Source organism: Thermithiobacillus plumbiphilus, from assembly GCF_038070005.1.
Classification (GTDB): Bacteria; Pseudomonadota; Gammaproteobacteria; order Acidithiobacillales; family Thermithiobacillaceae; genus JBBPCO01.
Genome location: NZ_JBBPCO010000004.1, coordinates 110,491 through 165,478 on the forward strand (window position 1 = coordinate 110,491; position 54,988 = coordinate 165,478).

The 54,988-nt window shown below is 62.9% G+C and carries 58 protein-coding genes and 1 other RNA gene (1 of these 59 cut by a window edge); 35 read left to right on the top strand and 24 right to left on the bottom strand.

The features are described 5' to 3' along the window. From WOB96_RS05695 to WOB96_RS05725, 7 genes are all read right to left on the bottom strand, one after another. Positions 1-689, bottom strand: the 5' portion of a protein-coding gene (locus tag WOB96_RS05695) for an ATP-binding protein (RefSeq protein ID WP_341370316.1). 169 nt of this gene lie to the left of the window's left edge; 689 of the gene's 858 nt are visible here — the first part of the coding sequence; the start codon lies at positions 687-689; the stop codon falls past the left edge of the window. Further along, a complete protein-coding gene (locus WOB96_RS05700; protein ID WP_341370317.1) occupies positions 686-967 on the bottom strand; it encodes a hypothetical protein in 282 nt (93 codons plus the stop codon). Before WOB96_RS05700 ends, WOB96_RS05695 begins: the two co-directional genes overlap by 4 nt. 5 nt (positions 968-972) lie before the next feature. Further along, complete coding sequence (locus WOB96_RS05705) at positions 973-1,443, bottom strand: hypothetical protein (RefSeq protein ID WP_341370318.1); 471 nt, start codon at positions 1,441-1,443, stop codon at positions 973-975. Further along, on the bottom strand, positions 1,440-1,652 hold the full coding sequence (locus WOB96_RS05710) for a helix-turn-helix transcriptional regulator (RefSeq protein ID WP_024892258.1): 213 nt from the start codon (positions 1,650-1,652) through the stop codon (positions 1,440-1,442). The genes WOB96_RS05705 and WOB96_RS05710 overlap by 4 nt, the downstream gene beginning before the upstream one ends. A 189-nt stretch (positions 1,653-1,841) precedes the next feature. Beyond that, positions 1,842-2,132 carry a DUF2188 domain-containing protein gene (locus WOB96_RS05715; RefSeq protein ID WP_341370319.1) on the bottom strand — a complete coding sequence of 97 codons (291 nt, stop codon included), beginning with the start codon at positions 2,130-2,132 and terminating at the stop codon, positions 1,842-1,844. Further along, a complete protein-coding gene (locus WOB96_RS05720) occupies positions 2,132-3,088 on the bottom strand; it encodes a hypothetical protein (RefSeq protein WP_341370320.1) in 957 nt (318 codons plus the stop codon). The genes WOB96_RS05715 and WOB96_RS05720 overlap by 1 nt, the downstream gene beginning before the upstream one ends. Before the next feature lie 8 nt (positions 3,089-3,096). Beyond that, the gene (locus tag WOB96_RS05725; RefSeq protein ID WP_341370321.1) at positions 3,097-4,320 is read right to left on the bottom strand and encodes a hypothetical protein; all 1,224 of its coding nucleotides are present in this window, start codon (positions 4,318-4,320) and stop codon (positions 3,097-3,099) included. 186 nt (positions 4,321-4,506) lie between these two features. Here WOB96_RS05725 and WOB96_RS05730 point away from each other — a divergent pair, with 186 nt between their 5' ends. The 7 genes from WOB96_RS05730 to WOB96_RS05760 all read left to right on the top strand — a co-directional run bounded on the left by WOB96_RS05730 (position 4,507) and on the right by WOB96_RS05760 (position 9,429). Beyond that, complete coding sequence (locus WOB96_RS05730) at positions 4,507-4,827, top strand: helix-turn-helix domain-containing protein (protein ID WP_217078766.1); 321 nt, start codon at positions 4,507-4,509, stop codon at positions 4,825-4,827. Between the two features lie 17 nt (positions 4,828-4,844). Continuing rightward, entirely contained in the window at positions 4,845-5,735 is an 891-nt protein-coding gene (locus WOB96_RS05735) for an ImmA/IrrE family metallo-endopeptidase (RefSeq protein WP_341370322.1), read from the top strand. A 15-nt stretch (positions 5,736-5,750) separates the two neighbouring features. Beyond that, positions 5,751-6,713 (top strand): hypothetical protein, encoded by a 963-nt coding sequence (locus WOB96_RS05740; RefSeq protein ID WP_341370323.1) that lies wholly within the window; start codon positions 5,751-5,753, stop codon positions 6,711-6,713. A 139-nt stretch (positions 6,714-6,852) separates the two neighbouring features. Beyond that, complete coding sequence (locus WOB96_RS05745; RefSeq protein WP_341370324.1) at positions 6,853-7,071, top strand: hypothetical protein; 219 nt, start codon at positions 6,853-6,855, stop codon at positions 7,069-7,071. Next, a complete protein-coding gene (locus WOB96_RS05750) occupies positions 7,068-7,565 on the top strand; it encodes a DUF2924 domain-containing protein (protein ID WP_341370325.1) in 498 nt (165 codons plus the stop codon). The genes WOB96_RS05745 and WOB96_RS05750 overlap by 4 nt, the downstream gene beginning before the upstream one ends. After that, positions 7,562-8,992 carry a recombinase family protein gene (locus tag WOB96_RS05755; RefSeq protein WP_341370326.1) on the top strand — a complete coding sequence of 477 codons (1,431 nt, stop codon included), beginning with the start codon at positions 7,562-7,564 and terminating at the stop codon, positions 8,990-8,992. The genes WOB96_RS05750 and WOB96_RS05755 overlap by 4 nt, the downstream gene beginning before the upstream one ends. Continuing rightward, complete coding sequence (locus tag WOB96_RS05760) at positions 8,989-9,429, top strand: LacI family transcriptional regulator (RefSeq protein ID WP_341370327.1); 441 nt, start codon at positions 8,989-8,991, stop codon at positions 9,427-9,429. Before WOB96_RS05755 ends, WOB96_RS05760 begins: the two co-directional genes overlap by 4 nt. A gap of 16 nt (positions 9,430-9,445) precedes the next feature. On the opposite strand, the gene WOB96_RS05765 is transcribed toward WOB96_RS05760, so the two are convergent. Then, positions 9,446-10,852 (bottom strand): aminotransferase-like domain-containing protein, encoded by a 1,407-nt coding sequence (locus WOB96_RS05765; RefSeq protein WP_341370328.1) that lies wholly within the window; start codon positions 10,850-10,852, stop codon positions 9,446-9,448. 171 nt (positions 10,853-11,023) lie between these two features. Here WOB96_RS05765 and WOB96_RS05770 point away from each other — a divergent pair, with 171 nt between their 5' ends. From WOB96_RS05770 to WOB96_RS05790, 5 genes are read left to right on the top strand one after another with little or no spacing between them, the layout of a single operon-like run. After that, on the top strand, positions 11,024-11,386 hold the full coding sequence (locus WOB96_RS05770) for a nuclear transport factor 2 family protein (protein WP_341370329.1): 363 nt from the start codon (positions 11,024-11,026) through the stop codon (positions 11,384-11,386). 14 nt (positions 11,387-11,400) lie between these two features. Further along, a complete protein-coding gene (locus WOB96_RS05775; RefSeq protein ID WP_341370330.1) occupies positions 11,401-12,006 on the top strand; it encodes a hypothetical protein in 606 nt (201 codons plus the stop codon). Positions 12,007-12,016: 10 nt separating this feature from the next. After that, on the top strand, positions 12,017-12,613 hold the full coding sequence (locus WOB96_RS05780) for a LysE family translocator (RefSeq protein WP_341370331.1): 597 nt from the start codon (positions 12,017-12,019) through the stop codon (positions 12,611-12,613). Positions 12,614-12,657: 44 nt separating this feature from the next. Then, a complete protein-coding gene (locus tag WOB96_RS05785; protein ID WP_341370332.1) occupies positions 12,658-13,191 on the top strand; it encodes a DinB family protein in 534 nt (177 codons plus the stop codon). Beyond that, positions 13,191-13,667: a PaaI family thioesterase gene (locus WOB96_RS05790; RefSeq protein WP_341370333.1), complete on the top strand. Its 477-nt coding sequence runs from the start codon at positions 13,191-13,193 to the stop codon at positions 13,665-13,667. Before WOB96_RS05785 ends, WOB96_RS05790 begins: the two co-directional genes overlap by 1 nt. 60 nt (positions 13,668-13,727) lie before the next feature. Here the strand turns inward: WOB96_RS05790 and WOB96_RS05795 are convergent, their stop codons facing one another. After that, positions 13,728-14,126: a hypothetical protein gene (locus WOB96_RS05795; RefSeq protein WP_341370334.1), complete on the bottom strand. Its 399-nt coding sequence runs from the start codon at positions 14,124-14,126 to the stop codon at positions 13,728-13,730. Continuing rightward, positions 14,107-15,300, bottom strand: coding sequence for an Arm DNA-binding domain-containing protein (locus tag WOB96_RS05800; protein WP_341370335.1), 1,194 nt, complete (start codon positions 15,298-15,300; stop codon positions 14,107-14,109). Before WOB96_RS05800 ends, WOB96_RS05795 begins: the two co-directional genes overlap by 20 nt. Positions 15,301-15,888: 588 nt before the next feature. Here WOB96_RS05800 and WOB96_RS05805 point away from each other — a divergent pair. From WOB96_RS05805 to WOB96_RS05830, 6 genes are all read left to right on the top strand, one after another. Further along, a complete protein-coding gene (locus WOB96_RS05805) occupies positions 15,889-17,937 on the top strand; it encodes a replication endonuclease (protein WP_341370336.1) in 2,049 nt (682 codons plus the stop codon). A gap of 603 nt (positions 17,938-18,540) precedes the next feature. After that, positions 18,541-18,777 carry a hypothetical protein gene (locus WOB96_RS05810; RefSeq protein WP_341370337.1) on the top strand — a complete coding sequence of 79 codons (237 nt, stop codon included), beginning with the start codon at positions 18,541-18,543 and terminating at the stop codon, positions 18,775-18,777. Beyond that, a complete protein-coding gene (locus tag WOB96_RS05815) occupies positions 18,774-19,052 on the top strand; it encodes a hypothetical protein (RefSeq protein WP_341370338.1) in 279 nt (92 codons plus the stop codon). Before WOB96_RS05810 ends, WOB96_RS05815 begins: the two co-directional genes overlap by 4 nt. Further along, positions 19,049-21,274 carry a type IV secretion system DNA-binding domain-containing protein gene (locus WOB96_RS05820; RefSeq protein ID WP_341370339.1) on the top strand — a complete coding sequence of 742 codons (2,226 nt, stop codon included), beginning with the start codon at positions 19,049-19,051 and terminating at the stop codon, positions 21,272-21,274. Before WOB96_RS05815 ends, WOB96_RS05820 begins: the two co-directional genes overlap by 4 nt. A gap of 3 nt (positions 21,275-21,277) precedes the next feature. Next, positions 21,278-23,827, top strand: coding sequence for a MobF family relaxase (gene mobF / locus WOB96_RS05825; RefSeq protein WP_341370340.1), 2,550 nt, complete (start codon positions 21,278-21,280; stop codon positions 23,825-23,827). Between the two features lies 1 nt (position 23,828). Next, positions 23,829-25,952, top strand: coding sequence for a DotA/TraY family protein (locus tag WOB96_RS05830; protein WP_341370341.1), 2,124 nt, complete (start codon positions 23,829-23,831; stop codon positions 25,950-25,952). A gap of 534 nt (positions 25,953-26,486) precedes the next feature. On the opposite strand, the gene WOB96_RS05835 is transcribed toward WOB96_RS05830, so the two are convergent. The 3 genes from WOB96_RS05835 to ssrA form a co-directional block, all read right to left on the bottom strand. Beyond that, the gene (locus WOB96_RS05835) at positions 26,487-27,404 is read right to left on the bottom strand and encodes a DNA-binding protein (RefSeq protein WP_341370342.1); all 918 of its coding nucleotides are present in this window, start codon (positions 27,402-27,404) and stop codon (positions 26,487-26,489) included. 159 nt (positions 27,405-27,563) lie between these two features. Beyond that, complete coding sequence (locus tag WOB96_RS05840; protein WP_341370343.1) at positions 27,564-27,815, bottom strand: hypothetical protein; 252 nt, start codon at positions 27,813-27,815, stop codon at positions 27,564-27,566. A gap of 432 nt (positions 27,816-28,247) precedes the next feature. Beyond that, positions 28,248-28,631, bottom strand: a transfer-messenger RNA (tmRNA) gene (ssrA, locus tag WOB96_RS05845). A gap of 106 nt (positions 28,632-28,737) precedes the next feature. Here ssrA and WOB96_RS05850 point away from each other — a divergent pair. Together WOB96_RS05850 and WOB96_RS05855 are read left to right on the top strand one after the other, a co-directional pair. Beyond that, positions 28,738-29,661 (top strand): HDOD domain-containing protein, encoded by a 924-nt coding sequence (locus WOB96_RS05850; RefSeq protein WP_341370344.1) that lies wholly within the window; start codon positions 28,738-28,740, stop codon positions 29,659-29,661. Continuing rightward, on the top strand, positions 29,658-30,779 hold the full coding sequence (locus WOB96_RS05855; RefSeq protein WP_341370345.1) for a sensor domain-containing diguanylate cyclase: 1,122 nt from the start codon (positions 29,658-29,660) through the stop codon (positions 30,777-30,779). The genes WOB96_RS05850 and WOB96_RS05855 overlap by 4 nt, the downstream gene beginning before the upstream one ends. Here the strand turns inward: WOB96_RS05855 and WOB96_RS05860 are convergent. Both WOB96_RS05860 and smpB read right to left on the bottom strand, forming a co-directional pair. Continuing rightward, on the bottom strand, positions 30,774-32,417 hold the full coding sequence (locus WOB96_RS05860) for an ArnT family glycosyltransferase (protein ID WP_341370346.1): 1,644 nt from the start codon (positions 32,415-32,417) through the stop codon (positions 30,774-30,776). The genes WOB96_RS05855 and WOB96_RS05860 overlap by 6 nt on opposite strands. A 7-nt stretch (positions 32,418-32,424) precedes the next feature. Further along, entirely contained in the window at positions 32,425-32,880 is a 456-nt protein-coding gene (smpB, locus tag WOB96_RS05865) for an SsrA-binding protein SmpB (protein ID WP_341370347.1), read from the bottom strand. A gap of 92 nt (positions 32,881-32,972) precedes the next feature. Here smpB and WOB96_RS05870 point away from each other — a divergent pair, with 92 nt between their 5' ends. Genes WOB96_RS05870 through WOB96_RS05880 form a run of 3 tightly spaced genes read left to right on the top strand, consistent with a single transcriptional unit; the run spans position 32,973 to position 34,904 of the window. After that, complete coding sequence (locus tag WOB96_RS05870; RefSeq protein ID WP_341370348.1) at positions 32,973-34,118, top strand: phospholipase D-like domain-containing protein; 1,146 nt, start codon at positions 32,973-32,975, stop codon at positions 34,116-34,118. Between the two features lie 9 nt (positions 34,119-34,127). Then, complete coding sequence (locus tag WOB96_RS05875) at positions 34,128-34,595, top strand: type II toxin-antitoxin system RatA family toxin (RefSeq protein WP_341370349.1); 468 nt, start codon at positions 34,128-34,130, stop codon at positions 34,593-34,595. 3 nt (positions 34,596-34,598) lie between these two features. Further along, positions 34,599-34,904, top strand: a complete 306-nt coding sequence (locus WOB96_RS05880) for an RnfH family protein (RefSeq protein WP_341370350.1) — start codon at positions 34,599-34,601, stop codon at positions 34,902-34,904. Here WOB96_RS05880 and WOB96_RS05885 read toward each other — a convergent pair. Then, on the bottom strand, positions 34,901-35,233 hold the full coding sequence (locus WOB96_RS05885; RefSeq protein ID WP_341370351.1) for an outer membrane protein assembly factor BamE: 333 nt from the start codon (positions 35,231-35,233) through the stop codon (positions 34,901-34,903). The two genes, WOB96_RS05880 and WOB96_RS05885, sit on opposite strands and share 4 nt — an antisense overlap. Positions 35,234-35,303: 70 nt before the next feature. On the opposite strand from WOB96_RS05885, the gene fur reads away from it, so the two are divergent. Continuing rightward, positions 35,304-35,780, top strand: a complete 477-nt coding sequence (gene fur, locus WOB96_RS05890; protein WP_341370352.1) for a ferric iron uptake transcriptional regulator — start codon at positions 35,304-35,306, stop codon at positions 35,778-35,780. On the opposite strand, the gene recN is transcribed toward fur, so the two are convergent. Next, entirely contained in the window at positions 35,777-37,480 is a 1,704-nt protein-coding gene (gene recN, locus WOB96_RS05895; protein WP_341370353.1) for a DNA repair protein RecN, read from the bottom strand. The two genes, fur and recN, sit on opposite strands and share 4 nt — an antisense overlap. 6 nt (positions 37,481-37,486) lie before the next feature. Then, complete coding sequence (locus WOB96_RS05900) at positions 37,487-38,383, bottom strand: NAD(+) kinase (protein ID WP_341370354.1); 897 nt, start codon at positions 38,381-38,383, stop codon at positions 37,487-37,489. A 153-nt stretch (positions 38,384-38,536) separates the two neighbouring features. Here WOB96_RS05900 and hrcA point away from each other — a divergent pair, with 153 nt between their 5' ends. The 8 genes from hrcA (at position 38,537) to WOB96_RS05940 (ending at position 46,318) form a co-directional block, all read left to right on the top strand. After that, a complete protein-coding gene (gene hrcA, locus WOB96_RS05905) occupies positions 38,537-39,607 on the top strand; it encodes a heat-inducible transcriptional repressor HrcA (RefSeq protein ID WP_341370355.1) in 1,071 nt (356 codons plus the stop codon). A gap of 80 nt (positions 39,608-39,687) precedes the next feature. Then, positions 39,688-40,206, top strand: a complete 519-nt coding sequence (gene grpE / locus WOB96_RS05910; protein ID WP_341370356.1) for a nucleotide exchange factor GrpE — start codon at positions 39,688-39,690, stop codon at positions 40,204-40,206. Between the two features lie 46 nt (positions 40,207-40,252). Next, the gene (dnaK, locus tag WOB96_RS05915) at positions 40,253-42,166 is read left to right on the top strand and encodes a molecular chaperone DnaK (protein WP_341370357.1); all 1,914 of its coding nucleotides are present in this window, start codon (positions 40,253-40,255) and stop codon (positions 42,164-42,166) included. A 113-nt stretch (positions 42,167-42,279) separates the two neighbouring features. After that, positions 42,280-43,407 carry a molecular chaperone DnaJ gene (gene dnaJ, locus WOB96_RS05920; RefSeq protein WP_341370358.1) on the top strand — a complete coding sequence of 376 codons (1,128 nt, stop codon included), beginning with the start codon at positions 42,280-42,282 and terminating at the stop codon, positions 43,405-43,407. Continuing rightward, on the top strand, positions 43,407-44,216 hold the full coding sequence (gene dapB / locus WOB96_RS05925) for a 4-hydroxy-tetrahydrodipicolinate reductase (protein ID WP_341370359.1): 810 nt from the start codon (positions 43,407-43,409) through the stop codon (positions 44,214-44,216). Before dnaJ ends, dapB begins: the two co-directional genes overlap by 1 nt. Positions 44,217-44,382: 166 nt before the next feature. Next, positions 44,383-44,703 carry a PilZ domain-containing protein gene (locus WOB96_RS05930; protein ID WP_341370360.1) on the top strand — a complete coding sequence of 107 codons (321 nt, stop codon included), beginning with the start codon at positions 44,383-44,385 and terminating at the stop codon, positions 44,701-44,703. A 257-nt stretch (positions 44,704-44,960) separates the two neighbouring features. Next, positions 44,961-45,743, top strand: a complete 783-nt coding sequence (locus WOB96_RS05935) for a hypothetical protein (RefSeq protein ID WP_341370361.1) — start codon at positions 44,961-44,963, stop codon at positions 45,741-45,743. Continuing rightward, a complete protein-coding gene (locus tag WOB96_RS05940; RefSeq protein ID WP_341370362.1) occupies positions 45,740-46,318 on the top strand; it encodes a GTP-binding protein in 579 nt (192 codons plus the stop codon). Before WOB96_RS05935 ends, WOB96_RS05940 begins: the two co-directional genes overlap by 4 nt. Before the next feature lies 1 nt (position 46,319). On the opposite strand, the gene WOB96_RS05945 is transcribed toward WOB96_RS05940, so the two are convergent. After that, positions 46,320-46,961, bottom strand: a complete 642-nt coding sequence (locus WOB96_RS05945) for an arylesterase (RefSeq protein WP_341370363.1) — start codon at positions 46,959-46,961, stop codon at positions 46,320-46,322. Positions 46,962-47,014: 53 nt separating this feature from the next. On the opposite strand from WOB96_RS05945, the gene WOB96_RS05950 reads away from it, so the two are divergent. Further along, positions 47,015-47,689, top strand: a complete 675-nt coding sequence (locus WOB96_RS05950; protein WP_341370364.1) for an ABC transporter ATP-binding protein — start codon at positions 47,015-47,017, stop codon at positions 47,687-47,689. After that, on the top strand, positions 47,686-50,175 hold the full coding sequence (locus tag WOB96_RS05955) for an ABC transporter permease (RefSeq protein ID WP_341370365.1): 2,490 nt from the start codon (positions 47,686-47,688) through the stop codon (positions 50,173-50,175). Before WOB96_RS05950 ends, WOB96_RS05955 begins: the two co-directional genes overlap by 4 nt. Here the strand turns inward: WOB96_RS05955 and murI are convergent. After that, entirely contained in the window at positions 50,172-50,999 is an 828-nt protein-coding gene (gene murI / locus WOB96_RS05960; RefSeq protein WP_341370366.1) for a glutamate racemase, read from the bottom strand. The two genes, WOB96_RS05955 and murI, sit on opposite strands and share 4 nt — an antisense overlap. Positions 51,000-51,128: 129 nt before the next feature. On the opposite strand from murI, the gene WOB96_RS05965 reads away from it, so the two are divergent. Beyond that, positions 51,129-51,605, top strand: a complete 477-nt coding sequence (locus WOB96_RS05965) for an FKBP-type peptidyl-prolyl cis-trans isomerase (RefSeq protein ID WP_341370367.1) — start codon at positions 51,129-51,131, stop codon at positions 51,603-51,605. Positions 51,606-51,655: 50 nt separating this feature from the next. On the opposite strand, the gene WOB96_RS05970 is transcribed toward WOB96_RS05965, so the two are convergent. The 4 genes from WOB96_RS05970 to dksA are packed head-to-tail and all read right to left on the bottom strand — an operon-like array spanning position 51,656 to position 54,862. Next, the gene (locus WOB96_RS05970) at positions 51,656-52,264 is read right to left on the bottom strand and encodes a DedA family protein (protein WP_341370368.1); all 609 of its coding nucleotides are present in this window, start codon (positions 52,262-52,264) and stop codon (positions 51,656-51,658) included. A gap of 1 nt (position 52,265) precedes the next feature. Beyond that, positions 52,266-53,066 (bottom strand): undecaprenyl-diphosphate phosphatase, encoded by an 801-nt coding sequence (locus WOB96_RS05975; protein ID WP_341370369.1) that lies wholly within the window; start codon positions 53,064-53,066, stop codon positions 52,266-52,268. A 41-nt stretch (positions 53,067-53,107) separates the two neighbouring features. Next, entirely contained in the window at positions 53,108-54,418 is a 1,311-nt protein-coding gene (locus tag WOB96_RS05980) for a dihydroorotase (protein ID WP_341370370.1), read from the bottom strand. Positions 54,419-54,424: 6 nt separating this feature from the next. Continuing rightward, positions 54,425-54,862: an RNA polymerase-binding protein DksA gene (gene dksA, locus WOB96_RS05985; RefSeq protein WP_341370371.1), complete on the bottom strand. Its 438-nt coding sequence runs from the start codon at positions 54,860-54,862 to the stop codon at positions 54,425-54,427. Positions 54,863-54,988: the final 126 nt, after the last annotated feature.

The following is a 54,988-nucleotide window of genomic DNA, read 5'->3' on the forward strand; positions in this document are numbered from 1 at the left end:
TGGCAGACGAAGGCGCGGTAGGCGGTGCCGTCGTCGGCCTTGAGCTCGGCCAGCGTCACCACCTCGTCGACGATGCCCGGTAGCTCGAGCCCGGTCTTGGAGCCGTCGATCTGCAGCTGGAAGACGCGGCGATTGAAGTCGTCGAGACGTTCGTCGAGGATGCCGACGAACCACACGTTCTTGCCGCGGGTGTGCTGCAGGTGGGTGAGCCAGGCGATCATCTCCTGGCCCATCAGGCCGTAGGCACCGCGGGTGTCCGGCTTGCCGGTCTTCTCCGAGTAGGCCTGCGGCTGCCCCTTGCACCACTGCAGGCACAGACGCCCGGCGACAGTGATCGAGTCGACGAACACGGTCTCGTACTTGTCGAGCACGGTCGGGTCGCCGAAGCGCGCGCAGACGGCATCGAAGTGGGCCTGACTGAAAGGCTGGTCCTCACGCAGCGCCGGGTTCGGCCCGCCGATGAACACCGCGAAGTCGCGGCACTCCTGCCAGGTGCGCGGGCGGATGGTGTCGCCCGCCCACCCCTCGACGGCGAGGTCGCCCGCCTCGAGGTCGAAGAACAGGGTGGCCTCGGGCGCCAGGGTCCAGAGCTGCGAGGTCTTGCCGATGCCGCTCTTGCCGACCAGCACGCCTTTCACGCCGCGCTTCTCGGCCAGGCGCTGGTCGGCGGAGATGATGGGAAGGCTCATGAGCGACCCTCCTTGTCGGCGAAGGCGTCTCCGATCCGGTGCGCGCCCAGTGCGCCGTGTTTGCGGGCGAGGTCGTAGAGCTCCCGCAAGGCGTTCATGCGGCGACTGATGGGCCGGACCTCGTTTTCGAGGGCGATGACGGCGAAGGCGATCTGGTCCAGAGTGGCGTCTTCGATGGCCACGTCGGCGCCATTCGTCTCGATCCGTTCCGGCAGGGACTCCAGCAGATAGGGGTGCTGCTTTTTCAGCTTGTCGAGCAAAGTGCGGTTCTTGAACATGACGGTCACTCCTCCAGCAGGGCGAGACGGAATCCGGGCTTGCCGGTCTTGAGGGTGCGGGCGGGGGCGAAGGCGCTCTTCAGCGACTCGGGCCAGGCGTTGAACTTGGTCTCGGAGACGCGGTAGGCGGTCTCGACGTACTCGGCGGGGTCCTCTCCGCCCTCGGCGATGCGGCGCACGATCTCGGCGAGCCGCTGCTGATCCCACTCGACCCGCTTGGGGAGGTCGGCGGTGACGCGCACGCGGCCGTCGTCGAAATGCACGACACCGGTATCCTTGCCGGCGGCCAGGCGCAGGGCGTGCGCGCGATCGGCGTACTTCAGCTCCAGCGCGCGTTCGAGGTGCTCGACGATGGCCTTGGCGGCCGAGAGCAGATCGGCGGCGTCGTTCTTCAGCTGGAACAGCGCATCGCTTTGCAGCGCGGCGAGCTCGCCGGCCGGCGTGGCGAGAACCTGGTCTGGGGTGAGGCGGCTCATGCCACACCTCCCGCGCCGACGCGCTCGGAGGTGCTCTTGCGCAGGCACTCCGCCTCGTAGGACTCGACGTCCTCGACGCGGTAGAGCACGCGCCCCTGGATCTTGAGAAAGACCGGCCCGATTCCTTCGGAGCGCCAGCGTTCCAAGGTGGCTTCGCTGACGCCCCAACGGTCGGCCAGTTGGCGTTGGTTGAGGTGTTTGATACTCACGATTCGCTCCTTACGGGTTGTTGCGGAAACGTGAGGTCATTCTGGGTTTCAGGGGGTGGGCAAACCGGCGGGCAAAGCGGGCAGGATGGGCGGGCAAATCGTGCAAATCGGCTCTTCGCAGAGCCGGAAAAGAAAAAGGCCCGGAGTGGTTGGCTCCGGGCCCTTATCGGGGGTGGAAATGCGGGGTGGTCAGCCGGGAGGCGGGAACGGATCTTTGCCGTAGCTGTTGCGCTCGCGGATCTTCCCGTCCTCGCCCTGGATCAGCACCTCGCTGCCCTGGTTGCGCGCGATGTCGCGTGCGCGCTCGAAGGCTTCCTGTTGCGTATCGTGTACGGAGGTCAGGCGGTCGTTGCCTTCCCCCCGGACACCCCACTTGTCGCCGTTGCGGACGACCCACTGGTTCTTACCACTCATGTCATTCACCTCATCGAGATCGAAGTTGAACTGCCGGATGAAAGGATTGCGCTTCGTTGGGGGCATCACCTCCTTTGGTCGTTGACGAATTCGGGTTTCAGCCAATAGTGACCGTCGTTGTCGTGGGCGACGAAGGTGCGGTAGACGGCCTTGTGCCGCTTGCAGATGTCCGCGCCCTTGCACTTGTCGACATCGATTTCCAAGGCGTCGGCGATGGTGCGTTTATGGACGGGATCGCCGCCGCCCTGCGCGAGTACCGAAAGAAAGCCGTAGACCTGGGGCGACAGTGCGTGCCGCTCTCCGTCGATCAGTGCGATGCGGCCGGAGTGCATGAGCCGCAGGGAGGTTTCCGAATCCCGTTCGCCGATCCCGGCGGAGCCGTCGAGGTATGCGTCGAGATTCTCTATGACGAAGCCGGCCTTGCGGAGATGCGCCATGGCACGCAGCGGAACGACGAGATGGCCGGCGGCCTGGATCGCTTGAGGGACGTCAGGCGTGGTAGTGATCAGGACGCCGCAGCCGGGTGCGCAGGCGGTGCGCAAACGAGCTTCGATGATGGGCGTCAAGGCCGGGTCGCTCAGCCTCCGACCGAAGAAGATAGTGCGCCGCTTTCGTCGATGTTCGATCTCGCCCAGGCGCCACAGCGCTGTCGGAACCATCTCTTCATGTTGATACCGTCCCGCAAGGCCCAGGGCCGAGGCGAGCCAGCGGACGATGCGCGTGATGTCCACCCTGAGCCGTGTCACTTGATCACTGGCCAGATCCACCCAGCCGCAGTCCGTGCAGTACCCCTGGCGGCTTACTTGCTCGAAGCGAATCCCCTCCAGATCGCCCATTCCGCACCAGGGACAGAGGATGCTCGATCCGACACCGTCGCCCGCCCCGAGGGCGCCGAGATCGAGGAGATGCCGATAGGCATCCATTTGTCCGGAATACCGGGCGGCATCCGGATGGAGGCTTCCCTCGGATTCCTCGACGAGCCCGCAGAGCAGGCCGAAGGCGATGTCGTTGCGTGCTTGCACGGCGGCTTCTACGCGACCAGGGCCAGTTCGACCTCGGTCGGTTCGGAGACGCGCCAGGCACGCAGGAGGCGCTCAGCGAGCTTGGCGTCCTCCTCTGCCATGTCCTGGAGGTTGGAGATCCCCGATTGCTTGATGTCGATGTTCAGTACGCGACCGCGCTTGCCCACCTCGGCAGGGGCGAAGTAGATGCTGATGAGGGCCTCGACGATATTGAACGGACCGCGGAACAGGTCGTGGTCCTTCAGGTGGGCGCTCGATGCAGCGAGCACGCAGTGTTCGGCCTGATCCGCCGGTACGCCTACCCAGAAGTCGCAGATCGGCGCCCTCGTGCTCCTGAGCCGGGCGCGGCGGAGGCGAATGCGATCAATGCCGTGGGCGGCGAGGTCGATGTCGCTGTCCTCCGGAAGGTCCAAGCCGTGCCGCAGCCGGTTGAGATAGAACATCGGCTGCTTCACTGCCTCGGGCTTGACCTCCTGTTTCAGCAGATGGCGTGCGAAGAGCGTCACCAGCGGCTGGTGGACCTTGGCTCCGCCCCGGCCGACGGTGTCGACGATGCCGGATGCGGGGAAGTAGACCAGCGCGAGATTGGTCGCCGGGCGGGTCGTCCGGCGGCGCATGCCCTCTTCGACGAACTCCACCAGATCGTTGGGATCGTCCTCCACGTAGACGCTGATCTGCACACCGCCGTCCAGGTGACGGTCGCAGACGTCTACGTGGCAGGCGCGCCGCGGTCCCTTGCGTTTCGAGAGCACCTCGGACAAGGCGGCCTGCAATCCCTCGATGTCGGCAGCCTCTCGGGACACCGGCTCGGTCACCTTGATGGCTTGCCGTTTCCACGACCGCTTGCCGACGCCGAGATCGAATTGGAGCAGCGCCTCGGCCGTCATGAAGGTTTGCGGCCAGTTCACCAACACCCACATGGCCCGCTCGGCGTGGTTGCGGAGCTGTCCGAAGTCCTCCCGAATGGCCACGTCGTTGTCGCTGGCGTTGAGGATCGCATCGATGCCTTTCTGGGTCGCGAGGGCGTGGACATGGCGCAGCTCGGCGTGCAGCAGGGCCTGTTGATCCGGTTCGAGTTCCTCCAGGAGGGCGATCAGGGCATCGGAAAATGCCTTTTCCTCGGCGCTCCAGTCGAAAGATTCGGGGATGGCGATGGAACGGGAGGACAGATACGCCTGCCAAGTGGTGGCCGGAACCTGACGGGCGAGGTGACGAGGGTTGAACGCGGTCATGCCTTTCTTCTCCTTCTTCAAACGGACGATGCCCGGCGCCGCCACATCCCACCAAGGACGCGAACGTTCGGTGTGCCGAACGTTTCGGATTGTCTCGGACTGATGCTGGGTTTGTCAAGCAGGTACGAAATCGTTCGGCGTAGTGGTAATATCTTCGGCCTGACGCAGAACGATTAGGAGATACCGGTGCCATCGCCCTTGGGGGACAAGATCCGCGCATTGCGGAAACAGAAGAAGCTCAGCCTTGAGCAGTTGGCCGAACTGACCGACTCCAGCAAGAGCTACATCTGGGAGCTGGAGAACAAGGACGAACCGAAGCCCTCGGCTGAGAAGATCGGCAAGATCGCTGCCGTACTCGAGGTGACTACAGAATTCCTGCTCACCGAGTCGGCGACCACGCCGGACGAAGAAGTGCTTGATGAGGCCTTCTTCCGCAAGTACAAGAATATGTCCGAGCCGGACAAGAAGAAGATCCGCAAGATCCTCGATGCTTGGGAAGATGAATGACAGAGGCGAAAAAGCCCATGGCCGAGGCCAACCGCATCTCGGCCATGCTCAACGCGGTTCTGGGCACGGATCGGTTTCCGGTCAAGGTCGATGAGATCGCCATCGAGTACTCGCGCCAGTGTTTCGCGGATTCCCCCGTAGACAAGGTCCGGGGGGAAGCGCTGGACGGATTCGACGGCATGCTGGCGGCGAACAAGACGCGGTCGAAGTGGCTGATCCTGTACAACAGCGCCACCCCATCGGAGGGTCGCAAACGCTTCACGATCGCGCACGAGTTCGGTCACTACATCCTCCATCGCCACCAGCAGGATCGTTTCGAGTGTGGCGACGACGACATCGAGACCGGTGACAACAACGAGAGGGACATCGAGGCCGAGGCGGATCTTTTCGCTTCGACCCTGCTGATGCCGCTGGATGACTTTCGGCGGCAGGTGGACGGGCAGCCAGTCAGCTTCGACCTGCTGGGTCACTGCGCCGACCGCTACGGCGTCTCGCTGACTGCGGCAGCTTTGCGCTGGACCGAGATCGCGCCCAAACGGGCAGTCCTCATCGCCAGCCGCGACGACCACATGCTGTGGGCCAAGTCGAACACGGGAGCGCTCAGGTCCGGTGCCTACTTCGCGACCCGCAAGAACACGATCGAGCTGCCGTGTGATGCGCTGGCGCACAGCAGTAACGCCTTGGCCGTCGGCCAGCAGCAAACCACACCGGCGAGGCTTTGGTTTCCGCGCGAGCCTGAATCCATGATGGTCAATGAGATGATCAGGGACGCTGGCCAGTACGAATACACCCTGACCCTGCTCCTGCTGCCGGAAGCCGAGTGGCAGGGAGCCCATCACGACGATGAGGAGTCGGAGGAAGACACCTTCGATCGCTTTATCCGCAACGGGCAGCTGCCGGTGCGCTGAAAAAGGGGTAGCGAAATGTCTGAGGTCGCCGCGCTGGAACCATTCGGAGATTTCCACTCCGCGCTCTACTTTCGCGATTTGTATCTCCGTGATGAGACGCTCTACACAGAGTTCTTTTGTCCGTTCTGCGGAGTGTTGCTCGATCCAGTGCTGGTTTATGCGCCGGCAGATCAAGAGATCGGCAAGAGTCCGCATTTTCGAACCCGTCGCGGCGGTGCAAAGCACTATTCGGGTTGCGACGGAAATTCATCTAACTACCAACACCCGACCGGGAAAAAGCCCGTTCAGGCACACATCGAGAAGCGCCAGTTCTCGTTGCCGACGGAATTCGCCGAGTACGTCGATCGACCCCCGAGGCCCGCAGGCGGCGCGCCTGCCCGCGCTCCCACTCCAGACGAGATCCGTCGTCGCCGGGAGGCTGCAGGACGCCGCTACGGCGTGGCGCGGTTTCGTGTGTCGCTTGTTCAGTCGCTGGCCGAAGCGCACCTTGCGGTCCTGGCGGATGCTTACGAGAAGCAGAAAGAGCACGGCTGGCCCGACACTGAGCGCCAGAGCTGGATTCGCGAGGTGCTGCAAGCGCCGATCGACTTGCGCGGTTACTCGACGACCTATCGAGGCGCGCTCCATGACCTTTGGTTTCCGGTCCCGAAGTACCCACGCGTCTTTCACGGTAAGCACGCCAAGGTGACGGCAAACGACGACGGCTACGTAATCATGTCCGAACGGCCGGGAAAGATCGATGACGACAACTCCACACGACCATTCGTCATCATCGTTTCATTGCATGACGTAGACGAAGGGCATCTACGCGGCGCGCGGAGGGCATTGCTTCGTCAACTCGAGCGCGCGGTAGCAGAAGCTGCAAGTGTTCGATGGTATGCCTACGGGCGAGCGGAGTTGATCGACGGACGGTTCGAGTTAGCGTTCGACGGTGCCAACATCGGCGACCTATTCGTGAAAATGCAGAAGCACGGGTGACGACGTCCCTCCCGGCCCGGGTCGTTTCCTCATTACTCCCCGCTGATTCGCAGCCGTTCGAAATTCCCTCATGGCGCAGGTAGAGGCCTGACCGGACAATCTCGTCATCAAGCGAGTTGGACGTTCAGGACCGATACCGATGTGCACGATCAACCACCTACCACCCGAGCGGATGACGCCCGAGCAGCGCCGGCGCGAGGTCGCGTCCTTGCTGGCGCACGGCCTCGTCCGACTGCGCGACGCCGCGGTCGCGCAGTCCGCAGGCGGCCCCGCAGAGAGCGAGTTTGAGCTTGGCTTCTCCGGCCGGAAGCAGCCTCATAGCCACCCCGTCAACAACACTTCGGAGGAGGCTCCATGAAGGCAAGCACCGTCCCACCCACCCCGCCGAGCGTCGCCGCCCGGATCGCCGGGCTCCCGGATCTCTCGATAGAGGAAATGAGGGCGCTTTGGCGAGAACTCTTCGGCAGCGACAACCCGACGCCCAATCGCCAGTTCATGGAGCGGCGGATCGCCTACAAGCTGCAGGAGATCGAGTTCCGCAAGGTCGATCCCAATCTGCTGGAGCGCAACAAGCGGCGCATCAAGTCTTTGATGGAGACCGGCAAGGCGCGCAAGCTCGACCGCGACATTCGGCTGATGCCCGGCACCGTGCTCACCCGCGAGTACCAGGGGGTCGAGCACCGGGTGACGGTCGCCCAGGACGGGCAGTACGAGTTCGAGGGCAGGCGCTACCCGAGCCTGTCCATGATCGCCCGCGAGATCACCGGCACCCGTTGGTCCGGGCCGCTCTTCTTCGGTGTGAAGGCGCCGGCCAAGGCGAAGAATCCGAAGAAGCAGGGAGGCCGGCGATGAGCGAAGCCCTGAAGCGCCGCCTGCGCTGCGCCGTCTACACTCGGAAGTCCACCGACGAGGGGCTCGACCAGGAGTACAACTCCATCGACGCCCAGCGCGACGCCGGCCACGCCTACATTGCCAGCCAGCGCGCCGAAGGCTGGATTCCGGTGGCCGACGACTACGACGATCCGGCTTACTCAGGCGGCAACATGGACCGGCCAGCGCTCAAGCGCCTGCTCGTCGACATTGAGGCCGGCAGGATCGACATCGTGGTGGTCTACAAGATCGACCGCCTCACGCGCTCCCTCACCGACTTCTCGCGGATGATCGACGTCTTCGAGCGCCACGGGGTCTCCTTCGTCTCGGTCACCCAGCAGTTCAACACCACCACCTCGATGGGGCGGTTGATGCTCAACATCCTGCTCTCCTTCGCCCAGTTTGAGCGCGAGGTGACGGGAGAGCGCATCCGCGACAAGATCGCCGCGAGCAAGCGCAAGGGCATGTGGATGGGCGGCGTGCCGCCGCTTGGCTACGACGTCGAGAACCGGAGGTTGGTGCCCAACGAGCGCGAGGCCAAGGTCGTGCGCCACATCTTCCAGCGCTTCGTCGAACTCGGGTCCTCGACCATGCTCGTGAAGGAACTGCGCCTCGACGGCGTGACCTCCAAGGACTGGACCACGCAGGACGGGCGGGTCCGTGAAGGCAAGCCCATCGACAAGAGTCTCGTCTACAAGATCCTCAACAACCGGGTCTATCTGGGCGAGATCCGCCACCGCGATCAGTGGTATCCGGGCGAGCATCTGCCGATCGTCGAGCGCAAGCTGTGGGATGCTGTCCAGGCGATCCTCGCGCAAAACTCGCGTGTGCGAGGCAACAACACCCGCGCCCGGGTGCCGTTCCTGCTCAAGGGGATCGTCGTGGGGATCGATGGCCGGGCGCTCACGCCCTGGTCCACACGCAAGAAGAACGGCCGCATCTACCGCTACTACCTGCCGACGCGGGAGAACAAGGAGCATGCCGGCGCCTCCGGGCTGCCGCGCCTGCCGGCCGGTGAGCTGGAGGCCGCCGTGCTGGAGCAGATGCGCCGGGTGCTGCGCGCACCGGACATGGTCGCCGGGGTGGCCGAGCGTGCCGCCCGGCTCGATCCCTCCCTGGACGAGGCCCAGGTCACGGTGGCCATGACCCGGCTGGATGCGATCTGGGATCAGCTCTTCCCGGCCGAGCAGCAGCGCATCGTGCGGCTCCTCATCGATAAGGTGATCGTCTCGTCGAACGACATCGAGGTGCGGTTCCGGCCCAACGGCATCGAGGTGCTCGCCTTGGAGCTGCGCCCCGACAAATCGGCAGGATTGCCGATTTGCACAGCCGAAGGCTGCCCGCAGGGCGGCGCACAGGATGTGCGCCGTGAACCCGCCCCGGAAACCCTTGTGGAGGCCGTGGCATGAACGAGATCTTGATCGACAAGACCGGTCAGGCCGAGGTGATCACCGCCAGCGACGGCAGCCTTACCGTCACCGTGCCGATCCGGATCAAGCGCCGCGGCAGCCGCAAGGCCGTGATGCTGCCGGACGGTGGTGCCGTGCAACCACGCCCGTGGGATGACACGCCGACGCCGATCCAGCTCGCACTCGCCCGCGGCCACCGCTGGCTGGCGATGGTGGAGTCCGGCGAGGCGCGCACGCTGTCCGAAGTGGCCGAGTGCGAGGGGATGGATCGGGCCTATGTGAGCCGGATGGTGAACCTCACCACCCTGGCGCCGGACATCGTCGCCGCCATCCTCGACGAGACCCTGCCACCGGAGGTGACGCTGTTCGATCTGGCGTCGGGGACGCCGTTGTTGTGGGAGGAGCAGAGAGCCCGGTTGCAACTTGTGGCGGCGTAACAAAGCCGACAAGTGGTCAGATCAGCTTCGCCAGCTGGACCAAGGCCCTTTCCAGTCGCGCATCCCAGACGCGCGCACAGGACAGGCGGATGAAGTTCCTGAATTTCCCGCTGGCGGAGAAGAGTGTGCCCGGCGCGATGCTCACGCCCTGGCTCAGAGCGCGCCGCGCCAGATCGAAGCCGTCCACGTCCTGCGGCAGCTCCACCCAGAGCACGAAGCCGCCCGCCGGTTGCGAGATGCGCGTGCCTTCGGGAAAGTAGTTCATGACGGCATCGCTCATGCGCGCCACGGCGCTCGCGTAGCGGCCGCGCACCTCGCGCAGGTAACGCTCGTAACGGCCGCTCTCCAACAGTTCGGCCACGGCGAGCTGCGGCACGGTCGGGCTGGCGATGCTGGTGACGTATTTCAGGTACTCGATGCGCTCGCGATGGCGGCCTCCCGCGGCCACCCAGCCGATGCGCAGCCCCGGAGACAGGGTCTTGGAAAACGAGCTGCAATAGAGGATATCCGCCTGCGGCATGAGCCCCTTGCAGGTGGAGGGCCGGCGGTTGCCGAAGCCCAGGTCGCCGTAGACATCGTCCTCGATCAGGGGAATGCCGTGTTGCGCGAGCCGTTCGACCAGGGCGCGCTTCCTGTCATCCGACATGCAGTAGCCGAGCGGGTTGCTGAAGTTCGGCGAAACCACGCAGGCCGCGACCTTCCAGCGATCCAGGGCCAAGGCCAGGGCGTCGAGGGCAAGGCCTTCGCGCGGATGCGCGGGGATTTCAAGTGCTTCCAGCCCGAGCGATTCCATGACGTGCAGCAGACCGTAGAACGCCGGTGATTCGACCGCCACGACGTCACCCCGCACCGTCACCGCGCGCAAGGCGAGGCTCAGGGCCTCCTGGCAGCCGGTGGTGATGATCACCTCGTCGGCCGGGATGCTGCCGCCTGTCTGGCTCATGCGCCGGGCTATCTGGCGGCGCAACTCGGGTGCGCCGGGCGGCATCATGTAGGCCGCGGCGCGGCTGCGCTCGGTACGTGCGATACCGGCGAGTGCACGGGCCACGGCGTTGGTCGGCAGATAGGACGGATCGGGCACGGCCGCACCGAGTTGCACGATGCCGGGATCGTTGGCGGCCTTGATGAGCGCCATCGCCATCGCCTGGCCGGTCACCGGGCGCGGCGGCGCGGCGACCGGCGCAGCCGTGCTCTCGATGGTCTGGATGGTCTGGCGCGCACGCACGTAGAACCCCGAGCGCGAGCGCGCCTCGATGTAACCCGCGTCCTCCAGCTTCCGATAGGCGGCGACGACGGTCGCCACACTGACACCGCGCTGCTGTGCATGGCTGCGCACGCCCGGCAGGCGATCGCCAGGGCGGTGTACGCCGGTGGCGATCTGCCTGGCGAGTTCTTCGGCAATGTCTCGATAGAGCGTGGGCATAGGGGCTTACGCCGGTACAGCAAACGGAGTGATCGTCAGCACAAAGATTCGACAACAACATCTGTACTGCGTCAATAATTATTTTCTGTATCTGTATCTGATGCTGTGTCCTCAGTAAAGTCGATTGCAAACCCGAACGGCGGCTTTTCCAGATACTGACAGGAGCCCCTCATGCCAACAGACCCGACACACGATCCTCACGGCTTCGCCAGAAGCTGGATCGACGCCTGGAACGCCCATGACCTCGACGCAGTGCTGGCGCATTTCTGCGAAGACTTCGAGTTTTCCTCGCCCAACATCGTCCGCGTCACTGGCGAGGCGTCCGGCAGGCTGAGGGGCAAGGCCGCCGTGCGCGCCTATTGGAGCGCCGCGCTCGCGCGTCTGCCGGATTTACGCTTCGAACTCGTCGATGTGCTGGCCGGCGTCGATGGCCTGCTCATCCTGTACCGCGGGCATCGCGGTCTGTCGGCGGAGGTCTTCGAGTTCGATGCCAACGGACAAGTGCGGCGCGGCCAGGCGCTGTACGCGGGCTGAGCCGGCGATCGGCTATGGAGGCGGGCACGTACCAATCCTGGCTGAGTGCGGTCGCGGTGATCCTCACCTGCATCGCCTTCCTGCCGTACATCCTGTCGATCTTTCGCGGCCGGACGCGGCCGCATGTCTTCTCCTGGGTGATCTGGGGCCTGAATACCAGCGTGGCCTTTCTCGCCACGCTGCACGCCGGTGGCGGTCACGGCGCCGGGGTGATCGGTTTTTCCGCCGGCGTGACGCTGTTCATTGCCGTGCTGGCCTACATCAAGCGTGCGGATGTGAGCGTCACGCTGACCGACCGGCTGTTTTTCATCGCCGCGCTCGCCGCCATGCCGCTGTGGCACTGGGCGGACGATCCGCTCTGGGCGGTCTGGCTGATCACGGTGATCGAACTGCTGGGCTTCGGGCCGACCTTCCGCAAGACCTGGTCGCAGCCGTATTCGGAGTCGATGAGCTTTCTGGTGCTGCTGGTGCTGCGCAATGCCCTGGTCATTGCCGCGCTGGACCGCCTTACGGCCACCACCGTGCTGTTCCCGGCCGCGATGGCGGCGGCCTGTCTCGCGCTCATCGCGGTCATGGCGTGGCGCAGGCCGCAGGTTGTCGCGATCAGCTCGGATCGTTGAGGAGGCGTTCATGTTGTCGCTGGACATGCTGTTGTCGCTGGCCGCCTATGCCTTCGTGATGACCATCACGCCGGGGCCGAACAACGTCTTGTTGTTGGCTTCGGGGCTCGCTTTCGGAGTGCGTCGCACCGGCTGGCATCTGGCCGGTGTGCTGGCGGGCACCTGGCTGATGATCTGTCTGGTGGGCGCCGGACTGGGGGCGCTGTTCGTTACTGTCCCCGCTGCCCAGACGGTTTTGAAACTCGCGGGCAGTGGCTACATGCTCTGGCTCGCGCACCAACTCTGGAACGCAGGCGCGTTGTCGGCCGTCGACGCGCAGCGGCCGATCCGGTTCTTTGATGCGGCCGTGTTCCAGATCGTGAACCCCAAAGTCTGGGTGATGGCCACGACCGTGATCGCCGCCTTTGTACCTGCCGGCGATCAGTATGTACAACGCGTCGTCATAGCCGGACTGTTGTTCATCGCCGTGGCCGTCCCTTGCATCACCCTGTGGGCGGCCGGCGGCAGCCTGATACGAACCTGGATTCACAACCCCGTCACCCTGCGGCGAATCAATCGCGTCATGGCACTGCTCGCCGCGGCCACTGTGGTGCTGTTCTGGTTATGAGGGGGAGTAGGTAGGCGTTCCCAAACCAAAGAGAGGCGTTCCCGATGTACGAGCCCATGCTGAGCCTGATGGCCGACCACAACCGCTGGATGAACGAAAAGCTCTACGCGGTCTGCGCCGGCATACCGGACGAGGCGCGCAAACGCGATCTCGGCGCCTTTTTTCATTCCATCCACGGCACGCTCAATCATCTCCTGCTCGTGGATCGGCTCTGGCTTGGTCGCATCACGGGTAAACCCTTTCCGATCCTGTCGCTCGATCAGGAGTTGTACGCAGACTTCGACACGCTCAAACGCGAACGCGAGGACACCGATGCCGTGATTGCGGGATTCATCGCTGGGCTACAACCGGCACACCTCGCCGAGCCGCTGACCTACACCTCGTTCGTGAAGAAGGAATCGGTGACGCTCCCCCTCGGTCTGATCCTGACCCATCTGTTCCATCACCAGACCCACCACCGTGGCCAGATCACGACGCTGATCTCGCAGCTCGGCTACGACTTCGGCGAGACGGACATGATCTACATGCCAGGCGCGGGGACAGCGTACTTCAGTACTCAGCCTCCGGCGGAGGCATGATGACCGCTGAACTGACTGTTTTGGAATACTTGCAGCGGCAGATCGACGGTACTCTTCCTCCGGATGCGGTCTGTCGCATGAACTACCCGACTGCCATTTCGCGACTGCTTGGATTCAGGGTGGTCAGCATTGACAAGGCACATGCCTGTCTGGAAATGGATGCTGACGCAGAGATCCACGGCAACCAGCAAGGCACGGTCCATGGCGGGCTGCTGAGTGAGTTGGCCGATGCGGCCATCGGCACAGCTCATTCGACCGTTGTCGAAGGGGATGAGAGTTTCACAAGCATCGACCTTCGCATCAACTTCTTCCGCCCTGTCTGGAGATCCACTCTCATGGCGAAGGCCAGTCCTGTCAGACTTGGACGCACCATTTCACACTACCAATGCGAAATCATTCGCGAAGACGGCAAACAGGTCGCTCTGGCGGCAGGCACGGTCATGACGCTGCGTGGCCCGGCAGCGGACGGAAGGTGACGAAGCGCATCGGAAACGTTCCCTTCGGCGGCCCACGGTACGACTACTCTGACTCGTCTGTCATTCGACGATCTTCTTTAGGGTGGCCGTGTGAGAGCCAATGAAGCAAAAGTCAGTTTGGTTAAGCGATGCCGACATCCAACCGCTTGAACGGTCAGCACGTAACTTATTGATATTTAATGATGCCACGGACGGCCCTTGCGGACTTCGGCCCTTCGCCGGGGAGCGATGCCGGAGAGAATAACGGCGCGGAGAGAGCAGAATGTTGCCCGAGGTGGGCGAGACGGCCGGGGAAGGAAGTCCGCAGGAATCCGCAGGAGTCCCCGCGAACACGCGCGAGCGCGCAAGAAAAAAGGCCAACCGAGAACGGTTGACCTTTATATATTGGTGGAGGCGGCGGGAATCGAACCCTGGTCCAAGCAGGCGCAAGCAGTTGTTATCAAACAGCTTTTCCTTCATCGGCAGAAAAATCCTGACCAAATCCTGACCGTGGCGCAGCAAACATCCGGGCGGCCAGCAGCCCCGCCTCGGGGTTCGCGTCTGGCAGCCAGCGCCCATACCTTTTCCTTATCATGCCCCAATCAGCATGCCCCATTTGAGCGGCAACCCACATAGGATTTTCCCCGGCGCTCAACATCATCGATGCATACGTGTGGCGCGTCTGGTAGGGATAGCGATACCTCACGCCAGCTTTGCGCAGCGCATGCTGCCATGCGGTTTTTCTGATCTGGGCATCAGTCTCCCATGGTAGATTGGTGCGCGGATTAAAAAACACCTTCCCCGCCAGCAGGAGGGTATGCGGCTTCTGGGCTTCCAGGGCTTCGCGGGCTGGGGGCAGGATGCGCACCTCGCGCCGACCGGCGCGGGTTTTCGTGGCCTTCTCGACTTTTCTGACCGACGCGCGGCGAACCAGCACCACGCCGCGCCGGAAATCCACGTCCTGCCACTCCAACGCGATCAGCTCCGAGGTCCGCAGGCCGCTCCAAAATGCAAACTGGATAAGGTGACGAGCTTGATCTGGGAGGTGCGCCAAAATAGCTGCCTGTTCATCGGGTCGGAAAGGGTCTGGATCCTCCTGATCTGCGCGGAGATTCTTGATTAGGGCGCAGGGGTTTTTGTCTATTAATCCATCCTGATGCGCGTTCGCGAGCGCACCGCGCAGAGGAACCAGAATGTTGTTGGTCCGCTTGTTACCGCAGACCAGCCCGCCGATCCATGCCTTGATTTCTCCGGACGTCAGATCTCTTGCCAATTGGGCGCCGAAGGCGGGGCGCAGGTGATACTCGACAGCACTCCGATAATCCCGATGGGTACTGGCCGCGCAGGTGCGCTGAGAAGACGCCAGAAATTCATCCAATAGATCCCCGACCGTTTTGCTGGCCGCAGCAGCGGCCACCCCACCGAAGATCCGGGCGCGCTTGCTGGTCGGGAACCATTTCGCGTAGCTGAACGTCCCCAGCGCGATTTCGTGCTCGATGGCCGCCAGCATGCGTAGGCAGTGGGCCAGATTCGCCTTGGTCTGCGGCATTTTCAGCCGCTCGCGGCACCGAACCCCGCGATAATAAAAATCTATCTCGACCGATGATTGACTGTCCTTGGGGTATCGAACCCCGCCGCTACTGATTCCACCCATCGCTCATACCCCTCCCTATCTATTAGGACTCGCCCATCTGGGGCTTTTTTCCAGACCCTATCCCGCAACCAGATCCCGCGCTTTATCTTGGCCCTGACCGCGTCTTCGGAATACCCGGTTTCCTCGCAGAATTTCTTGATTGTCACCCATCTCACCATCATGCCGCACCGCCTCCACATGTCCTGATTGGTCTATGGGAGGCAATCTACAGACGAAAAATCAAACCACAACCGACATCCTGGCACGACTGGAAAAAGATAGGGAGGGGAGAGAAGAAAGCAGGGCAAATCTACATCATGAAAGTTTTTCATCGACTCTGGTGAGTTGATTGAAAAAAACTATTACACCGCAATAATCCCCGATAAATCAGCCACATACGAAAACGGCAGGGCCTGCGTGAGGTCCTGCCGAATCCGAAAACTCTACCTATATGGGTCGACGACAAAGGGCCAGCCGGCCCGCCAACCCATAAAAAAGCCCCGGCGCGGTCCCCACCGCCCAGGGTATGGAGATGACAGAGCCATGTCAGATCTCAGCCACACATATAGTCCATCCCTGGCAGGACGGCAAGCGCGAAATAAATCAGACATGCCAGCCATGCTGGGCAGCCTGCCCATCAAGGAGCGCCGGCTTGCCGAACAAAAATGGCAAGAGGCATGGGATGCCGCCCAGCCAGGCTGGGGAGAATACCTGGCAATTCAGGCAGTGTCCTGCTGGATCCAAAAAAACACCGAAGCAGAGGAACAAAACAGGGAAACCTCCCACCTGGTCGGCACCCTGCTGGGATCAGCAGGGGCCCAAGAACTCGCGCGGCGGGACAAAAAATGGGGCGAGCCTGTCGCCATGGCATGGCTGGCAGACAGGATGAAGCATTGGCCCGAGCAGTGGCGCCTGGATCTGAGCGCGGCGCGCACTGCCCGAGCAATAGTCGACGCCGCGCAGCGCGCCATCAAAAAGAACCCCAACATCACGGGCGCCGACCTGCTGGCCGAGGTTCTACCACTCTTCCCGCCAGATGGGCTAAACGCGCCAAACTACCAGAGCGACGAGGCCGCACGACTAAAATTTGTGGAATTCGTGCGGTGGATCGTCCCGCTGCAGAGGATTTCCGACCAGGCATGGGAACAGGCGGCGCGATGCGCGGGGCTGGTCTGGCAAAGAGGCCAGGGATATGCCAGCAGCCGGGCCATAGATATGCACGTGAAGCGCGTCGAGCGCCGGCGCCAGCGCGACAAAAAAACCATGCTGCGCAGGGCGAGTGACGGGAAGGTAGTCACCCTTGCCAGCGTAAAAAAAACCAGCGGGCAGCGCCGGGCAAAAAACGGCGCTTGGACCGCTGCCGTGGAAAAAATCATCAATGAGGCGGGTCTGTCCTATGCCATGGTCACTGTCACACTGGAACCCGAGTGGCACTCGTGCCCTGCCAAGGACAGCCCGCGCCACACATGGAATGGGGCCTCAATAGACGAGTGCCGCGTGGAATTGATGCGGCGCATCCAGGACGTTCGCAGGGATCTTGCCAATGTTGGCATCAGGCTGACGGGCAAAAGAGTGCCCGAACCCCATGCCGACGGCGCCCCCCACCTGCATATCAGCCTGGCATATCGGCCAGACCAGATCCTGCGCGCCCAGGCGGTTTTCTTGCGCCATTTTCCCGAAAAATTGCGGGTCCGCGTCGGTGCGAAAAAAGAAAAAAAGGACGTGATCATAGAAAACGAGCAGTGGGCAGCGGCTGGCAAAAGCAGGAAGCCGCGCCACGACAATGAGGGCGCCCAGGTTGACTGGTCAGTCGGCGACCCGGAACGGGGGAGCATGTTTTCCTATCTCCAAAAATATGAATCGAAATTTGAGGAGGACGACGATTTACAGGCCGACGCCCCACGGGCGGCGCATGCCGCCGAGCCCTGGAGGAAAATCGGGCGGTTCCACCGCAGCGACTGGTGGGGCCTGCCGACCGGCGCCTGGTCAGCCTGGGATGAGTTGCGCCGGCTGGACAAAGCGCCGACTGATTTCTATCTACGCCAACTCTGGTTTGCCTGCCGCAAAAATGATGCAGGAAAATACATCAAGTTGACTGGCGGCCTGGCCTGCGCGCCAATCGAAGGGGAAAACAGGCGGGTGAGGCTGCTGATGGAGGAATATGAAAATGAATATGGCGAGCAGGCCCAGCGGGTGGCCGGGGTCGAGGCTGTCAGGCTGGTGGAAAAATGGGTGCCGCGCTGCAATCGGGCCGGCGAGGTGCTCACCTACCAGCGCGGCACACGCAAGGGCCAGCCGCGCCTGAGAAAGACCATCGTGGCCGAGCCATTCGCCCAGGCTCTGACCAGGCAGGACAGGTGGGAGATAGTCCGGGAGGGCGAGCACGAGCAGGAAACCGGGGCGTTTGACGGCGATTTTGAGGCAGATTTGCAGGACACCGCATGGCTGGAAACTAGCAACGGCGCGGGTTTTCAGAAAACGCATCAGATAATAAATGCTAGTTGTCCAAGGGGTGCGGCTGGCGCCGCCCCCGAAACCCAAAAACTCAAAAAACCAGAGTCAGAGGAGGCGCGGTGGGCCCGGCTGGCCACCGAAATGGCCGAACTCGATGCCCGATTGGACTGGGGACCAGGAGAATCGCCCCCAACACTGCATTAACCCCCCCCCCCTGTTTCTGACCCTGCCGACGCTGGCCACGAGCCGGCGATGGGGAAGCTTTGCCCCCGACTACTGCCGCTCAGACTACTCCCGCTCCCCCCCGACGACTGCCGCTCCCCCCGACGACTGCCGCCAAACGGCAGACGGCGCTGTAATCTCCCACACCCGACGCACCTATCGGCTGCACGCGTCCACCCCGGCACCGTGCCCGAAAGCCAGCATCGGCGCGGCGTGCACGTGTGATGCGACCACGTGCACGCATGCGGCATGGCGCCGCCCATTCACCCCGGCAGCGCAGAAATCACGTGCACACATAGGGGATCCGCTGCCGCACAGGATGACGCCTACCATGATCCGTGCACGTGTGAGCGCGTCCGCGTGCACATGGCGCGGGGCATAGCCCCGCTGCCCCACTGGGCGCGCATCAGATCACATATCCGCACACATGCACACATCCCCGCCACCCCCGCCCGTGTGCGGGTTTACACCCCCTTTCACGCCAGCGAAAACCCAGCAAAAACAAGGACTTGCTGGCGCGCGGTCTGGTGAGGTTGACAGGGTCGCGGGATGATGATCCCGCACCCACAACAAAGGAGCACCACCATGGCACAGACCACTACCACCATCACCCTGCGTGTCCCCATCACAGTCCGGGACTCGATCCTGGACCGCGCCGAGGCTGCCGGCCAGCCCATGGCCGACTGGCTGCGGGCAGCGATCCAGACCGCCATGGACGAGGAGTCCGAGGCCGACAGACTGGCCCAGATGGAGGCGCGCATCTGCCAGCACGTGACTCGCGAGATCGACTCACTGACCCAGCCCGACGGAGGCCAGCCATGATCGACGTCGACCAGATGGTGGCGCGCCTGCGCGCACGCCACGGGGATGACTGGACCCCGCAGCACCTGGCCCAGGCCATCCATGATGAGAGAGAGCCCCGCAACCACTGGGGCATGCGCTGGATGGATACCTATGAGCCCGCCCCCCATGGCGGGCTGCAGCTAACCCCCCGCGCGCGCTTGGCCATGCGCCTGGACCGCATGGCCCATGAGATTTCCATTTCCGCCAGCCTGGCACGGGCGCGGCGGGCGGCATGGTGGAGGACGCGCCCATGAGCAGCGCCCCCATACCTCATGGTACCCAGACCCCCCAACCCATGGTGGGCGACGGCATCCTGGCGGGCGCCCTGACCGCAGTGGCAGTCACAGGCGCAGTCTACTGGGCAGGCTGGCATGTCATGCCAGGACTGCCAGACTGGGCCGGCATGCCAGCATGGCGGATGCTCGGCGGCTGGGCTACGGATCTGGCGGGCATCCACTATCCCCTGATCCCCACCCAACCCGTGGGGCAAGGCTACCCCTGGTCAGTGATCGAGCAAGCCGCCAGGCAGCAGGGCCTGTCATGGATCACCCCCTGGACATGGCTGGCCCGCGTCTCTGCCGGGCTGGGCATCGCGGCAGGTGCTTGGGTGGGCTGGCTGGCGAGTCGCCCAGCCCCCGCCATCGTAAGACAGGCGGGCCGCGAAACCACCCGCCGCGCCAAGGACGTCGCCACCGAGATCAGGCAGGAGGGCCAGCCCGATGGGGTGCGCCTGCACCCTGATCTGCCCATTTCGCAGGCCAGGGAACGTCAGCACCTGCTGGCCCTCGGCCAGAGCGGCGCCGGCAAGACCCAGATCCTGCTCCCCATCATGCAGCAGGCGATTTCGAGGGGCGACCGTGCATTAGTGTTTGATTATAAAGGGGATTTGACGGAACGCCTGGACGGCTCCCTGCTGGCCCCATGGGATGCCAGATCCCTGGCCTGGGACATTGCCATGGACTGCCGAAATAAGCAGGCGGCCCGCGCCATGGCAGAGGCCATGATCCGCGAATCGAGCGACCCCATGTGGTCGAACGGTGCGCGTCAAATCCTGGTGGCAATGCTGGTTTCGCTCCAGAGGGAACGAGGTACAGACTGGACTTGGGCGGATTTGGCTGAGAAAACACCGAAAAGTTTCAAAGAACTGCAAAATCTGGTCGAAAAGTACAATCCTGAAGGTCAGGCGGCAGCGGAGGAACCGAATAAAACCGTGCTTGGGCTGCGCATCACCCTGTCCACCTATTTGGCGCCGGTATTCGATCTGGCCGATGCCTGGGGCAGACACCCGGCAAACCGGCGCCTGTCCCTGGTGGACTGGATCACGAACCCGGATGGCGGCCCAAAAACCCTTATCCTGCAAGGAAATCTGGAAATGCCAAGCCTGCAGCGCGCCTACCTACAAGGCGTGTTCCGCACGCTGATGAGCATGGTCGGCAGCCCGCGATTCCCCGCCGAGGATCACCGCATCTGGATGTTTCTCGACGAATTCCTGCAAATAGGCAAGATCGACCAACTTTTGCCACTTTTGGAGGTGGCGCGAGGCAAAGGGGTCAGACTGATCCTGGCCGCGCAGGACATATCGAGGATCAGAGATATCTATGGGCAGGACCAGGCCAGCGCGCTGAGTGGCGTGATCGGCACCATGGTGATGGGACGGACCATCGGCGAATCGGCCCAGTGGTGCAGTGATCTGCTGGGCGACCAGCGAATCAGCAGGTACACGTCCTCTGTATCGAGCCCCATGGGAATCGGCGCGGCAGGGCAGAGGACCACCAGCTACACAGTGGAGACCATCCCCTGCATGCGGCCGGATGAGTTCGGGCAACTGGGGCAGGTGACAGTGGCGGGCAAGCCCGCCAGCAGGGCGCTCCTGTACATGGGCGGCCAGCGCGCGGCGATCCTGGACTGGCCGCGCGTAGCCCTGCCCACCCAGCGCCCAGCCCACCATCCTGCGGACTGGACTGCCCCCGACTGGCCCCACGCCCTGGAAGCCGCCATGGCGCAGATCGAGGGAGAGACTGGCGAGGTGCCGGCAGGTACAGGAGAGACCCCGGACTTCGCGGGCGCCTCGCAGGCAGCGGAGTCGGCCAGCACTGACCAGCAGGCCAGCCCGCCCGAAGCACCCAGCACCAGCAGCCAGGACCGCATCACTATCACCCCACTGGTCGGCGCCGGCACCCGCGCCCAGCAGATGGCTGGCCACGAGGTGGCCGATGAGGCATCAGATCCCATGCAGGACGCAGTCCTGACCATCATGGTGGAGCACACCGCAGGGGGCGGCGCGGCCCACGCGCTGGAGCTGCTGCATGGGGTGCTGGATGCAGTCGACGAGACCCAGACCAGCGGCGCGCCGGCGGGCATCGGCGCGCCAGTGGTCGTCGAGCAGCAGGCGCCCACCACCCCGCAGCGCCCGCGCTGGCAGCGGCGGCGCACCTCAGATCACGACCACGACCACGACCACGAGCAGGAGGGCTAGGCCATGCTCAGTATCAGTGCACGCGGATCGGCGTCGAGCGCCGAGCAGTATTATGACCACCTGGCCGACGAGCACCGGCGCGGTGGCCCCGAGGACTACTACACCTCGGGCAAAGACCAGCCCGGCCAGTGGTTCGGCGCCGGCGCCGAGGCACTGGGCCTGACTGGCGCCGTGTCGAGAGAGCAGTTCGGCAACGCTCTCCGGGGCCGCGATACCCAAGGTACCCAAGGGCGTGACCTGGTGCACGGCGCGGGGGACCAGCATCGGGCAGGATGGGATCTGACATTTTCTGTCCCGAAAAGCGTCAGCCTGGCCTGGGCCATGGCGCCGGACGAGGGCCAGCGAGCGGCGATCCAGGCGGCACATGATCGAGCCGTGGCGGCGGCCTTGCAGCACGTCCAGGAGCACTGCATCACGGCCAGGCGCGGCAAAGGGGGCATTGAGCGTGAGAGCGCCAGCATGGTGGCAGCCGTGTTTGCCCACGGCACCAGCCGGGAACAAGACCCCCAGTTGCACAGCCATTGCATGGTCATGAATCTTGCCCAAAGGCAAGATGGCAGTTGGGGCGGCATAGAAAGCAGGGATTTATATCAGTGGAAAATGGCAAGCGGCGCGATCTATCGGGCCGAACTGGCATCCCAGATGCGGCAGTTAGGGTTCGAAGTCGAGCAGGACCGGGACGCATTTCGCCTGGCGGCAGTGCCCCGGCAGGCCGAGGCAGAATTCTCCACCCGCAGACAGCAGATCGAGGCGGCATTACAGGCGCATGGCGCCAGTGGGGCCAAAGCCTCGGAGGTGGCCGCGCTCGACACAAGGAGACCCAAGGAGCACGTGAGCCAGTCCGGACTGCTGGCTGATTGGCAGCAGCGCGGGGCAGCATGCGGATTTGGACCCGAACAGGCGGCACAGGCCCGCCAGGCAGAGCCAGTGCAGGGCGAGCCAATGCCCGGCAGGCCAGAGATACTGCGCACCCTGACCGAAACAGCCAGCACATTCCGGCAGGCTGATATATTCAGAGCGGTCGCCACCATGGCGCAGGGCACCACCATGGGGGCTGCCGGGGTGCGGGATGTAGTGGCCGGGCTCACCCAGGATCGGGAAATTGTCAGGCTTCGCGGGGCAGATGGCAGCACCCGCTACAGCACCCGCGAAATGATAGCCCTGGAGCGCGGCATGGCCGATGGCGCCATGCGGCGACAGCACGAGACCGCGCACCACGTCTCTGATCATGCCATCGGGCAGGCAATGTCAGCCCGACCCACCATCAGCGACGAGCAACGGGCCGCCCTTGAACATATCACCCGCCAGACTGGCGGAGTGGCGGTCATCGAGGGCATGGCCGGAACGGGTAAATCATTCTTGATGGGCGCGGCGCGAGAGGCATGGGAGGCAGACGGTTTTCAGGTCCGTGGCGCAGCCCTGGCCGGCAAGGCTGCTCAGGGACTGGAAGAGGGCTCAGGCATTCAGTCCCAGACCCTGCACTCCCTGCTGGCAGCACTGGAGCCGGGACCAGACGGGCGCGCCCGCGAGTCCCTGAGCGCGCGGGATGTGGTGGTGATCGATGAAGCCGGCATGGTCGGTAGCCGCCAGATGGCCCGCTTACTCGATCACATCCATCGGGCCGGAGCCAAGGCGGTTCTGATCGGTGACAGCAGGCAACTACAGCCCATCGATGCAGGGGGCGCATTCCGGTCACTATCCCAGCGGCTGGGGGCTGCCGAGTTGACCGACATTCGCCGGCAGCGGGAAGATTGGGCGCGCCAAGCCGTGCATGACTTCGCCGACGGCAAAGCCGGCGCGGCACTGACTGCGTACCAGGAACGCGGACTCCTCGCAGTCGGGGCCGACCGCCAGGATTCCATGCGTCAGATGGTGACGGACTGGTGTCGCGAGCGCGACCCAGACCGTCCCGGTGAATCTCTCATGCTCGCGGGCACCCGCGTCGAGGTGCGGCGTTTGAACGAGCTTGCCCGCGAGCAGATGCGCGCCCAGCACCGGCTGGGGCCTGCCGCACAGATCGAGGGGCGCGAATTCTCCGAGGGGGAAAGACTGTTATTCACCAGAAACAGCGCCGCAATTGGGGTGAAAAATGGCACATTGGGCACCCTGACCCGCGTGGACCTCGATCGCCGTGGTGAGTGGCAATTCACTGTCCGTGCCGATTCTGGCGAGATCGTGCGATTCTCGCCCAGCGCCGGTGCCGAGCGAGGCGGCTATGCGCATATTGACCATGGCTATGCCGTCAGCGCCCACAAAGCCCAGGGCGTGACTGTTGACCGGGCTTATGTGCTGGTATCCGAGACCATGAGCGATCGGGAATGGTCCTACGTGGCGGCCAGCCGGAGCCGCGACCAGACTCGGATCTATACCGACGAGGCCACCATGGAGGATCTGGCCGACAGCATGAGCCGCAGCCGCCAAGCCGATACCACCCTGGACTATCTACCAGATCCAGAGCCCGCGCCAGAACCGGCGCCGGCACCCGAAGAGCCGGCACCGGAAACCAGCCCGGCGCCGACCCCCGAACCCGAATTCGAACTGGAGGACTACTGACATGCGCAGATCAGCAGCTACCATCATCACCACCCTGCTATTCATGCTGCTGCCAGGCTTGGCGCAGGCATCCCCCTGGTACGACCCGGACCCCAGTGATGATTCCGTGGGATTGGTGACCAAGATCTTTGGCAGCGTGGTCGATGCCGTCCTGCCAGGGGCGGGCGGCGCCATGCCGCAGGTGGACCTGGGACCCATGTTCATGGTCTTCAATGCGGCCGTCATGGCCTTCGGCGCTATGCTCGTGACCTATGGCATGGTGGTGGGCACCATGCAGACCGCGCATGATGGCGAAGTGCTCGGCAAACGCTGGTCGAGCGTCTGGGTGCCGATCCGATCGGCAGCGGGCATGGGCGCGGTGATTCCACTGGCCAGCGGCTTTTCCGTCATCCAGATGATCGTGATCTGGTTTGCCCTCCAGGGCGTGGGGGTGGCAAATCTGGTGTGGGACAAGGCCGTGACCAGTCTCGGCAGCAATGCCTCCCTGGTCGGCAGCATCCAGGCCCCAGACGTCACCCCGGTGGCGAGCGGCATGCTCAAGGCCATGGCCTGCAGCAAGGCCCTGAATGCCCAGTTCCAGGCCGCGGGGTTGTCAACCAAGATCGAGGCTATCACCATCCCCGCCTATACCTCGGCCAATGGCAGCACCTTCACCGGAGTGTCCTGGGGTGATCCGACCGGCCAGTATTCACGCGCCATGTGCGGCAGTGTGACCTGGAAAACCGGCAACCAGGACGAATCCACCTTGCAGGCAGCCATCACCAGCAGCCAGACCATTGCCTTGCATGCCCTGGTGGTGGCGCTAGACCCGCTGGCCACCAAGCTGGTGGCCGGCGACCCGAACGTGCCGAAGAACACTTTCCGCACCGCCATCGAGACGTACCGCAGCACCCTGTTGCAGACCGCGCAGACGGCGCTGGCGAACACCGCCAATCCCGCCGCGCAGCAGTTCGTAACCGAAGCGCGGGCAGGCGGCTGGCTGCATGCCGGCGAATACTACATGACCATGGCCCGGATCAACTCGCAGGCCAAGAGCGCCATGGACGACGTGCCGCAACCCGTCATGGCGGATATCCTGGGCGACCTGCCCATGGAGATGCGGCCAGAAATGGAATTCGCCATGGGTCGGGTGGACAGCTACCTGGCCAAGGCCAGCCAGCCTAATGACCAGCAGGCACAGCCAGGGCCGAAGGAATCAGACAGCGCGGTGGAAAAGGCGCTCGCCAAGATCGGTCGGGCGACCTCTGGGACTTTGGCCCTGCTGAAGGGCGATCCGATCCGGCTGGCCGGCGAAAACCCGGTTTTGACCGCGAAATCACTAGGTGATGGCATCATGGACGCTGGTGGCACGGCGGGGCTGGCGGTCATGGCGGCGGCTGGCGCCGGCGGCGCGGTGCCGCTGGTCGGCGGGGCAGCGGGGGCCGTGTCAGGCATGATCGGCCCCATGGTGTCGACCATCCTCCTTGGGCTGGCGACCCTCGGAGCCTTGCTGTCAGTGTGGCTGCCGATGATGCCCTATGTGCTCTGGATCGGCGCAATCGCCGGCTGGCTGGTGTTCTTGCTGGAGGCGGTCATAGCAGCCCCCCTCTGGGCAGTTATGCACGCCAAGCAGGACGGCGAGGGCCTGGCGGGCAGCAACATCCAGGGATACATGCTGCTGCTGAGCCTGATCATGCGTCCCACCCTCATGGTGTTTGGCTTCATCTCGGCGGTGCTGCTGGTCTCGGTCCTGGGTGCATTTGTGAACGCCACATTCGGCCACGCCTTTGCAGGTTCCCAGGCGGGTGGCTGGTTCTCGGGGATTTTTGGGCCGCTCGGCGCGATCGTGGTCTATGTAGCCCTGATCATGGCCGTGGTCTGGAAGGGCTTCGGGCTGATCCACGTCGTGCCAGACCGCATTCTGAGGTGGGTTGGCGGTGGCGATGAAGGACTCGGCGAGGAGCAAATCGGCCACCAAGCCCAACACGGCCACACGGCAGCCGTGGCCGTCATGTCCGGGGCCGGGCATCGGGGCGCCGACGCGGCGACCACGCGCGGCGCCGGGCAGCAGCGAGGGGCGCGCGAGAGGAGCCCCGCGCCCGGAAAATCATCTGAGGTCCACGTAGCCGAGGACCGGCGCCAGTAGTCCAGCAGCGGTCCCGCGTCACCTGATCGGTCACGCGGGCCCCTTACGCTGGAGTGCAATGGCAGAGCGTGGCTGAACCCCGCCCCGCACTGCATCCCACCCCCCGCGCCCTTCGGGTCGGGTGCGACAGGCGCACCCGATCACCCCCCTCATAGGGGGGGTGACTCCGGGGAGATTTTCCACTTCCCCCGATTCTGATTCCAGATCCATCCCGACTCGCAAACCCAACCCAGTGCGGTATCGGTGCTGATGCGATACCACATCCCATGATCGTCGGCATCGAGCCGGCAGGCGGAGTGAGTCCCTACCCATCTTTTTGGGCGGGGAACTGGTCGTGCTTGCCGGGACTGACAAGCTCGGTCTCCATGAGGGAGGGGCTTCCTGGCTCCTTGGCCTGGGGCTGGGCCTGCGCTGGCGCTTGCCCTGCCCCATGTGGAGATTCTGGGGCTATCTATATAGAGCCGACCCCTTGGGGGGCGGTGGTGGGCGGTGCTCAGCCCACCACCCCGAAGGGGCGCAGGGGGGGGCAGCGGATCAGGATCCGGCAGCGGCCTCCGGCGCCACACGTTTCTTGCCCCGCCTCGGCGCCGAGGCTTTCTTCTCCTGACGTCGTGGTGCTGGGGTCCGCGCCAGCAGGGCATTGATCTGATCCCTCATGGCCTGCACCTGTCCTTCCAGGCTGGCAGCAGCCTGTCTGGCTTGGTCCCTCTCTCCCTGGGTGACATCGAGGCGGGCGCGCAGGGCATCGATTTCGGCAGCCAGCCGATCAGCCCGCACCTGGGCGGTCTCGCGCAGGGCCTCGGAGCGGGCCAGGTCGGCAGTGAGGCCGGCCACAGCAGCACGCGCCTGCTCTGCATCCTGGCGGGCGGTAGCCAGATCCTGGCGCATGGCTTCGGCGCGGCGGTCCGATTCCTGGGTCATAGACTCGGCAGCACTGGCGCGGTTTTGGGCGGCAGCCAGATCCTGGCGCAGGGCAGTGGATTCAGCATGAGCGGCGGCTTGATCGGCGCGCAGCGCATCGATCTCGGCAGCCCACACCTTTTCCAGACCGGCGGCGCGCGCCCGCTCGGCGTCTAGCTCTGTCTCCAGCGCCTGGTAGGCATCCCCCAGTTCTGACCGCAGGGCATCCAATTCCGCCCGCTCTGATTCCCACCCAGACTGGGCGGCTCGCAGGGATTCATTGGCCAGATCCTGGGCCTGCCTCCACATCACTTCCATGGCCTGGGTGGTGGCGGATTGAACAGCCTCTGGCACCTGCACTGCTACCTGGGCTGCTCTGGCAGTCCTCGCCCGACGCCACTCTTTCATCGCGGCGCTGGCGTCATTCATGTTGACGCGCGCAAGCCGCCTGACAGAATCGACTGTCGGGAAGGTCTCGTGCCCAGACTTCTGATAGAGATCATCAGCGGCGGAGAAGATGCGATCGCGAATTTCCTGGGTCATCATTTCCATGGCAGCGCTCCTTTGGGTTTGGTAAGAATAATAATAATAATAGTATTATTCTTATTATTATGCAAGCACCCAAGTGAAATTATTTTTTCGATGCGGGAGGACAATGCAGGACCGGTGACCGGCATCAGCCAGCCACACGGAAAGTGCAAACAGGAAGGGCTAAGAGGCGAGCGGCAGCGGGCGCAACAGATGGCGGCGGGTCTTGTCCGGATCCCAGCCGACGATCTGACAGGCGTCGGCGAAGGTGATCAGGGCGCGAGGGCAGCGGCCCTCCACCCAGTCTATGGCCCCATCCCTGTCCTTGGGCGAGCCGCCGCCTGCAATGTCCTGCCGCACCCGCGCCAGCAGGGCGCGACACAGGCAGGACACCCCTTCTTTGATTTCGCTATCCGTCAGATTCTTCAGATCCATTATTCCCTCCCTTTCACCCCTGCACGCAGGGGAACACCCAGATCCTCCATCAGGAAGCGCAGGGTCAAACCTTTTTACCCCTGCACGCAGGGGAACACCGCAACCGAGCGATTGGGCGGCTACACCCGCAATTTTTTACCCCTGCACGCAGGGGAACACCCGATGCAGGATACGCCCGCTTGGTTCACCATCCTTTTTACCCCTGCACGCAGGGGAACACCTTTCGCAATGCCGAAAACTACATGGCTGGGTTGGGCAGTGTCAACCAACAAATACCCCGAAAAATCCTGACCAAATCCTGACCAAACCTTGACCAAAACAAGACCACAAAGGACCCACCGAGACCAGACGCTGGACAATAAAAAAGCCCCGCAAACATAAGCGGGGCTTGGTTTTCAGCGGTCCTGATTGGTCTGGGCAGGACACCCTAATTGGTGGAGGCGGCGGGAATCGAACCCGCGTCCGCAAACCCTCTACCGTCCGGTTCTACATGCTTAGTCAGTCTTCAATTTGACCCGCAGAGTGTCCGGCTGACAGGATACCCAACAGGCGAGTCTGGTTGGTTTTAGCGGATTGGCCCCAGACGTGCCGCACCGCGATCCCGTGTATGTCGACCCCTCAAACACCGTTGCCGGCATTACCATTGCTGGCTCCCATGCCCACAGGCAGGCTTGGGTGAGGGGCTAGCCGCTTTAAGCGGCTAGGGCGTAGTCGCTGTCGTTGGCAGTTATACGTTGTGCGATTGGTTTTAAGAGCTTAATCGCAGCTCTGCATGCCCCGAAGGTTTCGCGATCTCCGTCGAAGCCGATCGCCCCCGGTGAATTGTCGGTACAGATTAGAGAAAAACGTACCAAAGTCAATATCTATAGACTAAAATGTCAGACATAAGTTCCGAATAATTGCCTCTTGGCACAGGGGTACCATGCCTCAGACGTCCCAGTTGCTTCGCAGCCGTCTCTATGATCTCCAGCTTCTGCCGCCACTGCCGGTATCAGCGCAGGAGATCCTGCGCGTGTTCGCCGACGATTCCGCCGATCTTGAAACCGTGGAGCGGGTCATTGCACTGGACCCCGGTCTTGCCGCGCGCATCATCGGGCTCGCAAACTCCGCTTATTATGGCCAGCAGGGCCCGGTGCTGAACCTGCGGGCAGCCATCATGGTGTCGCTTGGCATGAACACGGTCAAGGGGCTTGCCCTGGCAATGGCCATGGCGCAGAGCTTCCGCCTGCACTCGGGGACCCACTTTTCGACAGAGCGCTTCTGGCTGAACACCGTAACCACGGCGCGAGCCGCCAGCATCCTGGCCGAGTGCCTGATTATCGAGCTGGAATCCGGGCACATGAGTGGGTCCGCAGAGACTGCAGCCGCTGGCAATCCCGCACCCCAGGCCTATCTGGCGGGCCTGTTCCATCAGCTCGGACTGGCCGCCCTGGCGTATCTGGATCTTGCCGCGCTGGATGATGCAATCGCGCAGGCCGAGGCGGGTGACGCAGATCTGTCCGTCTGCGAGACCCGCGTGCTGGGCATGACGCATCAGCAGGCGGGATTCGTGCTTGGCAGGTCCTGGCAGCTTCCCAAACCGGTACTGGCCGTCATCGCCCATTATCACGAGTCGGCTTATGCCGGGCCTTATCAGCGCTGGGTGCAGCTTGTGCACCTGGCCAGCCGTCTGGCGAGCTGGCTGGAGCTTCCCGCCCCGCCAGAGGCCGAACTGGCGTCGCTCGGTGCCATCATGGATGATTTATCGCTGCAGGCTGGGGATTTTTCGGACGCCCTCGATCGGCTGCGTCGGGAACAGGAATCCTTGTTGCTGATGGTCCAGGCAATCATCGGAGGGCCTGCATGAATGCCGATGTTCCCGCGCTGATGTCAGTGGAAGGCAACCTGCAACTCCTCAAGGATCTGTCTCTCCTGAGGTCCTTCTCCGAGCTCGATCTTTTCCATCTCGATCAGGAAAACCTGCTGTATTCGGCCCTGAAGCTCTGGATAGACAATATTGGTGTCGAAAGCGGATGCGTCTGTCTGCGTGATGGTAAAGAATGGCTGCCCATCGCCAGCCTGAGCTGGGACCTGGATGCCGGTTACCTCAGGAGCAGCCCGGCATTCCTGCAGAAACTGACCGAAGACACTTCATTGCTCGACAGTGAGGCATCAGAAGCCAGCCTTGTGAGCCGGCAGGAGGGGGGCTTTCTCCTGCTGCCACTGCGCTGCAATCAGCAGGTGCTGGGCATGCTTGGACTGTTCCATTCACAGCCCGGATTCCTGCGCGAGGAGCACCGGCGGCTTGGCGTGATCTTTGCCAATCTGCTGGCGCGCGCCATGCAGTTCGGGCGCATGGCCCGTGACATGCAGCAGGAAGTCTCCCGACGGATGGCATCGACGGATGCGGTCATGCAGGAAACCCTGCAGCTCAAAAGAAAGTTCGAGCGGCTTTCCTTCATGGATGAGCTGACCCAGTTGCACAACCGGCGTTACTTCATGCAGGAGGCCCGGCTGGCCTTGGCGCGCGATCTGCGCACCGGCACGCCCTTTACGCTTTTGCTGCTGGACCTCGATCATTTCAAGCGGATCAACGACCGCTACGGGCATGTGACCGGCGATGCCGTGCTGCGCAGCGTGGCCGACTTCCTGAAATCACGTGTACGTAAAACCGACATCCTGGCGCGCCTGGGTGGCGAGGAATTCGCAGTCGCCCTGCCGGGGACGGATACTGCGGGTGCCAAGCGGATGTGCGTATCCTTGCTTGAAGGCCTGCGCCAGCAGGGTTGTCACGGAGACGAAGGCGTGGTGGTGCGGGTTACCTTGAGCATTGGCATGGCCAGCAGCGCTGATCTGGACTTCGTGGATGGTGAAATGGACCTCGAGCGTCTCTATCAGCTATCCGATCAGGCCCTGTACTCGGCCAAGCAGGGTGGTCGGGATCAGTGCTGCAATTACAGCGAAATGAGCATCTGCCACTTATAGCTTGGCTTTTCCGGTAAGCCGCAACAGGGCGATGTCCTTGCCTGAATAAAGCTCCCTCTGCTCCAGCAGCAGGTAAGCCTGCGTGCCAGGTTCGAGCTGGCTGGCCAGCGTCCGCAATTGCGCAGCGGGCAGGGCCAGATAGACAGGCCTTCCCATGTCGAGCAGGCGTTTCAATGCCTGCATGTCCTGTAGCTTGACGACCCCCTGATCACCCTTTCCGCCATAAAAAAGAAAGGAGGGCTGGAACCAGTGCCAAGTGGCCAGGGTATAGGGTTCACCCTTTTGCAGGCCTTGGATCATCTGCCCGAAGTTCCTGGACGGCTTCGCCACCTCCAGTTGTGGCAAGGCATAAGCGACCAGCACGAGGGTGAGCACCACCCCGGATAGTGTCACGCCGGCCAGGGCCGCGGATGTCTGCCTGCGCCAGATCAACAGTAGGCCCGCCAGGCCGGCCAGCCCAAAGGGCAGGCCAAGCAGCCACAGGTTCGTGATGCCGGGGATGCTTTTGGGCAGATACAGTTCGCCGGCAACGGACAGTGCCACGCCGATCAGCAGGAGCACGGTAAAGGAAAGTGCCAGGCCTGCCTTTTGAAAAGGCAATTCACCGCGCAATGCCTGCGTCATGCGCCAGGCAATCAGGATGAAGAGTGGCGGATAGGCCGGCCAGATGTAATTGGGCAGCTTGGTGGCCGCCAGGCTGAAGAAGGCGATCCAGACCAGGGCCCAGAGCAGCAGAAAGGCCTGCGCCGGTGCCGCTTCGATCATTCGCGGCCCGTATTGGCGAAATGGCGCCACAAGCGCCTGAGGCAGCAGGATCGACCAGGGCAGCAGGGCCAGGGGCAGGGTCAGCAGGTAGAAAAAGACGGGCCCCCGGTGGCCTTCCATCGGGTTGGAAAAGCGGCTGAGATTGTGGGTACCGAGAAACTGGCTGAGCCACTGGCCCTCGCTCTGCCACCAGACCAGCCCATACCAGGGCAGGGCGATCAGCAGAAACAGCGGAATGCCCAGCGCGAGATGCGTCTCTCGCCAGAGATGCGGCAGGTCGCGGCGCCAGGCCAGAAACAGCACGATGATCAGGCCGGGCAGCAACAGGCCAATCGGTCCCTTGGCCAGCACGGCAAGGCCAAGCGCAGCGTAGCTGATGAGATAATCCCGGCGCCGCGTCTCGGCATGCAGATAGCCGTTGATCCAGCTCAAAAGCCCCAGGCTGCTGAAAAAGATCAAGAGGGGGTCGGGTACTGCCGCCCGGAAGATGACCTGGCTGTGCAGGGCGGTGGCGGCAAGGATCCCCGCGATCAGGCCGGTGCGGGCATCGAAGAGGCGTCTGGCCTGCCAGGCGACGAGCAGCACCAGCAGGGCGCCAAACAGCACTGCCCCGGCCCGCAGCCCCCATTCGTTGAAGCCCAGTATCCGGGTCATGCCCGCCATCACCCAGTAATTCAGGATGGGCTTGTCCGGTCGCAGCTCACCGTTGAAGGTCGGCACGATGAAATCCTGCCGGGCAAACATCTCCTTGAGCGCCTGGGCGTTGTTGGGCTCGTCGATGTCCCACAGGGAATTGTGGCCGGTGCCCATGCCAAACAGCAGCAGGGCAAACACAAACAGCAGCAGGCTTTCCTTGAGGAAGGGTCGGTTCATGGATGGCCTAGCGCTCGCCCTTGAGGACCCGGGCTTTGTCGCGCTGCCACTCGCGGTCCTTGATGGTGGCGCGCTTGTCATGCAGTTGTTTGCCGCGCGCCAGGCCGATCTCCAGCTTGGCACGTCCCTGTTTCCAGTACATGGCGGTCGGCACCAGGGTATAGCCGCGGCGTTCCACCTGGCCGATCAGGCGGTTGATCTGCTGACGGTGCATCAGCAGCTTGCGGGTGCGCAGGGGATCGGGCTTGATGTGCGTGCTGGCAGTGGGTAGTGGCGAGACGTGCGCGCCAAACAACCAGAGCTCGCCATTCTTGACCATGACGTAGCTCTCCTTGAGGTTGATGCGACCCGCACGGATGGACTTGACCTCCCAGCCTTCCAGCACGAGACCGGTCTCGAAACGCTCCTCGATGAAGTACTCGAAGCCTGCCTGCCGGTTCAGGGCGATGGTGGATTCACTCATAGGGGTCTGATCTTCGGATTGCCAGCGAAAGCCGTCCATTGTAGAAGAGTTATTCAGGAAGTCATAGTGAAAAAGCCGTCCTGGGGAGTGCGATGGCAAGAGGAAAACGTGGATACTGGCATGAGCTGCCTGGCTTTCGCCTGTATTCGGAAATGCCGGAGATCGCCGCTGCGCTGGAGAGCTATCTGCTCGAAGCCCGTGAAGAGATCCTGCTGGAGATCTATATCTTCGAGGCGGGGGACTGGCCCGGGCGGGTCATGGATATCCTGGAAGCCAAGGCCCAGGCGGGCCTGCGGGTGCGCGTGACGCTCGATGCCATTGGCTCGATGGCCTTCCCGCGTGCCTGGTCCGAGCGCCTGGAAGCGGCCGGCGCTCAGGTGATCTGGTTCAATCGCCTGAAGTTCCTGCATCTGCGGCGTACCATGCGCCGCACTCATCGGCGTATCCTGGTCATCGATGGCGAGCTCGCGGTAACGGGAGGTTTTGCCATTGCCGATGACTGGCTGACCGGTGCCCGGACCGGGCGGCCCTACCGGGATCTGATGATCGCCTTTCAGGGACCGCTGGTGATTCAGATGCGCACGGCCTTTGCCAGCGTGCATCCTCATGCGCTCGCGCCCCTGCGCGGTGGCAGGCCTGTGCTGGAGGCCGGCACTGGTCTGGGTCGGGGGCGCCTGCTGATCAATGCCCCGCCAAGTCGCACCATGATCCACAAGCGGCTGGTCGCTGCCATCCGTAGCGCCCGCCGGGAGGTCTGGATTGCGAGTCCCTATTTCAACCCGGACTTCTGGGTGCGCCGGGCTTTGTACCGCGCCGCCCGCCGTGGCGTGGACGTACGCATCCTGCTGCCCGGTGCCCTGACGGATCATCCGATTTTGCGTTACGGCAGCAGGCGTTATTATCATAAGATGCTGACTGCCGGCATTCGCATCTTTGAATACACGCCGGCTTTCTTGCACAGTAAGTGTGCAATCGTGGACGGACGTTGGGCGTCCGTCGGTTCCGCGAATCTGGACCTGCTGAGTCACTGGTTCAACCGAGAACTGAACCTGGAATGCCGTGGCCGGCCACTGGTCAGTCTTCTCGTTGCGCTGTTTTCGCGAGAACTGCGCCTTTCCCGGGAAATCCTGCTGCAGGACTGGCAGATGCGTCCCTTCTGGGAGCGTCTGCTGGAAGAAGGGCTTGGCATTGTTGATCGCCTTTTGCAGCGGCGTACCCTGGCTCGTTACCGACGATAAGGACAGATCATGTTCAAAGTACAAAAATCAGCCATCCTGCCCTATACCCCGGCGCAGGTCTTTGCTCTGGTCGAGGACATTCCGGCCTATCCGCAGTTCCTGCCCTGGGTGGGCGGTACCCGTGTGATCAGCCGCAGCGATGATGAAGTCGTGGCGGAAATCACGGTCGCCCACGGCAGCCTCAACAAGGCTTTCACTACCCGCAATCTGTACCAGCGTCACAAGATGGTGCAATTACGCCTGGTCAATGGACCTTTTCGCACCCTGGAAGGATTCTGGCGCTTCGAGCCGGTTCGCGGTGGCACCCGGGTCAGCCTGGACCTGCAGTTTGATTTCGCCAGCCGCCTGCTTGGTATGATGCTCGGTCCCCTGTTCCGGCACGCCACCGAAACCATGGTGGGCGCTTTCCAGAACCGGGCCCGTGCCCTCTATGGCCAGGCCCAGGTTCCACCAGACCAGATTCCGAGCGAGGCCTGAGCCATGAAAGTGGAAATCGCGTATGCCGAGCGCCATCAGCAATGGCTTTTGATGGTGGACCTGCCCGAGGGCAGTACTGTGGCCGATGCCGTGCAGCGTTCCGGCATCCTGGATAAGGCGCCGCATCTGGATTACGGGACCTTGAAGGTCGGGATCTTTGGCAAGGCCACCAAGATGGACCGCGTGCTGCGTGATGGCGATCGCGTCGAGATCTACCGGCCCTTGATTGCCGACCCCAAGCAGGTTCGCGCGGAGCGGGCCAAGACCGGCAAGATCCGCAAGACCGACAGCGAGCCGGTCGAAGGCTAGGGTGTTTGTGGCTTGAGATCGCCTTCGGTGCGTGTCAGCCTGCCCTCGTCGTCGAAAAAGACGCTCAGATGCTTCTGCTGGCGGCTGCCATAGGAAGGTTTGAAGCTGTACGCGTAGTCCCAGCGCTTGGCATGGAAGGGGTCGGCAAGCGCGGGCGTGCCGAGCAGATTGCGGACTTCCTCACGGCTCATGCCGGGTTTGAGCTGCTGTACCTGGCTTTCCTTGATGACATTGCCCTGCTGTACATCCACCCGATAGAGATTGCACCCGGTGAGTGCCGCGCTGGCCAGCACGGTACCCAATACAACGCTGTTGAGCCTGATCTTCATAAATTTCTGCTCGCCCTCCCGGTCAAATTCATTACAATAGCGGAAAACGGTTTCCACCGAGGATTGTCCCATGCAGAGACTCGATAGTGAAGATTTGAAAAAGGCCGGCCTCAAGGCCACCCTGCCGCGCCTGAAAATCCTGCGCATCCTGGAAAGCAGCGATGCGCGGCATCTGACTGCCGAAGAGGTCTACCGGCACCTGCTGGATGCCGGCGAGGAAGTCGGGCTTGCCACCGTCTATCGCGTGCTGACCCAGTTCGAGGCCGCCGGTCTGGTGAAACGGCATCACTTCGAAGGCGATCGCTCGATCTTCGAACTGCACGAGGGCGGGCACCATGACCATATGGTCTGCACCGCCTGTGGCAAGGTGATCGAGTTCCTCGACCCGGCCATCGAGGAGCGTCAGCGGCAGATCGCCGCACAGCACGACTTCGTGATGAGCGAGCATAGCCTCTACCTGTATGGTACATGCCGGGGCATGCGCGAGCGCGGGGTCTGTTCCTATGTCACCAGCCCGGGGAGCACCAGGGCCGGCGAGCCGGTCTAGCCCGTCAGCAGTGCCGGACTGTCTTTTTCCGCCATCTCCAGCATTTCCATCGCCATCGCCCGCGTCTGCTCGGTGATCTGAACCCCGCCCAGCATGCGCGCCAGTTCCTCTCCACGCGCCTTCCTGTCGAGTTGCCGGATCAGGCTCTGGGTATGTTCCGCCAGCAGGGTCTTGCTCACCTGCAGGTGCTGATGCCCCTGGGCAGCCACCTGCGGCTGATGGGTGATGCAGAATACCTGCTTTTTCATCCCGAGCTGGCGCAACTGCCGCCCGACGATCTCCGCCACAGCACCTCCCACGCCGACATCGACCTCATCGAATACCAAAGTGCCTACCTCGCCAAGCCCGGCCAGCACCACCTGAATGCCGAGGCTGATGCGTGACAGCTCGCCGCCGGATGCCACCTTGGCCAGCTCGCGGGGCGGCTGGCCGGGATTGGTATTCACCAGGAAGCTGACCTGATCCAGGCCCTGCGCCCGGTAGCTCGACTCATCCTCAGGGTTTGCGGCCCGGACCTCGACCTGAAAGCTGCCGCGTGGCAAGCCCAGCTGCTGCATCTGGCCGGTCACGGCGGCCCCAAAGGATTCGGCCGCCTGCTGCCGTGCCCGGCTGACTTGGCTGGCGGTCTTGCGATAGGCCAAAGCCGCCGTGGCCAGCCGGTTCTCGGCCTGGGCCAGGGCTTCGGAAAGGTTCTCCAGGGAATCCCGCTCGGTCACCAGGGCGTCGCGCTTGGCCAGCAGTCCGGCATAGTCGCAATGATGCTTGCGCAGCAGGTTCTGGATCTGGTTCAGACGCTCGATCACCTCATCGAGCCGGCCCGGGTCGCTTTCCAGATGGCCCAGATAGTTGCGTAGTTCCGTCGCTGCCTCATCCACCTGAATCAGGGCGTCATCGATCAGGGTCAGCACCGTGCCCAGCCGGGCATCCACGCCGCTCATGTCACCCAGCTGGCGCGAGAGCGTGCCGAGAATGTCGCTGACCGCGTGCTCGCCTTCATAGAGCTGATCCAACGCCCGGCTGGCAGTGGTCTGCAGGTCATGGGAGGCGGACAGGCGCAGCCGATCCTGTTCGAGGGTGTCCAGCTCATCTGGCTGGGGATTGATCTGCTCCAGTTCTTCAAGCTGGTAGCGGATCAGTTCCAGCCGCGCTTCGCGGTCCTGCTGGCTCTGGCTGAGGCTGGCGAGTTCGGTCCTGCATGCCTGCCAGGCCAGATAGCGGGCGCGTAGATCCTGCAATTCGGCGCCCAGGCCGGCATAGGTATCCAGCAGCTCCCGCTGTACCTCGGCCTGCAGGAGGCTCTGATGGGCGTGCTGGCCATAGATGTCGGCAATGCGGTCGCCGATCTGCTTGAGCTGCTGCAGCGGCACCGGCCGGCCATTGACGAAGGCCCGCGAGCGCCCGTTGCTGTTCACCACCCGCCGCAACAGGCAGCCGCCTTCCTCGTCGAGCTCCAGACTTTCCAGCAGTTGCAGTACCGGGTGGCCGTCCGGCAGGAGAAACTCGGCGCTGATGTCCGCCTGCTCGGCGCCATGGCGGACCATGCCGGCGTCGGCCCGTTCCCCCAGCACCAGGGACAGGGCATCGACGATGATGGACTTGCCGGCGCCGGTCTCGCCGGTCAGGACGGTGAGGCCGGCGGCAAGATCGAGATGCAGTTTTTCGATGATGGCGAAATCGCGAATACTTATGTGGCTGAGCATGGAAGGTCAATCATCGCCGATCTGTTCGGCCCAGTGGAGTTTCTGTCGCAGGAGCTGGAAGTGATCCGAGCCCAGCGGGTGGATGAAGCTGGCAGAGCAGGGCGAGCGTGCAATATGGATCTGATCACCCTCGCAGAGGTTGATGGTGCTGTGACCATCGAAGCTGACCTGGGCCGGGTTGTGCCGCAGATCATTGATGCAGATGCGCACCGTCGACGTATCCGGAATGACCAGGGGCCGATTGCTCATGGTGTGCGGGCAGATCGGTACCAGCAGCATGGCGCCCATGCCCGGATGCATGATGGGGCCACCTGCCGAGAGCGCATAGGCGGTGGAGCCCGTTGGCGTGGAGATGATCAGGCCATCCGAGCGCAGCTTGAAGGCAAAGGTGTCATTGATGTGGGTGTCGAATTCGACCATGCGGGCAAAATTGCCCTTGTGGACCACGATATCGTTCAGGGCCGGCGCATTGCTCAGCACATAATGGCCTTCCCGCCAGATGCTGCCCAGCAACAGGGTGCGCTGATCCACCTCATATTGTCCGGCCAGGATTTCCGGCAGCATGGTCTCTATCTCTTGCAGCGAGACATTGGCCAGAAATCCCAGTCGTCCCATGTTGATGCCCAGCAGCGGTACGCCGAAGAAACAGAAGGTCCGGGCCGCGCCCAGCAGGGTACCATCGCCCCCCAGCACGATGATCAGGTCGCAGGCCTGACCCATCTGGTCGCGGGCCAAGACGCGGTGCGCCGGCGTGCCCTGGTCGAGATAGCTGGCGCTCTCGGCTTCCAGTACGAGCTCCAGACCGAGATCATGGATGACGCGCGCAAGCTTCTGCAGACAGGGCCCCGAGGAGGGGTCCTGATACTTGCCCATGAGGCCGATGGTCTTGAAAGGTGTGCTCATGTCCAAAAGCTAACATGGGGCCGCGATTTCGCCAAGAAAATCCAGGTGCCGGAATTACAGGTGCCGGAATGGGGCCAAGGACGGGCTTTTCTTGACACCCGCTGGCCTGCTTGCTAGTTTTTGGCACTCTAGCCATGAGAGTGCTAAAGCGCCATGAGTCAGGGCAACAGTTCCATAACCGAGCACCAGCGCGCCTTTGCCCAGGTCGATGAGCGGGCCCGGCACCTCCTCAAGACCCTGGTGGAGCGCTACATCGTGGAAGGCCAGCCGGTGGGCAGCCGCCAGCTCGCCCGCGATGCCGGCCTGCAGCTCAGTGCCGCAACCGTGCGCAATGTCATGGCCGATCTGGAGGAGATCGGGCTGGTGGTCTCGCCGCACACCTCGGCCGGCAGGGTGCCGACCCAGCTTGGTTACCGCTTCTTCGTGGACATGCTGATCCAGGTGCGGCCCCTCAACGAGAATCGCAGCCAGGCCCTGCTGGAACAGCTCGGTAGCGGGCCGGCCAGTCCGGGGACCGCTGCCCAGGTGGCCTCGCAGGTGCTGTCGCACCTCACCCGCATGGCCGGTTTCGTCCGGGTGCCCAAGCGTTCCCAGTCGGCCTTCCGGCATATCGATTTCGTCGCGCTGGGGCAGCAGCGCATCCTGGTGGTGCTGGTCACCCACACGGGGCAGGTGGAAAACCGCATTATTCAGATCGAGCGTCCCCTGTCGCCAGGCGAACTGGTGCAGGCCGCCAACTATTTCAATGAGCGCTATGCCGGATTGCCGCTCGGCGAGGTGGCCCGGATGCTGCAGGCCGAGTTGCTGCAGGCCCGCAATCAGCTGGATTGCATCCTGCGCAGTGCCATGGAGATGGGCCAGGAGGTCCTGAATCTGCGTGATGACGAGGTAGTCATCGACGGTGAGTTCAACCTGCTGGATGCGCCGGGCCTCGATAACCTGCAACAGTTGCGCGATCTGATGGAGACCGTGCGGCGCGGTGAGGATCTCATCCACCTGCTCGACGAGAGCGCGCGCGCCGACGGCATCCGCATCTTCATCGGCGAGGAGTCCGGCTTTGCCTCCATGAGCCAGTTCAGTCTGGTCACGGCGCCCTATCAACTCGATGGCCAAGTCGTGGGCGTGCTTGGCGTGCTCGGCCCGACCCGCATGCCCTACCAGGACATCATTCCGCTGGTGGATTGCACGGCGCAACTGCTGTCCGGCGCCCTTTCGACGAAATAGGACTTGAAAAGCCGGCACGCCTTCCCCATCTACAGTTCAAACCTGGAAATCGTCACATATCGAGGGAGCAAGGGGCAATCATGACAGACGTCAATGAGACAGCAGGTCAGGAGCAGATGCCAAACGAGGATGCTGGCAACGCCGCCATCGACTGGGAAGAGAAAGCCCGGGAAAACTGGGAACAGTTTCTGCGCACCCGTGCCGAACTGGAGAACATCCAGAAGCGCAACCAGCGCCAGCTGGAAGATGCGCACAAGTACGCCATCGAGCGCTTCGCCCGCGAGCTGCTGCCCGTCAGGGACAGCCTGGAGATGGCCCTGGCTTCCGAGAGCAATGCCGGCAACGCCGAGCAGTTGCGCGAGGGGGTGCAGATGACCCTGAACATGCTGACCCAGGCCTTTGAGAAATTCGGCATCCAGTTGATCGACCCCGAGGGGGAGCGTTTCGACCCGAACCGCCATCAGGCAATTGCTGCCGTGGAGGATGAGGGTGAGCCCAACCGCGTGCTGCAGGTGCACCAGAAGGGCTACTCGATCAGTGACCGTCTGTTGCGGCCCGCGATGGTTTCGGTATCCAAGGCGGCTGGCAATCCGGGCTAGGATGCCATCAAGAGACTAAATTCATAAAATCCTTAAGGAGCAGACAATGGCAAAGATCATCGGCATCGACCTGGGAACCACCAACTCCTGCGTCGCCATCATGGAAGGCGAGCGGGCGAAAGTCATCGAGAACAGTGAAGGCCGGCGCACCACGCCGTCCATCGTCGCCTTCGGCGAGGATGGCGAGATCCTGGTCGGCGATGCCGCCAAGCGTCAGGCGGTCACCAATCCGGAAAACACGGTCTACGAGGTCAAGCGCCTGATCGGCCGCAAGTTCGAGGATCCCGAAGTCCAGAAGGACATGAAGCACGTCTCCTACAAGATCGTGCGCGCCGACAATGGCGATGCCTGGGTGGAGGTGCGCGGCAAGCGCTATTCGCCGCAGGAAATCTCGGCCATGGTCCTGAAAAAGATGAAGCAGACCGCCGAGGATTACCTGGGCGAAACCGTGAGCGAGGCCGTGATCACGGTGCCGGCCTACTTCAATGATGCCCAGCGACAGGCCACCAAGGATGCCGGTCGCATCGCCGGTCTGGAGGTCAAGCGCATCATCAACGAGCCGACCGCGGCCAGTCTGGCCTTTGGCGAGGACAAGAGCCCCAACGACAGCAAGATCGCCATCTATGACCTGGGCGGTGGCACTTTCGACGTATCCATCATCGAGATCGCCAATGTCGAGGGCGAGCACCAGTTCGAGGTACTCTCTACAAATGGCGACACCTTCCTTGGCGGCGGCGACTTCGACAGTCGCCTGATCACCTATCTGGCCGACGAGTTCAAGAAGGAGTCCGGCATCGACCTGCGCAATGACCGTCTGGCCCTGCAGCGCCTGAAGGAAGCGGCGGAAAAGGCCAAGATCGAGCTCTCTTCCAGCCAGCAGACCGATGTCAACCTGCCCTTCATCACGGCGGATGCCACCGGACCCAAGCATCTGAACATCAAACTGACCCGCGCCAAGCTGGAGTCGCTGGTGGAGGATCTCATCGAGCGCAGCATGGGCCCCTGCCGCACCGCCCTGAAGGATGCCGATCTTTCCACCAGCCAGATCACCGACGTGATCCTGGTCGGCGGCCAGACCCGCATGCCCAAGGTGCAGGAGGCGGTCAAGGATTTCTTCGGCAAGGAGCCGCGCAAGGACGTCAATCCCGACGAGGCGGTGGCCATCGGCGCGGCCATCCAGGGCGCGGTGCTGTCGGGCGAAAAGCGCGACGTGCTGCTGATGGACGTCACCCCGCTGTCCCTGGGCATCGAGACCCTCGGTGGCGTGATGACCAAGCTGATCGAGAAGAACACCACCATCCCGACCCGCAAGTCGCAGGTCTTCTCCACGGCCGATGACAACCAGACGGCGGTGACGGTGCATGTGCTGCAGGGCGAGCGCGAGATGGCGAGCGGCAACAAGTCCCTGGCCCGTTTCGATCTGACCGACATCCCGCCGGCCCCACGCGGCATGCCGCAGATCGAGGTGACCTTCGACATTGATGCCAACGGCATCCTGCATGTGTCGGCCAAGGACAAGCAGACCGGCAAGGAGCAATCCATCAAGATCACTTCCAGCTCGGGCCTGTCCGAGGAAGAGATCCAGCGCATGGTCAAGGATGCCGAGGCCCATGCCGCCGAGGACAAGCGCGCCCGTGAACTGGTGGATGCCCGCAATGAGGCCGATGCCCTGATTCACGCCACGCGCAAGACCCTGAGCGAGCAGAGCGACAAGGTGCCGGCCGACGAGAAGGCCAAGGTCGAGGAAGAACTCGGCAAGCTGGAAACGGCCATGAAGGGCGACGATCTGGACGCCATCCGCAATGCGGTGGCCACCCTGGCCGCAGCCTCGCACCGGCTGTCCGAGCAGGCCGCGCAGGGTGGGGCTCAGCCCCAGGGTGCCGCGGGAACCGGTGGCAAGGCCGGTGCAGGTGCCGACGATGTGGTCGAAGCCGAGTTCGAGGAGATGGACAAGAAGTAATTTCTCGAAACAGGCTGGGGCCAGCCAGAAGCCGGGACGGAGGCTGGCCTCCGTCCCTTTTTATTGCAAGAATGTCGATCCAGGCCAGTCTGGCTGCATGATGGAAAGCGGTTATGTCCAAACGAGATTATTACGAAATTCTGGGAGTCGGTCGCAGTGCGTCCGATGTTGAACTGAAGACCGCCTATCGGCGTCTGGCCATGAAGTACCACCCGGACCGCAATCCGGATGACCCGCAGGCCGAGGAGCATTTCAAGGAAGTCTGCGAGGCCTACGAGGTGCTTGCTGATGCCCAGAAGCGTGCCGCCTATGACCAGTTCGGGCATGCCGGCGTGGGCGCAGGCGAAGGAGGATTCGGCGGTGGTTTCGGTGGTTTTGGCGGGCTCGGCGATATCTTCAACGATATTTTCGGCGATGCCTTCGGCCGCGGTTTTGGCGGCGGGCAATCCCATCGCGGTGCCGACCTGCGCTATAACCTGGACCTCTCGCTCGAAGAAGCCGCGCTCGGCACCGAGGTCAAGATCCAGGTGCCGTCCTCGGAAAGGTGTGATGTCTGTGAGGGGACCGGCGCCAAGCCGGGCACCAAACCAGAGACCTGCGTCACCTGTGGCGGCATGGGTCAGGTGCGCGCCAGTCAGGGTTTCTTCTCGGTCACCCGTACCTGCCCAAGCTGCGGTGGCCTGGGTACCCTGATCCGCAATCCCTGCACCAATTGCCAGGGCAATGGCCGGGTCGTGCGGGAAAAGACCCTGTCCGTGAAGATTCCGGCGGGCGTGGATACCGGCGACCGCATTCGCCTCTCCGGAGAGGGTGAGCCAGGAGAGCGTGGCGCGGCGCGGGGAGACCTCTATGTGCATATCCGTATCCGGCCGCACCCGATCTTCAAGCGCGAAGGCGACAATCTGACCTGCGAGGTGCCCATCAGCTTTACCCGGGCGGCCCTGGGCGGGGAACTGGATGTGCCCACCCTGGAAGGTGGCGCCAAGCTCAAGATCCCGCATGGCACGCAATCGGGGCAGATATTCCGGCTGCGCAACAAGGGCATCAAGGGCGTACGCAGCCAGGTGCCCGGCGACCTTCTGTGCCGGGTGAATGTCGAGGTGCCGGTCAACCTGAGCGAGCGTCAGCGCGAGCTGCTGGAGGCCTTCGAGGCAGAGAACGATCCCCAGGGGGGGCAGACGCCCCAGGGCAGTAGCTGGAGCGGCAAGGTCAAGGACTTCATGGAAAAGATGGGATTCTGATGGTGAGAGTCGGAGTAACCGGCGCGGCCGGACGCATGGGGCGGCATCTGATCCAGGCCGTGACGCAACAGGAAGGGCTGGTGCTGGCCGCAGCCCTTGGGCGACCTGGTGGCAGCTATCTGGGGACTGATGCGGGATTGCTTGCCGGGGGGGCGCCCCTGGGCGTGCCGGTGGTGGACAGCCTGCACCGGGTGCTGGATGCGCTGGATGTTGTCATCGAATTCACCACGCCATCGAGCACGCTGGCGCATCTTGAGGCCTGCCGCAATGCCGGCAAGGCCATGGTGATCGGCACGACCGGCTTCGATGCCGCGCACCGGCGCATCATCGAGGAACATGCCCGCCATATTCCGCTGGTTTTCGCGCCGAACATGAGCGTTGGCGTGAATGCCCTGTATGGCGCGCTGCGGCAGATGGCGCAGGTGCTCGGCGAGGAGTATGACGTCGAGATCATCGAGGCCCATCACCGCAACAAGGTCGATGCGCCTTCCGGTACCGCGCTGGCGCTGGGCGAGGTCGTCGCCCAGGCGCTGGGCCGCGATCTGAAGTCCGTGGCGGTGTATGGCCGGGAAGGCATTACCGGGGTCCGGGACAGCAAGACGATTGGTTTTTCAACCATCCGCGGTGGCGACATCGTCGGGGATCACACCGTGATGTTCGCAGGTCCCGGCGAGCAGGTGGAGATCTCGCACCGGGCCAGCAGCCGCATGAACTTTGCCCGCGGTGCGGTACGCGCCGCCGCCTGGCTGGCGGGCCGCCGCCCCGGTCTGTACGACATGCAGGATGTGCTGGGATTGTCAGGGAAGTAGCGACTGAGCCCGTATGCCAGGGTAAAGCTATGACCCTTGTCCCTTTGGGCTCTTGGTCGGATTAACGGCCCTGCCAGTTCGCAGCATGCTTAGACCATCGAAGAGGGATGTCTGGTCCTGAGGGACCACGGGCCTGGCCCGTTCGTCACGACTAAGAGAGGTCAGCATGGATAGACAGGCCACCGGCGTCCAACGCATGGAGCTTCGGAGCAGTCCCCGGAAATGGGCAAAGGTTCAGGTTTACCTGTTTTATAAAGCCTTTCCGGCCAGACAGTGCAAGTTGCAAAATCTCAGCAGCAATGGGGCCTTCCTGGAAGCCCGCCTGCCCCTGTATGCGGTGAATGCGCCGGTGCAGGTGCTGTTCGTATTGCGCAAGCAGAACGTGATCCGCCTGTACCGCATCCGTGCCCGCGTGGTCCGGGTGACGGAGGATGGGACGGGCCTGATGTTCTCTCGCCAGGCAAGTCGGTTCGGGCGCCGGGGCTAGCCTGGACGCCCGTAATCAGGCGCGGCCCTTATTGCAATAGCCTCGAAACCAGCAAACTGATGAAGCAGGACCGGCTCGGCGCCAGGGCCAGCGGTGCAACATTGGCTTTGTCGCCGCTATCCTTGACAAAAAACCCTTTTCGAACCACCTTTAGTGCTATACAGCCGTAAAAAAGGCCCCTGCAGGCCGGCGTACGCAACTGCCCGCGGTAGACCGCAGTGACTGGTCGGGTCTGGCATTATCTGAAAGGGCAGGCTTTGAGTTCTTCCTTTGATTTGTCCGGCACGCTGCCGGACATCGTGAACTATGCTCTGAGCCTGGATATTTCCGGCAAGCTGCCGATCATCGACGCACACGGAAATGTTGGCTGGCTGCTCTTTGCCGACCGGCGCCTAAGAAATGTCTGGCTTGGAGACCACTCCGGCGAGGCGGCGCTGCAGGCGCTCGCAACCGGTAGCCAGATCAATTGCAGTTTTGATGCCAAGCCTGGAGAAAGCAGCGGGCCGCTCTGTCTGGACTACGAGGGCCTGCAGCAGGTCCTGGCGAAGTTGGAGAACTCGGGTAAGCTGGAATCTGCAGCCAGTCTGGAGCGGGAACAGCCTGCGCCGCCGGCAAGGCCCCAGCGCAACCTGCCGGAAAGTAGTACGCGTTTTCCTCAGGTGCCGACGGATCTTTTTCCCAATGACAAGGATGTCCTGCTTTTCGGGGTCATCATGGGCGCGCGGGCGCAGGTACACGCGTCCAATCTGCCCGAGGGGCGGGTGCAGAATCCCGCGGCCCTGCTCAAGCAGATCCTGAGGTTCGCGGTGAATACCCAGGAGATGGCAGGTTTTCTGCCGGCTCCGGACAGCAGCGAGACCAGTCACAAGCTGATCATGGAGATTCCGGGGTATCTGCTCGGGGTGTCCCAGGAAAAAGACATGCCCTGGACGCTTTTCGTTGTCTGCAGGAAACCTGAATACCTGGGCCATACCTTTCTGCTGGCACGGCTCGACGCCTTGCACCAGCATGTGCATGTGAATCCGGAGGACCGCTCATGAGCAATCTTGCCGAGGCGGATGTCGCCAGCACGAAGCGGCAGCGCCCGAAAATCGTTTTTACCGGGACAGTGGGCGCCGGAAAGACCACGGCACTCAAAGCCATCAGCGATATCGCGCCGGTGACCACGGATGTGCGCGCCTCCGAGGACGAGGTAGCCGCCATCAAGGACAATACCACGGTGGCGATGGACTATGGCCATCTGGTGCTGGCCAGCGGCGTCAAGGTGGATCTCTACGCCACGCCCGGCCAGGAACGGTTTTCCTTCATGTGGGAGATCCTGGGGCGAAACAGCGCGGGTCTGATTTTGTTGTCCGATGCCAGTCGTCCCAATCCCATTGAGGATTTCCGTTTCTTCTGGCAGCGTTTTCAGCCGATCGTCAAATCAGCGCCCGTCGTCGTCGGGCTGACAAAGACCGACTGCCAGTCTCCCGAGCTGGTGGAAGCCCTGCAGGATCAGATCCGGCGTGACATCCCCGGCGCCGGTGCCATGGCAGTCGACGCGCGCAACGCCGTTGACATGAAAAAACTCGTCTTTTCCCTGCTGCTTCGCATCGATCCCGCGCTTCTGCGCTGACTCATCCCTGTTTCTGCGACTGCCCCGATGCCGACCCGGCAGACTGGATCAGCATCGGTTGTACTGCCTTCCACACCGACTTGACGATGATGCGTTGACCTGCGGCGTTGGGGTGAATGCCGTCATCAAGATTCAGAGCGAAATTGCCGGCCACGCCCTCCAGCAGGAAGGGCAGGAAAGCGGTCTTGTGCGCGCGGGCAAGGTCCGGATACATCTGCTGGAACTTCCGGGCATAGGCGGAGCCATAGTTAGGTGGAATGCGCATGCCAACCAGCAGAACCTCGGCCCCGGATGCCTTGGACATCTGGATCATGCGTTCCAGATTGTTCTTGGCCTGCGATAATGACAGACCCCGCAAGGCATCGTTGGCGCCCAGTTCCAGAATCACCAGACGGGGCTTTTCCCGGGCCAGCAGGGCGGGCAGGCGGGCCAGTCCGCCTGCCGTGGTTTCGCCACTGATGCCGGCATTGATCACGCGATACTTCATGTTCGCTTGATCAATCTGCTTTTGCAGCAGCGTTGGCCAGGCCTGATCCCGATCCAGACGATAGCCCGCGGTGAGACTGTCGCCGAAAGCAAGAATCACGGGCCGGGTCTGGGCTTCAGCCGGCAGGCTGAAAAAGGAAAACAAGAAAAAACTCATCAGGACAGGCCAGTGCATGGCAAAATGTCTGTTCAATCTCATGGAGCAGCCTTTTGACGAAGATATTGGAAGTTCGTCATCTCTCGAAGGTGGTCAGCGAACGTGGTTCTGAGCTGGTTTTGCTGGAGGATATCAATTTTTCGCTGCGGGCCGGAGAGGTCGCTGCCATACAAGGACCCTCGGGCGCCGGCAAATCCACCCTGCTGGGGTTGCTCGCTGGCTTAGACCTTCCGACTCGCGGACAAGTTTTGCTGGAAGGCCAGGATATTTTCGCCCTGGATGAAAATGCCCGGGCCAGTCTGCGCGGCCGGCTGATCGGTTTCGTGTTCCAGTCCTTTCAATTGCTTCCTGCACTTACCGCTCTTGAAAATGTGATGCTGCCGCTGGAACTGGCCAACCGGCCCCAGGCGCGCCTGCGCGCCCGGGACATCCTTGCGCGGGTAGGGCTGGAGCATCGCCTCGGGCATTATCCTGCGCAGTTGAGCGGCGGCGAGCAACAGCGGGTGGCCGTGGCCCGTGCCTTCGCCATCGAGCCGCCGCTGCTGCTGGCCGATGAGCCCACCGGTAATCTCGACCAGCAAACCGGCGAGCGGGTCATCGAACTGCTGTTCTCATTGAACGCCGAGCGCCAGACCACGCTGGTGCTGGTGACCCATGATGCCCATCTGGCTGCGCGTTGCGAGCGCCAGTTGCGAATCGATAACGGGCATTTGCTGGAGCCGACATGAGTTCGCCTGCCCTCAGCCTGCGGCTTGCGTTGCGTCAGTTGCGTTCAGGCTGGCGGGATCTGCTCGGCCTGGTGCTGGCGCTGGCCATTGGCGTGGCCGCGCTGGTGGCGGTTTCAGCCTTTACCGACCGGGTCGCGCGGGGGCTGGCGCGGGACGCGGGTGCGCTGCTCGGGGCGGATCTGGTGTTGAGCGCCGGCCGCCCGCTGGCGCCGGAATTCGCGGACCGGGCCCGGCAACTTGGCCTGCAGTCGGTCAGGACCGTGGATTTTCCGAGCATGGTGCTTGTCGGGGAGCGTGACCGGCTGACAGAGGTCAAGGCCGTCAGCCCTGGTTTTCCCCTGCGGGGCCGGCTGCAGGTGCGTGATGCGGCTGGTCGGGCGTTGACGGGCATTCCGGCGCCAGGCACGGTCTGGGTGGAACCGGATCTGCTGAACCAGTTGCGCCTGTCGCTGGGGGATGGCATTGAACTGGGTGATCGTCGCATGCGTCTGGCAGGTGTCATCATCAATGAGCCCTCGCGCGGTGGCGGCATATTCACCCTGGGGCCGCGGGTCATGCTGAACCTGCAGGATCTGGCCAGCACCGGGCTGTTGGGGTTCGGTAGCCGTGCCCGCTATCGCCTGCTGCTTGCCGGCCCGCCGCAGGCGCTGGAAGGCTTCAGGAGCTTCGTCCAGCCACGGCTTGAACGTGACATGCGCCTGGAGGATGTCCAGAGCGCCCGCCCGGAACTGCGCATCACGCTGTCGCGGGCGCAGAATTTCCTGGGGCTCGCGGCGCTGACCGCCTTGCTGCTCTCCGGCATTGCCATTGCCACGACGGTGCGTAGCTTTGTGTCTCATCGCCTCGATGCTGTCGCCATCCTGCGCTGTCTGGGGGCCTCGACCGGCTGGATTCTCTCGACCTTCCTGCTGCAGATCCTGTTGCTGGGCGTGCTGGGCGGGCTGGCTGGCGTGGCGCTGGGTTATCTTTTCCAGGCCGTGCTGCCGCAACTGCTTGCGGGACTGCTGGAGGTCTCGCTGCCAGTGCCGGGCTTGCGTCCGGGGCTGATCGGGCTGCTGACAGGCCTCGCCAGTGTCATCATCTTTGCCCTGCCGCCCTTGTTGCGCATGCGCCGCGTGCCGGCCCTGCGTGTGTTGCGGCGTGACCTTGAGAGCAGTGGTCGACTGGATCTGCCGAGCCTGGTCGTGTACAGCCTTTCAGCGACACTGCTGGCTGGATTGGTGCTCTGGCAGGCCGGCGATCTGCGCCTCGGGCTCTATGTGCTGGCGGGCATGCTGGCCACCTTGCTGCTGCTGGCGATTGCCGGCAGGTTGCTGTTGCGCCTGATCCTGTCCTTGCGGCTGCTGGGCGGTATTGGGGCGCGTTTCGGACTGGCGAACCTGGCCCGGCCCGGCAACCAGAGTGTGGCGCAGATGCTCGCCTTCGGGGTTGCCCTGCTGGCGCTGCTGAGCATTTCGGTGGTCCAGCGGGATCTGCTGGCCGCCTGGTCGCATCGGGTGCCTGCGGATGCCCCCAACCGCTTTGTCATCAATCTGATGCCGGACCAGGTGCGGGCCTTCGGGGATTATTTCCGGGAGCACGACTTGCCCGCGCCCAAGGCCTATCCCATGGTCCGCGCCCGCCTGATAGCTATCGACGGCAGGCCGGTGAGCCAGATGCATTTCAAGGACCAGCGCGCCGAAGGGCTGGCGAAGCGCGAGTTCAATCTCTCATCAGCGCTCAGGCCGCAGGCAGACAACGTCATTACTGCCGGGCGCTGGTGGGGACCGCAGGACCGCCAGCGGTTGTGGTTGTCGGTGGAGGAGGGACTGGCCAACACCTTGGGGCTGCGGCTGGGTGATACCATGACCTACGATGTCGCGGGACAGAGTTTCACGGCGAAGGTGGTGAACCTGCGCCGGGTCAACTGGGACAGCTTCCATGTGAACTTCTTCGTGGTGATGCCACCGGGTTATCTGGACCGCATGCCATCCACCTATGTCTCCAGCTTTTATCTGCCACCGGAGAAGGAGAATTTCAGCGCCGGCCTGGTGGCGCGTTTCCCGAATGCCTCGGTGCTCGATGTCGAGGCCATCGTCCACCAGGTCCAGGACATCCTCGGGCGCGTAAGCCAGGTGGTGGGCTTCGTGTTTCTGTTTTCGCTGGCGGCGGGTGTGGTGGTGCTGTTTGCAGCGATCCAGTCCAGCCAGTGGCAGCGTCGCCGTGATGCCGCATTGCTGCGCACCCTGGGGGCGAAGTCGGCTCACCTGCGCCTGGCAAGCTTTACCGAATTTGCTGCCATCGGTTTTGCCTCGGGACTGATCGCAGCACTCGGGGCGACCCTGCTCACGGCCATCCTGAGCCGTGAGGTCTTTGACCTGCCCTTCAGCCTCAATCCCTGGATCTGGCTGCTCGGGCCTGCGCTCGGCGCGCTGGGCATCGGCTTGATGGGGCTATGGGCCCTGCGCCGGGTGATTGCCACGCCGCCCCTGCAGATCCTGCGCTAGGGCTGGAAGCTGGCTGCGGACAGGCTGGCGTGGGACAGCATGGCGCGGGCGATGGCGAGCTTTTTTTCCTGATCGCGGGTAAAGATGAAATCCACCGCAGTAGCTTGACCAGCCGGTGCTGGCGGGGATGGCTGGTCCAGCAGTCGGGCCAGGTGGCGGGCCAGGCCCAGGCTGCCATCGTGGATCTGGGTATCTGCCCCGAAAACGGCCCGGATCTCTGACTTGAGAAAGGCATAATGGGTGCAGCCCAGCACGACGCAGGGCGACGGACTGCCCTGAGGCAGCTGCGGGCGCACCTTCTCCTGCAGGTAGTCCCTGGCCGCATCGAAGGCGCCGGCCTCCACCAGATCGGCGAGCCCTGGGCAGGCAATGGGAAAGATCTGCCCGGCCCTGTCGGGGAAGCGCCCGATCAGTTGCTGGAGTTTGGGGCCGCGGATGGTCATGGCCGTGGCGAGTACGGCAATCGGGGCGCTGGTGTTGCTTTCCACAGCGGTTTTCAGGGCCGGTTCGATACCGAGGATGGGGATACTGGCGATCTCGCGGATGCTGCTGACAGCAGCACTGGTGGCGGAGTTGCAGGCGATCACCATGGCGGAAACGCCCTGTTCCACGAAGTGATGATAGATCTCGAGCGAGCGCGCGCGCACCCAGTCCGGTGACCTGTCACCGTAGGGAGCATTGGCTGTATCGCCGAAATAGAGGAAGCCGGCTCCGGGCAGGGTATCCATCAGGCTGGCCAGCACACTGAGACCGCCCAGCCCCGAATCAAAGACCCCGATCTTCAGGGAATGGGGTCCAGTACTCGAACTTTGGTCCTGCATCATGCAAATACGGCCATTTCCGGAGTCTAATCCTTGAAACTTGCGCCAAGGGGCGTTTACCATGCCCAATGCCTTGGATTTACGTCAATCCACCCTGCCACCACTGCGTCGCTTGCGGCGAAAGGAGTTCTCATGATCAAGAATGATGATGTCGTTTATATCAGTTACACCCTGAAAAATCAGGCTGGCGAGGTGCTGGAGCAGACCGGGGAGGCCATTCCCTACCTGCATGGCCATCAGAATATCTTCCCTAAGCTTGAAAGCTGCCTGGAAGGCAAGGAGCCCGGTGACCAGGTATCCGTGGACCTCTTGCCGGAAGAAGGCTTTGGCGAGATGCGCGAGGAACTGCGTCGCGTCGAACCCCGGGCAAGTTTTCCGGATGATGCCGATCTGCGGGTCGGTAGCCAGTTCGAAGGTGAGCTGCCTGATGGCGAGGTCGCTGTATTCACGGTGGTCAATGTGGATGGGCAGCAGGTTTTCCTCGATGGCAACCATCCGCTGGCCGGACAGCCGCTGCATTTCGACGTCGAAGTGAAGTCGGTGCGCCCCGCTTCCGCTGAAGAACTTGCCCATGGCCATGTGCATGGCGAAGGTGGACATCACCACTGATCCCAGCTGGCGCACCACAGCCCCGCAAGGGGCTGTTGCCGGTCGGGCATTCAGCGACGGACATGCCGGTAGACATACGCGGTAAGGCCCAGCAGCAATAAGCCGCCAATGACAAAATCGAACTGGTGGAAATAGGGCCGCAGGCCCTGCCAGTTTTCACCCAGGGTCATACCCAGCCAGGCCAGTCCATAGCACCAGATCAGCGAGCCGACGAAGGTATAGATGACAAAGCGGCTCAGGTTCATCCGGCTCACCCCGGCAGGCAGGGCGATGAAGGTGCGGATCACCGGCAGCAGACGCCCGACGAAGATGATGATGTCGCCATGACGGGCGAACCAGCGATCGGCAAGGTCCAGATCCCGGTGCGACAGCAACACGTATTTGCCGTATTTCTCCGCCAGCGGGCGTCCGCCCCAGGCACCCACATAGTAGGCCACCAGCGAACCGAGCACGCAGCCCACGGCTCCGGCCACCGCCACACCCCAAAGCGTCATTTCGCCGCGCCACACTAGATAGCCCGAGAAGGGCATGATGATTTCCGAAGGCAGGGGGATGCAGGCGCTCTCGATGGCCATCAGCAGGACCACGCCGCCATAACCCATGCTGCTGATGACGCTGATGACAAAGGCGCTGAGAACGCCAAGGATCTTTTCGATCATGTCAGGGCCAGAAATAGATGAGGACGAGCGCGCCCAGGATGATCCGATAATAGGCGAAAACCCGGAAATCGTGACGGGATACGAAGGCGAGCAGGGCCTTCACCGCAACCAGACCCGCCAGGAAGGCTGCACCGAAACCGGCGGCGAACAGCAGCAGGTCCTCTGATTTCAGCAGGTGCAGGTTCTTGAAAAGATCATAACCGGTGGCCGCAAACATGGTCGGAATGGACAGAAAAAAGGAAAATTCCGTGGCGGCCGGACGTGATAAGCCGGAGACCAGGCCACCCATGATGGTGGCGCCGGAGCGCGAGACCCCCGGAAACAGGGCAAAGCTCTGAGCCAGGCCCACCTTCAGGGCATCGCGCCAGCACATGTCGTCGACATGGGCAACGCGGGCGCGGGGCTTGAAATGTTCTATCAGCAGGATGACAAAGCCCCCGACCACCAGGGCAGCGGCAACCGTGAGCGGGCTGAACAGATATTCCTTGATGTATTTGTGCAGTAAAAGCCCGATGATGGCGGCGGGCAGGAAGGCGATCGCCAGGTTGGTAACGAAACGTTGGGCCGCTGGATCGCTGCCGAGTCCGCCGACCACCTGCACGACCTTGTGGCGATAATGAAAGACGATGGCCAGCACGGCGCCGAGCTGAATGACGATTTCAAAGGTCTTGGCGCGTTCCCCGGTAAAATTCAGAAGATCCGCGGCAATGATCAGGTGTCCGGTACTGGAGATGGGCAGGAATTCGGTCGCGCCCTCCAGAAAGCCGAGCAGGAGGGCTTTCAGCAACAGCAGGGTGTCCAAGGTTGCTCCTTCGATTTTTGAATTCTTGTCGGGAGGATTGACTATAACCCAAATTGCAGGGCGCGACCCTGTGCCCCGGGGCGGATTGACCCCCGCTCGTACACGACCTGGCCACCAACGATGGTGAACTGCGGCCAGCCCGTCAGCATCCAGCCCTCGAAGGGGCTCCAGCGCACCTTGGTGAACATGTCCTCATTGCGTACGGGCTTCTCGTGTTCCATGTCCACCAGGGTGAGATCCGCGTCCCAGCCGATCTCGATCCGGCCCTTGTTTGGCACGCCATAGAGTCTTGCCGGATTGACGCACATCCAGCGCTGCAGTTCCGCCAGGGTGCAGTGCCCGTCGCGCATGGCGGTCAGCATTAGCGGCAGGCTGGTCTCGACGCCGGGCATGCCGGAAGGCGCCTGCGGGAAGCCCAGGGCCTTTTCTTCCAGGGTGTGCGGGGCATGATCGGTGGCGATGCAGTCGATCACGCCGCTTTTCAGGCCTTCCCAGAGCGCCAGGCGATCGGCTTCGGAGCGAATGGGCGGATTCATCTGCACCAGTGTGCCTTTTTTGGCATAGGCATCGGTGTTCAGAAAGAGATGGTTCGGGATGGCCTCGGTCGAGACATAGGAAGGCTTGTCGGCGGCCAGCAACTGCACTTCCTCCCGGGTGGACAGATGCAGGATGTGCAGCCGGTGCTGATAGCGTTTCGCCAGCTTCAGCGCCAGCTGGCTGGCGAGCAGGGCCGCTTTGTTGTCGCGGATCTCGGAATGCGTGGCTGGTCCGCATTTACCGGCCAGCGCGGATTTCCGTTCCAGGATGCGTGCCTCGTCCTCGGCATGCACCGCAATCAGCAGCCTGGTATTGGCGAAGATCCGGTCGAGGTCTTCCTCGCGGTTGACCAGCAGGCTGCCAGTGGAAGCACCCATGAAGATCTTGATGCCGCAGGCGCCGCGGATGTTCTGAAGATCCGTCAGGTTGTCGGGCGTCGCGCCAATGAAAAAACCGTAGTTGACCACCGATTTGGCGGCGGCACGGGCCAGTTTGTCATCGAGCGCGGCCTGGGTGGTGGTGCTGGGATCGGTGTTGGGCATCTCCAGAAAGCTGGTGACGCCGCCCTTGGCCGCGGCCCTGGAGCCACTGCCAAGGTCCTCCTTGTATTCCTTGCCGGGCTCGCGAAAGTGCACCTGCGGGTCCATGACGCCTGGCAGGAGCAGCATGCCGTCGGCTTCCAGGACTTCATCTGCGGACACGCGCAGATCGCGATCGATGGCACTGATGCGGCCATCCTCGCACAACAGGTCACCCCGGTAGAGCTCGCCATCGGGGCGGGCCATGCGCGCATCGCGAATGAGCAGTAGAGCCATGTGCTGTTATTCTCCGGCCATCTGTTTTTCGCGCTTTTCCTGCAGGGTCTTGCAGTCGATGCACAACGTGGCGGTGGGGCGGGCCTCCAGACGTCGCAGACCGATCTCGACGCCGCAGGCTTCGCAGTAGCCGTATTCGCCGCTCTTGATCAGGTCCAGGGTCTCGTTTATCTTGCGGATCAACTTGCGCTCCCGGTCGCGGGTGCGAAGTTCCAGCGTCATGTCGGTTTCCAGGCTGGCGCGGTCATTGGGATCCGAGTAGTTGATGTTTTCGTCCTGCATGTGCTGCACGGTGCGATCAACTTCCTCCATCAGCTCCCGGCGCCAGTCTTCCAGGATCTTTCTGAAGTGCGCGAGTTGCTCCGGGCTCATGTATTCTTCACCGGCCGCCGGCTCATAAGGCGTGAACGCGCTGCTGGAGGTCTTGTTCTGGGCTTGGGCCATGGATATAAGCTCCTGATGAAATCAACTGAAATACTTTGCTTGCGTGTATAATAGCGCGGAAGCTATATCAGATTGGGGCTGCTTTGGCAAATTCAAATCCGACTCCCGACCGGGTCCGGACCAGGC

Coding starts and splice junctions, on each gene's coding strand:
- WOB96_RS05970 (WP_341370368.1), bottom strand. CDS start 52,264: ATGATCGAAAAGATCCTTGGCGTTCTCAGCGCCTTTGTCATCAGCGTC.
- murI (WP_341370366.1), bottom strand. CDS start 50,999: ATGATGCAGGACCAAAGTTCGAGTACTGGACCCCATTCCCTGAAGATC.
- WOB96_RS05980 (WP_341370370.1), bottom strand. CDS start 54,418: ATGGCTCTACTGCTCATTCGCGATGCGCGCATGGCCCGCCCCGATGGC.
- WOB96_RS05885 (WP_341370351.1), bottom strand. CDS start 35,233: ATGAAGATCAGGCTCAACAGCGTTGTATTGGGTACCGTGCTGGCCAGC.
- WOB96_RS05795 (WP_341370334.1), bottom strand. CDS start 14,126: ATGAAGGAAAAGCTGTTTGATAACAACTGCTTGCGCCTGCTTGGACCA.
- WOB96_RS05745 (WP_341370324.1), top strand. CDS start 6,853: ATGTGCACGATCAACCACCTACCACCCGAGCGGATGACGCCCGAGCAG.
- mobF (WP_341370340.1), top strand. CDS start 21,278: ATGCTCAGTATCAGTGCACGCGGATCGGCGTCGAGCGCCGAGCAGTAT.
- WOB96_RS05740 (WP_341370323.1), top strand. CDS start 5,751: ATGTCTGAGGTCGCCGCGCTGGAACCATTCGGAGATTTCCACTCCGCG.
- WOB96_RS05805 (WP_341370336.1), top strand. CDS start 15,889: ATGCCAGCCATGCTGGGCAGCCTGCCCATCAAGGAGCGCCGGCTTGCC.
- dksA (WP_341370371.1), bottom strand. CDS start 54,862: ATGGCCCAAGCCCAGAACAAGACCTCCAGCAGCGCGTTCACGCCTTAT.
- fur (WP_341370352.1), top strand. CDS start 35,304: ATGCAGAGACTCGATAGTGAAGATTTGAAAAAGGCCGGCCTCAAGGCC.
- WOB96_RS05700 (WP_341370317.1), bottom strand. CDS start 967: ATGTTCAAGAACCGCACTTTGCTCGACAAGCTGAAAAAGCAGCACCCC.
- smpB (WP_341370347.1), bottom strand. CDS start 32,880: ATGAGTGAATCCACCATCGCCCTGAACCGGCAGGCAGGCTTCGAGTAC.
- WOB96_RS05945 (WP_341370363.1), bottom strand. CDS start 46,961: ATGAGTTTTTTCTTGTTTTCCTTTTTCAGCCTGCCGGCTGAAGCCCAG.
- WOB96_RS05835 (WP_341370342.1), bottom strand. CDS start 27,404: ATGGAAATGATGACCCAGGAAATTCGCGATCGCATCTTCTCCGCCGCT.
- WOB96_RS05760 (WP_341370327.1), top strand. CDS start 8,989: ATGAACGAGATCTTGATCGACAAGACCGGTCAGGCCGAGGTGATCACC.
- WOB96_RS05770 (WP_341370329.1), top strand. CDS start 11,024: ATGCCAACAGACCCGACACACGATCCTCACGGCTTCGCCAGAAGCTGG.
- WOB96_RS05715 (WP_341370319.1), bottom strand. CDS start 2,132: ATGCCCCCAACGAAGCGCAATCCTTTCATCCGGCAGTTCAACTTCGAT.
- dnaJ (WP_341370358.1), top strand. CDS start 42,280: ATGTCCAAACGAGATTATTACGAAATTCTGGGAGTCGGTCGCAGTGCG.
- WOB96_RS05900 (WP_341370354.1), bottom strand. CDS start 38,383: ATGAGCACACCTTTCAAGACCATCGGCCTCATGGGCAAGTATCAGGAC.
- WOB96_RS05875 (WP_341370349.1), top strand. CDS start 34,128: ATGTTCAAAGTACAAAAATCAGCCATCCTGCCCTATACCCCGGCGCAG.
- WOB96_RS05725 (WP_341370321.1), bottom strand. CDS start 4,320: ATGACCGCGTTCAACCCTCGTCACCTCGCCCGTCAGGTTCCGGCCACC.
- WOB96_RS05790 (WP_341370333.1), top strand. CDS start 13,191: ATGACCGCTGAACTGACTGTTTTGGAATACTTGCAGCGGCAGATCGAC.
- WOB96_RS05750 (WP_341370325.1), top strand. CDS start 7,068: ATGAAGGCAAGCACCGTCCCACCCACCCCGCCGAGCGTCGCCGCCCGG.
- WOB96_RS05830 (WP_341370341.1), top strand. CDS start 23,829: ATGCGCAGATCAGCAGCTACCATCATCACCACCCTGCTATTCATGCTG.
- WOB96_RS05780 (WP_341370331.1), top strand. CDS start 12,017: ATGTTGTCGCTGGACATGCTGTTGTCGCTGGCCGCCTATGCCTTCGTG.
- WOB96_RS05765 (WP_341370328.1), bottom strand. CDS start 10,852: ATGCCCACGCTCTATCGAGACATTGCCGAAGAACTCGCCAGGCAGATC.
- grpE (WP_341370356.1), top strand. CDS start 39,688: ATGACAGACGTCAATGAGACAGCAGGTCAGGAGCAGATGCCAAACGAG.
- dapB (WP_341370359.1), top strand. CDS start 43,407: ATGGTGAGAGTCGGAGTAACCGGCGCGGCCGGACGCATGGGGCGGCAT.
- dnaK (WP_341370357.1), top strand. CDS start 40,253: ATGGCAAAGATCATCGGCATCGACCTGGGAACCACCAACTCCTGCGTC.
- WOB96_RS05810 (WP_341370337.1), top strand. CDS start 18,541: ATGGCACAGACCACTACCACCATCACCCTGCGTGTCCCCATCACAGTC.
- WOB96_RS05820 (WP_341370339.1), top strand. CDS start 19,049: ATGAGCAGCGCCCCCATACCTCATGGTACCCAGACCCCCCAACCCATG.
- WOB96_RS05800 (WP_341370335.1), bottom strand. CDS start 15,300: ATGGGTGGAATCAGTAGCGGCGGGGTTCGATACCCCAAGGACAGTCAA.
- WOB96_RS05930 (WP_341370360.1), top strand. CDS start 44,383: ATGGATAGACAGGCCACCGGCGTCCAACGCATGGAGCTTCGGAGCAGT.
- WOB96_RS05965 (WP_341370367.1), top strand. CDS start 51,129: ATGATCAAGAATGATGATGTCGTTTATATCAGTTACACCCTGAAAAAT.
- WOB96_RS05785 (WP_341370332.1), top strand. CDS start 12,658: ATGTACGAGCCCATGCTGAGCCTGATGGCCGACCACAACCGCTGGATG.
- WOB96_RS05940 (WP_341370362.1), top strand. CDS start 45,740: ATGAGCAATCTTGCCGAGGCGGATGTCGCCAGCACGAAGCGGCAGCGC.
- WOB96_RS05850 (WP_341370344.1), top strand. CDS start 28,738: ATGCCTCAGACGTCCCAGTTGCTTCGCAGCCGTCTCTATGATCTCCAG.
- recN (WP_341370353.1), bottom strand. CDS start 37,480: ATGCTCAGCCACATAAGTATTCGCGATTTCGCCATCATCGAAAAACTG.
- WOB96_RS05775 (WP_341370330.1), top strand. CDS start 11,401: ATGGAGGCGGGCACGTACCAATCCTGGCTGAGTGCGGTCGCGGTGATC.
- WOB96_RS05840 (WP_341370343.1), bottom strand. CDS start 27,815: ATGGATCTGAAGAATCTGACGGATAGCGAAATCAAAGAAGGGGTGTCC.
- WOB96_RS05815 (WP_341370338.1), top strand. CDS start 18,774: ATGATCGACGTCGACCAGATGGTGGCGCGCCTGCGCGCACGCCACGGG.
- hrcA (WP_341370355.1), top strand. CDS start 38,537: ATGAGTCAGGGCAACAGTTCCATAACCGAGCACCAGCGCGCCTTTGCC.
- WOB96_RS05755 (WP_341370326.1), top strand. CDS start 7,562: ATGAGCGAAGCCCTGAAGCGCCGCCTGCGCTGCGCCGTCTACACTCGG.
- WOB96_RS05855 (WP_341370345.1), top strand. CDS start 29,658: ATGAATGCCGATGTTCCCGCGCTGATGTCAGTGGAAGGCAACCTGCAA.
- WOB96_RS05870 (WP_341370348.1), top strand. CDS start 32,973: ATGGCAAGAGGAAAACGTGGATACTGGCATGAGCTGCCTGGCTTTCGC.
- WOB96_RS05880 (WP_341370350.1), top strand. CDS start 34,599: ATGAAAGTGGAAATCGCGTATGCCGAGCGCCATCAGCAATGGCTTTTG.
- WOB96_RS05705 (WP_341370318.1), bottom strand. CDS start 1,443: ATGAGCCGCCTCACCCCAGACCAGGTTCTCGCCACGCCGGCCGGCGAG.
- WOB96_RS05735 (WP_341370322.1), top strand. CDS start 4,845: ATGGCCGAGGCCAACCGCATCTCGGCCATGCTCAACGCGGTTCTGGGC.
- WOB96_RS05955 (WP_341370365.1), top strand. CDS start 47,686: ATGAGTTCGCCTGCCCTCAGCCTGCGGCTTGCGTTGCGTCAGTTGCGT.
- WOB96_RS05860 (WP_341370346.1), bottom strand. CDS start 32,417: ATGAACCGACCCTTCCTCAAGGAAAGCCTGCTGCTGTTTGTGTTTGCC.